At 65.6% G+C, this 57,671-nt stretch carries 52 protein-coding genes, 4 tRNA genes and 1 pseudogene (1 of these 57 running past the window's edge); 42 read left to right on the top strand and 15 right to left on the bottom strand.

What is annotated here, in order from left to right:
• Positions 1-557: 557 nt before the first annotated feature.
• Positions 558-689, bottom strand: coding sequence for a hypothetical protein (locus ABZW74_RS08060; RefSeq protein WP_276615075.1), 132 nt, complete (start codon positions 687-689; stop codon positions 558-560).
• Between the two features lie 14 nt (positions 690-703).
• On the opposite strand from ABZW74_RS08060, the gene ABZW74_RS08065 reads away from it, so the two are divergent.
• The 3 genes from ABZW74_RS08065 (at position 704) to htpX (ending at position 2,988) form a co-directional block, all read left to right on the top strand.
• Positions 704-835 carry a hypothetical protein gene (locus ABZW74_RS08065; protein WP_355275466.1) on the top strand — a complete coding sequence of 44 codons (132 nt, stop codon included), beginning with the start codon at positions 704-706 and terminating at the stop codon, positions 833-835.
• 185 nt (positions 836-1,020) lie between these two features.
• A complete protein-coding gene (locus tag ABZW74_RS08070; protein ID WP_240860074.1) occupies positions 1,021-2,037 on the top strand; it encodes a polyprenyl synthetase family protein in 1,017 nt (338 codons plus the stop codon).
• Between the two features lie 84 nt (positions 2,038-2,121).
• Positions 2,122-2,988: a zinc metalloprotease HtpX gene (htpX, locus tag ABZW74_RS08075; protein ID WP_240860076.1), complete on the top strand. Its 867-nt coding sequence runs from the start codon at positions 2,122-2,124 to the stop codon at positions 2,986-2,988.
• A gap of 5 nt (positions 2,989-2,993) precedes the next feature.
• Here htpX and ABZW74_RS08080 read toward each other — a convergent pair whose 3' ends face one another.
• The gene (locus tag ABZW74_RS08080; protein WP_240860078.1) at positions 2,994-3,485 is read right to left on the bottom strand and encodes a YajQ family cyclic di-GMP-binding protein; all 492 of its coding nucleotides are present in this window, start codon (positions 3,483-3,485) and stop codon (positions 2,994-2,996) included.
• 145 nt (positions 3,486-3,630) lie between these two features.
• Between ABZW74_RS08080 and ABZW74_RS08085 the strand changes: the two genes are divergently transcribed.
• The 5 genes from ABZW74_RS08085 (at position 3,631) to ABZW74_RS08105 (ending at position 5,515) form a co-directional block, all read left to right on the top strand.
• A tRNA-Tyr gene (locus ABZW74_RS08085) sits at positions 3,631-3,711 on the top strand.
• A 128-nt stretch (positions 3,712-3,839) separates the two neighbouring features.
• Positions 3,840-3,912 (top strand) — tRNA-Thr (locus ABZW74_RS08090).
• Between the two features lie 21 nt (positions 3,913-3,933).
• Positions 3,934-4,007, top strand: a tRNA-Met gene (locus ABZW74_RS08095).
• Positions 4,008-4,102: 95 nt separating this feature from the next.
• Positions 4,103-4,270, top strand: a complete 168-nt coding sequence (gene rpmG, locus ABZW74_RS08100; RefSeq protein WP_003929651.1) for a 50S ribosomal protein L33 — start codon at positions 4,103-4,105, stop codon at positions 4,268-4,270.
• Between the two features lie 150 nt (positions 4,271-4,420).
• A complete protein-coding gene (locus ABZW74_RS08105; protein WP_240860080.1) occupies positions 4,421-5,515 on the top strand; it encodes a fused (3R)-hydroxyacyl-ACP dehydratase subunits HadA/HadB in 1,095 nt (364 codons plus the stop codon).
• Positions 5,516-5,592: 77 nt separating this feature from the next.
• Here the strand turns inward: ABZW74_RS08105 and ABZW74_RS08110 are convergent, their stop codons facing one another.
• The gene (locus tag ABZW74_RS08110; protein WP_240860083.1) at positions 5,593-5,970 is read right to left on the bottom strand and encodes a DUF4189 domain-containing protein; all 378 of its coding nucleotides are present in this window, start codon (positions 5,968-5,970) and stop codon (positions 5,593-5,595) included.
• A 219-nt stretch (positions 5,971-6,189) separates the two neighbouring features.
• Here ABZW74_RS08110 and ABZW74_RS08115 point away from each other — a divergent pair.
• The 5 genes from ABZW74_RS08115 to rplA all read left to right on the top strand — a co-directional run bounded on the left by ABZW74_RS08115 (position 6,190) and on the right by rplA (position 9,100).
• Positions 6,190-6,262: transfer RNA gene (locus tag ABZW74_RS08115), tRNA-Trp, on the top strand.
• 39 nt (positions 6,263-6,301) lie between these two features.
• Entirely contained in the window at positions 6,302-6,793 is a 492-nt protein-coding gene (gene secE / locus ABZW74_RS08120; RefSeq protein ID WP_240860085.1) for a preprotein translocase subunit SecE, read from the top strand.
• 70 nt (positions 6,794-6,863) lie between these two features.
• Complete coding sequence (gene nusG, locus ABZW74_RS08125; protein ID WP_355275472.1) at positions 6,864-7,742, top strand: transcription termination/antitermination protein NusG; 879 nt, start codon at positions 6,864-6,866, stop codon at positions 7,740-7,742.
• 124 nt (positions 7,743-7,866) lie between these two features.
• On the top strand, positions 7,867-8,301 hold the full coding sequence (rplK, locus tag ABZW74_RS08130; RefSeq protein WP_240860087.1) for a 50S ribosomal protein L11: 435 nt from the start codon (positions 7,867-7,869) through the stop codon (positions 8,299-8,301).
• Positions 8,302-8,383: 82 nt separating this feature from the next.
• Entirely contained in the window at positions 8,384-9,100 is a 717-nt protein-coding gene (gene rplA, locus ABZW74_RS08135; RefSeq protein WP_240860088.1) for a 50S ribosomal protein L1, read from the top strand.
• A 12-nt stretch (positions 9,101-9,112) separates the two neighbouring features.
• On the opposite strand, the gene ABZW74_RS08140 is transcribed toward rplA, so the two are convergent.
• Positions 9,113-9,700 carry a hypothetical protein gene (locus ABZW74_RS08140; protein ID WP_355275475.1) on the bottom strand — a complete coding sequence of 196 codons (588 nt, stop codon included), beginning with the start codon at positions 9,698-9,700 and terminating at the stop codon, positions 9,113-9,115.
• A 405-nt stretch (positions 9,701-10,105) separates the two neighbouring features.
• Positions 10,106-11,053 carry an alpha/beta fold hydrolase gene (locus ABZW74_RS08145; RefSeq protein ID WP_240860090.1) on the bottom strand — a complete coding sequence of 316 codons (948 nt, stop codon included), beginning with the start codon at positions 11,051-11,053 and terminating at the stop codon, positions 10,106-10,108.
• 232 nt (positions 11,054-11,285) lie between these two features.
• Between ABZW74_RS08145 and ABZW74_RS08150 the strand changes: the two genes are divergently transcribed.
• The 6 genes and pseudogenes from ABZW74_RS08150 to ABZW74_RS08175 all read left to right on the top strand — a co-directional run bounded on the left by ABZW74_RS08150 (position 11,286) and on the right by ABZW74_RS08175 (position 17,430).
• Positions 11,286-11,777 (top strand): hypothetical protein, encoded by a 492-nt coding sequence (locus ABZW74_RS08150; protein ID WP_355275477.1) that lies wholly within the window; start codon positions 11,286-11,288, stop codon positions 11,775-11,777.
• A gap of 101 nt (positions 11,778-11,878) precedes the next feature.
• The gene (locus tag ABZW74_RS08155) at positions 11,879-12,895 is read left to right on the top strand and encodes an NAD-dependent epimerase/dehydratase family protein (RefSeq protein WP_240860094.1); all 1,017 of its coding nucleotides are present in this window, start codon (positions 11,879-11,881) and stop codon (positions 12,893-12,895) included.
• Positions 12,896-13,008: 113 nt separating this feature from the next.
• Positions 13,009-13,962, top strand: coding sequence for an L-lactate dehydrogenase (locus ABZW74_RS08160; RefSeq protein WP_240860096.1), 954 nt, complete (start codon positions 13,009-13,011; stop codon positions 13,960-13,962).
• A gap of 41 nt (positions 13,963-14,003) precedes the next feature.
• A pseudogene (locus ABZW74_RS08165) lies at positions 14,004-14,102 on the top strand (excalibur calcium-binding domain-containing protein); the annotation flags it as partial.
• 99 nt (positions 14,103-14,201) lie between these two features.
• Positions 14,202-16,394, top strand: a complete 2,193-nt coding sequence (locus tag ABZW74_RS08170; RefSeq protein ID WP_240860099.1) for an MMPL family transporter — start codon at positions 14,202-14,204, stop codon at positions 16,392-16,394.
• A 205-nt stretch (positions 16,395-16,599) separates the two neighbouring features.
• Positions 16,600-17,430, top strand: a complete 831-nt coding sequence (locus ABZW74_RS08175) for a DUF2786 domain-containing protein (RefSeq protein WP_355275480.1) — start codon at positions 16,600-16,602, stop codon at positions 17,428-17,430.
• 19 nt (positions 17,431-17,449) lie between these two features.
• Here ABZW74_RS08175 and ABZW74_RS08180 read toward each other — a convergent pair whose 3' ends face one another.
• Entirely contained in the window at positions 17,450-18,490 is a 1,041-nt protein-coding gene (locus ABZW74_RS08180) for a hypothetical protein (protein ID WP_355275482.1), read from the bottom strand.
• A 74-nt stretch (positions 18,491-18,564) separates the two neighbouring features.
• On the opposite strand from ABZW74_RS08180, the gene ABZW74_RS08185 reads away from it, so the two are divergent.
• A complete protein-coding gene (locus tag ABZW74_RS08185) occupies positions 18,565-19,053 on the top strand; it encodes a TIGR04338 family metallohydrolase (protein WP_240860105.1) in 489 nt (162 codons plus the stop codon).
• Positions 19,054-19,329: 276 nt separating this feature from the next.
• On the opposite strand, the gene ABZW74_RS08190 is transcribed toward ABZW74_RS08185, so the two are convergent.
• On the bottom strand, positions 19,330-21,363 hold the full coding sequence (locus ABZW74_RS08190) for a CocE/NonD family hydrolase (RefSeq protein ID WP_355275484.1): 2,034 nt from the start codon (positions 21,361-21,363) through the stop codon (positions 19,330-19,332).
• A gap of 548 nt (positions 21,364-21,911) precedes the next feature.
• Between ABZW74_RS08190 and rplJ the strand changes: the two genes are divergently transcribed.
• The 16 genes from rplJ (at position 21,912) to ABZW74_RS08270 (ending at position 45,039) form a co-directional block, all read left to right on the top strand.
• Positions 21,912-22,436, top strand: coding sequence for a 50S ribosomal protein L10 (gene rplJ, locus ABZW74_RS08195; protein ID WP_355275486.1), 525 nt, complete (start codon positions 21,912-21,914; stop codon positions 22,434-22,436).
• 81 nt (positions 22,437-22,517) lie between these two features.
• The gene (rplL, locus tag ABZW74_RS08200; RefSeq protein WP_355275488.1) at positions 22,518-22,910 is read left to right on the top strand and encodes a 50S ribosomal protein L7/L12; all 393 of its coding nucleotides are present in this window, start codon (positions 22,518-22,520) and stop codon (positions 22,908-22,910) included.
• A 432-nt stretch (positions 22,911-23,342) separates the two neighbouring features.
• The gene (locus ABZW74_RS08205; protein ID WP_355275490.1) at positions 23,343-24,611 is read left to right on the top strand and encodes a glycosyltransferase 87 family protein; all 1,269 of its coding nucleotides are present in this window, start codon (positions 23,343-23,345) and stop codon (positions 24,609-24,611) included.
• Positions 24,612-24,868: 257 nt separating this feature from the next.
• Positions 24,869-26,104 carry an ABC transporter ATP-binding protein gene (locus ABZW74_RS08210; RefSeq protein ID WP_355275492.1) on the top strand — a complete coding sequence of 412 codons (1,236 nt, stop codon included), beginning with the start codon at positions 24,869-24,871 and terminating at the stop codon, positions 26,102-26,104.
• A gap of 2 nt (positions 26,105-26,106) precedes the next feature.
• Positions 26,107-26,913, top strand: a complete 807-nt coding sequence (locus ABZW74_RS08215) for an ABC transporter permease (RefSeq protein WP_355275494.1) — start codon at positions 26,107-26,109, stop codon at positions 26,911-26,913.
• A 2-nt stretch (positions 26,914-26,915) separates the two neighbouring features.
• The gene (locus ABZW74_RS08220; protein WP_355275496.1) at positions 26,916-27,797 is read left to right on the top strand and encodes an ABC transporter permease; all 882 of its coding nucleotides are present in this window, start codon (positions 26,916-26,918) and stop codon (positions 27,795-27,797) included.
• 4 nt (positions 27,798-27,801) lie between these two features.
• Entirely contained in the window at positions 27,802-29,133 is a 1,332-nt protein-coding gene (locus tag ABZW74_RS08225; RefSeq protein WP_240860119.1) for an MCE family protein, read from the top strand.
• Positions 29,130-30,233: an MlaD family protein gene (locus ABZW74_RS08230; protein WP_240860121.1), complete on the top strand. Its 1,104-nt coding sequence runs from the start codon at positions 29,130-29,132 to the stop codon at positions 30,231-30,233. Before ABZW74_RS08225 ends, ABZW74_RS08230 begins: the two co-directional genes overlap by 4 nt.
• Before the next feature lie 5 nt (positions 30,234-30,238).
• A complete protein-coding gene (locus tag ABZW74_RS08235) occupies positions 30,239-31,342 on the top strand; it encodes an MCE family protein (protein WP_240860123.1) in 1,104 nt (367 codons plus the stop codon).
• Positions 31,342-32,676, top strand: a complete 1,335-nt coding sequence (locus ABZW74_RS08240) for an MCE family protein (RefSeq protein WP_355275499.1) — start codon at positions 31,342-31,344, stop codon at positions 32,674-32,676. The genes ABZW74_RS08235 and ABZW74_RS08240 overlap by 1 nt, the downstream gene beginning before the upstream one ends.
• Before the next feature lie 77 nt (positions 32,677-32,753).
• Positions 32,754-33,971, top strand: a complete 1,218-nt coding sequence (locus ABZW74_RS08245) for an MCE family protein (RefSeq protein WP_240860176.1) — start codon at positions 32,754-32,756, stop codon at positions 33,969-33,971.
• Positions 33,968-35,215: an MlaD family protein gene (locus ABZW74_RS08250; protein ID WP_240860126.1), complete on the top strand. Its 1,248-nt coding sequence runs from the start codon at positions 33,968-33,970 to the stop codon at positions 35,213-35,215. Before ABZW74_RS08245 ends, ABZW74_RS08250 begins: the two co-directional genes overlap by 4 nt.
• A gap of 72 nt (positions 35,216-35,287) precedes the next feature.
• On the top strand, positions 35,288-35,938 hold the full coding sequence (locus ABZW74_RS08255; RefSeq protein WP_240860128.1) for a hypothetical protein: 651 nt from the start codon (positions 35,288-35,290) through the stop codon (positions 35,936-35,938).
• Positions 35,938-36,999 carry a hypothetical protein gene (locus ABZW74_RS08260; RefSeq protein ID WP_355275501.1) on the top strand — a complete coding sequence of 354 codons (1,062 nt, stop codon included), beginning with the start codon at positions 35,938-35,940 and terminating at the stop codon, positions 36,997-36,999. The genes ABZW74_RS08255 and ABZW74_RS08260 overlap by 1 nt, the downstream gene beginning before the upstream one ends.
• 555 nt (positions 37,000-37,554) lie before the next feature.
• Positions 37,555-41,043: a DNA-directed RNA polymerase subunit beta gene (rpoB, locus tag ABZW74_RS08265; RefSeq protein ID WP_240860131.1), complete on the top strand. Its 3,489-nt coding sequence runs from the start codon at positions 37,555-37,557 to the stop codon at positions 41,041-41,043.
• 39 nt (positions 41,044-41,082) lie between these two features.
• Positions 41,083-45,039, top strand: coding sequence for a DNA-directed RNA polymerase subunit beta' (locus ABZW74_RS08270; RefSeq protein ID WP_240860132.1), 3,957 nt, complete (start codon positions 41,083-41,085; stop codon positions 45,037-45,039).
• Between the two features lie 154 nt (positions 45,040-45,193).
• Here ABZW74_RS08270 and ABZW74_RS08275 read toward each other — a convergent pair whose 3' ends face one another.
• Positions 45,194-45,898 carry a TetR/AcrR family transcriptional regulator gene (locus tag ABZW74_RS08275; RefSeq protein ID WP_355275504.1) on the bottom strand — a complete coding sequence of 235 codons (705 nt, stop codon included), beginning with the start codon at positions 45,896-45,898 and terminating at the stop codon, positions 45,194-45,196.
• A gap of 108 nt (positions 45,899-46,006) precedes the next feature.
• On the opposite strand from ABZW74_RS08275, the gene ABZW74_RS08280 reads away from it, so the two are divergent.
• On the top strand, positions 46,007-47,461 hold the full coding sequence (locus ABZW74_RS08280) for an MFS transporter (RefSeq protein WP_355275506.1): 1,455 nt from the start codon (positions 46,007-46,009) through the stop codon (positions 47,459-47,461).
• A gap of 210 nt (positions 47,462-47,671) precedes the next feature.
• Here ABZW74_RS08280 and ABZW74_RS08285 read toward each other — a convergent pair whose 3' ends face one another.
• Positions 47,672-48,673 carry an alpha/beta hydrolase gene (locus tag ABZW74_RS08285; RefSeq protein WP_355275508.1) on the bottom strand — a complete coding sequence of 334 codons (1,002 nt, stop codon included), beginning with the start codon at positions 48,671-48,673 and terminating at the stop codon, positions 47,672-47,674.
• Between the two features lie 91 nt (positions 48,674-48,764).
• Here ABZW74_RS08285 and ABZW74_RS08290 point away from each other — a divergent pair, with 91 nt between their 5' ends.
• Both ABZW74_RS08290 and ABZW74_RS08295 read left to right on the top strand, forming a co-directional pair.
• Entirely contained in the window at positions 48,765-50,426 is a 1,662-nt protein-coding gene (locus tag ABZW74_RS08290; protein ID WP_355275510.1) for an NAD(P)/FAD-dependent oxidoreductase, read from the top strand.
• 4 nt (positions 50,427-50,430) lie between these two features.
• On the top strand, positions 50,431-51,225 hold the full coding sequence (locus tag ABZW74_RS08295; RefSeq protein ID WP_355275512.1) for a carbon-nitrogen hydrolase family protein: 795 nt from the start codon (positions 50,431-50,433) through the stop codon (positions 51,223-51,225).
• Between the two features lie 69 nt (positions 51,226-51,294).
• Here the strand turns inward: ABZW74_RS08295 and ABZW74_RS08300 are convergent, their stop codons facing one another.
• The 3 genes from ABZW74_RS08300 to ABZW74_RS08310 all read right to left on the bottom strand — a co-directional run bounded on the left by ABZW74_RS08300 (position 51,295) and on the right by ABZW74_RS08310 (position 53,156).
• Complete coding sequence (locus ABZW74_RS08300; protein WP_355275514.1) at positions 51,295-51,582, bottom strand: hypothetical protein; 288 nt, start codon at positions 51,580-51,582, stop codon at positions 51,295-51,297.
• A gap of 117 nt (positions 51,583-51,699) precedes the next feature.
• Positions 51,700-52,578: an ATP-binding protein gene (locus tag ABZW74_RS08305; protein WP_355275538.1), complete on the bottom strand. Its 879-nt coding sequence runs from the start codon at positions 52,576-52,578 to the stop codon at positions 51,700-51,702.
• 203 nt (positions 52,579-52,781) lie between these two features.
• On the bottom strand, positions 52,782-53,156 hold the full coding sequence (locus tag ABZW74_RS08310) for a VOC family protein (protein ID WP_355275516.1): 375 nt from the start codon (positions 53,154-53,156) through the stop codon (positions 52,782-52,784).
• A gap of 29 nt (positions 53,157-53,185) precedes the next feature.
• On the opposite strand from ABZW74_RS08310, the gene ABZW74_RS08315 reads away from it, so the two are divergent.
• Positions 53,186-53,401 (top strand): hypothetical protein, encoded by a 216-nt coding sequence (locus tag ABZW74_RS08315; RefSeq protein WP_355275518.1) that lies wholly within the window; start codon positions 53,186-53,188, stop codon positions 53,399-53,401.
• A gap of 128 nt (positions 53,402-53,529) precedes the next feature.
• Here the strand turns inward: ABZW74_RS08315 and ABZW74_RS08320 are convergent, their stop codons facing one another.
• From ABZW74_RS08320 to ABZW74_RS08330, 3 genes are all read right to left on the bottom strand, one after another.
• The gene (locus tag ABZW74_RS08320) at positions 53,530-53,841 is read right to left on the bottom strand and encodes a hypothetical protein (protein WP_355275520.1); all 312 of its coding nucleotides are present in this window, start codon (positions 53,839-53,841) and stop codon (positions 53,530-53,532) included.
• A 112-nt stretch (positions 53,842-53,953) separates the two neighbouring features.
• Positions 53,954-54,520, bottom strand: a complete 567-nt coding sequence (locus tag ABZW74_RS08325; RefSeq protein ID WP_355275522.1) for a sigma-70 family RNA polymerase sigma factor — start codon at positions 54,518-54,520, stop codon at positions 53,954-53,956.
• Between the two features lie 125 nt (positions 54,521-54,645).
• Complete coding sequence (locus ABZW74_RS08330) at positions 54,646-54,954, bottom strand: hypothetical protein (RefSeq protein ID WP_355275524.1); 309 nt, start codon at positions 54,952-54,954, stop codon at positions 54,646-54,648.
• An 80-nt stretch (positions 54,955-55,034) separates the two neighbouring features.
• Between ABZW74_RS08330 and ABZW74_RS08335 the strand changes: the two genes are divergently transcribed.
• The gene (locus ABZW74_RS08335; RefSeq protein ID WP_355275526.1) at positions 55,035-56,444 is read left to right on the top strand and encodes a GTPase; all 1,410 of its coding nucleotides are present in this window, start codon (positions 55,035-55,037) and stop codon (positions 56,442-56,444) included.
• 38 nt (positions 56,445-56,482) lie between these two features.
• On the top strand, positions 56,483-57,671 hold the 5' portion of the coding sequence (locus ABZW74_RS08340; protein WP_355275528.1) for a dynamin family protein. It continues 659 nt past the right edge of the window; only the first 1,189 of its 1,848 coding nucleotides appear in the window; it begins with the start codon at positions 56,483-56,485; its stop codon lies off the right edge, out of view.

The raw sequence follows: 57,671 nt of genomic DNA on the forward strand, positions 1-57,671 counted from the left end.
GCGCCGACCACGAGGACATCGGCGCGGTCGGGTGTTTTGGTCGCGTCGCTCACCGCACCAGTATGTCGGGCGAACGGAGCGGTCGCGCTGAGTGGTCTCCGAGGGCATATTGCCCTCGGAGGCCACTGAGGAAGACCGCTCCGGACGAGACCTCCGATGGATCCGGAACAGGCTCCGCTGCGTCTGACTGGTATGGACGAAAAAGAGGCGCACGACCAGGACTTCGGCGTCCACTCGCGCGCGGAGTTGGTCGAACGGGACTTCACCGACCTGCAGATTCGGCGGATGGCCGCCAACGGGCAGCTGTCGCATCCGGCTCGCGGCTGGTATGCCACTCCGAACGCCAATCAAGCGGCAGTGACCGCTGTATCGAAGCATGGCTGCCTGACATGCGTGTCGGCGTTGATCGCGAGGGGCTTCTGGGTGCCGCCTGGATATCGCGGGAAGACGCACATCCGCGGATCGAAGCGGCACCGAACCGATAAGGACTTCTGCCTGGGGTTCGGCCCGGCGCTCCCGGTGACCAGCGCGGTCGACGACGCCGCGACCGCGCTGGTCTACGCCGCCAAGTGCATGAGCGCCGAGGACTGGATCGCCACCTGCGACTCGGTGATGAACACCTTGAAGCTCGACAGACCTGCTCTACAGGAACTGATGCCGGTGTTGCCCAAGGCGGTCAAGCGTCTCATGGAGCGTTGTGATCATGATCGACAAGGGTCTCCCGTTTCGAGTGACCTACGACGACGTGCTCTTCGGGTGGGACGAAGTGCTCGAAGACATTCGTGCGTTCACCAAGAAGGATCGGCATCGTGTCCGAGAGGGTCGCGGTGAGTGATCTCGACCAGTGATCTCGACACGATGCCTCGCCCAGGGGCTCGGAATCGGCTCGGTCAGCGGGAGGCGGGCTTGATCGCGGAGGGAGGCGGGCTTGATTGGGGAAGGTCGCGTGCCCAACCCATCCGTTGCCGAACCGGTGGTTGCCGATAGGCTCAGCTGCATGAGCGCCGAGGGGCAGATCACGTGAAGTCCACATTCGCCGGGGTCGACCTGGTATCGGACGAGTTCGCAGAGACGGTGCGCGTGTCGTTGGCGCAGGTGGAAGACCTGCTGCTCACCGAGCTCTCCTCCGGTGACGACGTGATGACCGAGGCGGCCACCCATCTGGCCAAGGCCGGTGGGAAGCGTTTCCGGCCGATGTTCGCGATTCTGGCCGCGCAGTTCGGGCCCAACCCGGATGCCTCCGAGGTGATCACGTCGGCGACGGTGGTCGAGATGATCCACCTGGCCACGCTCTACCACGACGATGTGATGGACGAGGCGCCGATGCGTCGTGGTGCGCCGAGCGCCAATGCGCGCTGGACCAACAGCGTCGCCATCCTCTCCGGCGACTTCCTGTTCGCGCGGGCGTCGCGCCTGGTGTCGACCCTCGGACCCGAAGCTGTCCGGATCATCGCGGAGACGTTCGCCGAGTTGGTGACCGGTCAGATGCGGGAAACCGTCGGCGTCACGGCGGGTGGCGACCCCATCGAGCACTACTTGAAGGTGGTGTGGGAGAAGACGGGGTCGCTCATTGCGGCGGCGGGCCGGTTCGGTGCGATGGCGTCAGGCGCCGGGCCCGACGACATCGAACGTCTGTCGCGGATTGGCGATGTGGTGGGAACCGCCTTCCAGGTGTCCGACGACATCATCGACATCAGCTCGGCGAGCGGCGATTCCGGCAAGACGCCCGGCACGGACCTGCGTGAGGGCGTGCACACGCTGCCGGTCCTGTACGCCCTGCAGTCCGACGACGCGACTTCGAACCGGTTGCGGGAGTTGCTCGTCGGCGACGACGGCAAGACTCGGGCGCTGACCGAGGACGCCGAGGTCGACGAGGCGATCGAACTGCTGGGCAAGTCGTCGGGGATGGAGCAGGCCCGGGCCAAACTGCAGTCCTACGCCGATGCGGCCGACGCCGAACTCGCGCAACTACCCGACCGTCCTGCCCATCAGGCGCTCGCGTCGCTGGTCCGCTACACGATCGACCGAACGGGCTAACCGGTCGCGGAAACTGAATCGGACCCCGGTTCGTTTGATTGAATGATGCACCACAACGCGTGGTGTGCGAACGAACGAGGACTGATGCATTTCAACGGCCTGAAAACCGCGTTTCTGCTCGGCTTGATGTCGGCGATCATCGTCGGTATCGGAGCCCTGTTCAAGAGCCCCTTGATCCTGTGGGGTTCGGTGATCCTTGCGATCGGCATGAACGCCTACGTCTACTTCAACAGCGCGAAGCTGTCGCTCAAGGCGATGCACGCGCAGCCCGTCACCGAGGTCGAGGCTCCGGTGCTGTACCGGATCGTGCGTGAGTTGGCGACGAGCGCTCATCAGCCGATGCCGTCGCTCTACATCAGCCCGACGGAATCGCCGAACGCCTTCGCCACCGGACGCAACCCGAAGAACGCCGCCGTCTGCTGCACCACCGGCATCCTGCGGCTCCTCGACGAACGGGAACTGCGTGCGGTGCTCGGTCACGAACTGTCGCACGTGTACAACCGCGACATCCTGATCAGCTCCGTCGCGGGCGCGATGGCCGCCATCATCAGCGGCCTCGCCAATTTCGCGATGTTCTTCGGCGCGTTCGGTGGCAACCGCGAGAACGGCCCTAACCCGCTGGTGATGATCCTGGTGGCCTTCCTCGGCCCGATTGCGGCGACCCTGGTGAAGCTGGCGGTGTCGCGGTCGCGTGAGTACCAGGCCGACGAGTCGGGGGCCGAGCTCACCGGTGACCCGCTGGCGCTGGCGTCGGCGCTGGCCAAGATCTCCGGTGGTGTGCAGGCCGCGCCGCTGCCGCCGAACCCCGACATCGCGGCGCAGTCGCACATGATGATCGAGAGCCCGTTCCGGGCGACCGACCGCATGGCGAAGATGTTCTCCACGCACCCACCGACCGAGGAACGCATCGCGCGGCTGCAGGAGATGGCGCGGCGCGGGATCGGCCAGTAGTCGGCCTACCTGTAGTTGACGAACTGAAGGGCGATCCCGAAGTCCTCGCCCTTCAATAGGGCGATCACGGCCTGCAGGTCGTCGCGCTTCTTGCTGGAGACGCGCAACTCCTCACCCTGGATCTGCGCCTTGACGCCCTTGGGGCCGTCGTCGCGGATCTTCTTGGAGATCTTCTTGGCGTGCTCGGAGTCGATGCCCTGCACCAGGGTGCCGCTGATCTTGTAGGTCTTGCCCGAAGACGTCACCTCGCCGGCGTCGAACGCCTTGAGGGAGATGTCGCGGCGGATCAGCTTCTCCTTGAACACCTCCAGGCCGGCCTGGGCGCGCTCCTCGGCGTCGGAGGTGATGACGATGCCCTCCTCGCCCGACCACTCGATGCCGGTGTTGGTGCCGCGGAAGTCGTAGCGCTGCGACAGCTCCTTAGCCGCTTGGTTGAGGGCGTTGTCGACCTCTTGACGGTCGACCTTGCTCACCACGTCGAACGATGAATCAGCCATGCGGGCCAGCCTAGTCCGCCACTGGGACGCATTCGGTCGGGACCCGCGAGATCTGCCTGACCTGCCGGTTTGCGTCGAACCGGCTAATTGGTTGTATTCTTCTCGGCGGTGTTCTTACGCTGGATATCCGGCGCGAGAGCGTCACGGCAGATTGCCCGAGCGGCCAATGGGAGCGGACTGTAAATCCGTCGCGAAAGCTACGCAGGTTCGAATCCTGCATCTGCCACAAGCGTGGTCGACATCGGCGAGAGCGCTCATCAGCAGGCCTTCTGACCTGCGATTTGGTGAGCGCACGAGTCGGTGTGTAACCTCGTTAAGGCTCTCGAGCCGCCCGGAGACGGGCGGATCGGGCACGCCCCCTTAGCTCAGTCGGCAGAGCGTTTCCATGGTAAGGAAAAGGTCGACGGTTCGATTCCGTCAGGGGGCTCGCTGGACGCAAGTCCAACGGGGCGGTGTAGCTCAGCTGGTTAGAGCGCACGACTCATAATCGTGAGGTCGAGGGATCGAGCCCCTCCACCGCTACACATCGGGTCCGGTAACGGAGCCGAGCGAAAGGGTCGCCGTCCCGCTGGGAAACGTCGATCGCGACCACGTACCACCCGAAAGAAGGCAATCAAGTGGCCTCCTCCACAGATGTTCGCCCCAAGATCACCTTGGCGTGCGAGGTGTGCAAGCACCGCAACTACATCACCAAGAAGAACCGTCGCAACGATCCCGATCGTCTCGAGATCAAGAAGTTCTGCCCGAACTGCGGCAAGCATCAGGCACATAAGGAATCGCGCTGACGACTCCGTGACGCGGAGTTGCGCTGACGGCTCCTCGCAGGGAGAGCCGGAGCGATTCGGACGTCGGTGACCCCGACGCACAAGAGATGAACGGGCCGCCTCGACGAGGTGGTCCGTTTTCTTTGTCAGAGATTTGTTGAGGTGGTAGCGATGACCCAGGTGGCACAGAGAGATCTCGAGGAGCGGATGGACTCGTTGAAGACCGATGCGAAGCTGACTCCCGAGGAGATCGCCGAGCACACCAAGACGCTCGTCGGATTCAACTACACCGTCGACGACTACTACGAGATCGGTCGCGAGGAGATCCGCAAACACGCTCTTGCCGTGCAGGACGCTCACCCGACGCACTGGGACGAGGCGGCTGCCCGCGCGATGGGCCACGATTGCCTGATCGCCGCGCCGACCTATGTGTCGGTGCTCGGCATCATCGCGCAGCGCCGGCTGTTCGAGGACGTCATCACCGGATACGACCTCTGGCAGATCATGCAGACCGACCAGCGACTGATCTACCACCAGCCGATGAAGGTCGGCGACCAGTTGGTGTGCGACGTCTCGCTGGACTCGTTCCGGCATGTGACGAGCCCCGAGATGATCGACCTGATGGTCACCAAGAACGTCATCTGGAACCAGCACGACGAACCGGTGATGACCACCTACACGTCGCTGGCCGCGCGGCCCGGCATGGAGATCGCGCCGGAGCTGACCGAGTCGCTCGACCACGTGATGATGAAGGTCGACAAGACCGGTCACGCGGGCCGGACGGTGGAGCCGGAACCGGGTCGCTACGAACTGCCCGACCCGACGCAGTCGCCCGGTGCGTTCGCGTCGATCGACTTCGACACGCTGACCGTCGGCCAGGAACTCCCGGCCAAGCGGTTCCTGCTCACGCGGGGCAACCTGACCAACTATGCGGGTGTCGCGGGCGACCCCAACCCCATCCACTTCTCCGATCACCTGGTGAAGGCCGCAGGCATGGAGGGTGTGGTGGCGCACGGCATGCAGACGATGGGTCTCGGTGCCACCTTCATCTCCGAGTTCATCGGCGATCCCGCGGCGTTCTGCGAGTACAACGTCCGCTTCACCAGCCCGGTGTACGTGCCGGCCGACGACAGCGCCGCGGTCGACTTCACCGGCAAGGTCAAGTCGCTGGACCCCGAGACCCGTCAGGGTGTCATCGCCATCGTCGCCAAGCAGGGTGACCGCAAGATCTTCGGCCGCGCGCAGGCCAAGATCCAGTTCAACTGACCCACACACGAAACTGGGCCTGATCTGCTTGGGGTGACAAGCGGATCAGGCCCAGATCTGTCGTGACTGGGGGTCTGTCATCGAGCGGTGCAGGTCCACCGTGCGACGTAGCCGGCAGAGCCCAGTCGGTTCAGCGCGGCGCGCTCGGCGGTGTAGCGGGACGGGTAGCCCCGCGCCCATGCCCAGCGGCTCTTGCTGTTGGTGTAGGCGATGGCGCCGCAGGAGTTCACGAACGAGAACTGCCCACAGTGCGAGCCGCACAGTGCCTTCGCCCGGTTGATGGCGGACTGCGCGGTCGGGTAGTTGTAGGCCGTGGCGGTCCGACCGTTGTTGTCGAAGGCGATGGCGCCCCAGTAGTCGCGAGCTGCGTCTGCGGGACCCGCGGCCGAGAGGGCTGTGCCTCCGGCCGCCAATGAAGCGGCAATTCCGATGGATGCGATGAATTTCTTGTTCATGCGACTAAAGGTAAGCCGCCTGGTAGGCCTGCCGGAAGATGTGGTATGTCGATCGAATTACGTGGGCGACAACTCGGTCCGACGGACCGGTTTTGGGTTCGGCTCCCTTCGTGCTCTACACTGAAGTGTCAGGTTGACTCTTGACTTGCGCGCTGCCCATAGGGTGGCGCGTTGGTTGTGTTAGGAGCCGATCGACGGTGATCACCCCGGTGGTCACAAAGGGGCGTAGCTCAACTGGCAGAGCAGCGGTCTCCAAAACCGCAGGTTGCAGGTTCAAGTCCTGTCGCCCCTGCCCTGGTGAAGGGCACACGTTGACGAGAGGACCTCGAAGTTGAGCAAGCGAGACCGGGCTTCGGCCGCCAAAGACGCCGCGAAGGAATCCGCCGCGGCCGAATCGGCTGCGGAGGAGCTCGACGGTCGCGACGAAGCCGCGGACGACGTCGAAGCATCGGATGACACCACGTCGTCCGAGGAAACGACGACGAAGGATCTGCGGCCGTCCGGCAAGCGCTCGGCTCGGGGTCGTCGGTCGGCGGGTGCATCCGACACCGACGGAGACGCGGACGCCGATGGTGGTTCCGCGGTCGCCGTCAAGGAACGCAAGAAGAAGAAGGTGTCTGCCGAGGAGAGCCGGAATCCGTTCACACGGATCTGGGTGTTCCTCACGCAGGTCGTCACAGAGCTGAAGAAGGTCATCTGGCCGACTCGTCGGGAGATGATCACCTACACGATCGTCGTGTTGGTCTTCGTGATCATCATGACGGCGTTCATCGCCGGCATCGACATCCTCTTCGCCAAGGGCGTCCTCTGGTTGTTCGGCTGATCCACGCAAGTGGGTGTGCCGGTCGACCACGACGACCGCAAACGTAGGAATACAAAGGAGCGTGGGCGCAGTGAGCACCCCGGAGAACGAGAACGTTTCGGCAGCGCAGGACAGCGCGGTCGATGTCGTCGATGCCGACGTCGTTGAAGACGCCGTGGCGACCGTGGACGAGACCGACGATCCGGGTGTCGAGGCCCAGGCAGAGGCCGCTGAGGACGAGGCGGACGCCGTCGAGGGTGGCGAGGCCGCTGTCGAGAAGGCCGACGAAGCCGCCGAGGCTGTTGCCGAAGAAGCTGCTGCCGAGCCCGCTGTCGAAGAGGAGCTCGACCCGGTCGAAGAACTCCGCAAGCAGCTGCGTCGCGCGCCGGGCGACTGGTATGTGATCCACAGTTACGCCGGGTACGAGAACAAGGTGAAGGCCAACCTCGAGACCCGCGTGCAGAACCTCGACGTCGGCGACTACATCTTCCAGGTCGAGGTCCCGACCGAAGAGGTCACCGAGATCAAGAACGGCCAGCCCAAGAAGGTCAACCGCAAGGTGCTGCCCGGCTACATCCTGGTGCGCATGGATCTCAACGACGAGTCGTGGGGCGCCGTGCGCAACACCCCGGGTGTCACCGGGTTCGTCGGCATGAACTCGAAGCCGTCGCCGCTGAGCCTCAACGAGGTGCTGCAGTTCCTGATGCCGCGCACCGAGGCGAAGAAGCCGGCTGCGTCGAAGGGTGCCGCAGCCGAGGGTGTGGAGGCCGCGGCCGCCGCAGCCACTGCGACCATCGAGGTCGACTTCGAGGTCGGCGAGTCGGTCACCGTCATGGACGGCCCGTTCGCGACCCTGCCCGCGTCGATCTCCGAGGTCAACGCCGAGCAGCGCAAGGTCAAGGTGCTCGTGTCGATCTTCGGTCGCGAGACCCCGGTCGAGCTGGCGTTCAACCAGGTCGAGAAGATTTAAACGGCGCCCTTCGAGGCCCGTCGCCAGCGCTCCTCGCACCTCAGGGAGCGGAAGCGGGCGCTGACATAAGAACTTCCACGCCTCCAGCGGACGTGGATTTGCAAGAAACAAACAAGGAACAAGGATGCCTCCCAAGAAGAAGAAGCTCGCCGGGATCATCAAGCTCCAGATCCAGGCAGGCGCGGCCAACCCGGCCCCGCCCGTGGGTCCGGCGCTCGGTCAGCACGGCGTGAACATCATGGAATTCTGCAAGGCGTACAACGCCGCGACCGAGTCGCAGCGTGGCAACGTCGTGCCGGTGGAGATCTTCGTGTACGAAGATCGCTCGTTCGACTTCAAGTTGAAGACCCCGCCGGCCGCGAAGCTGCTGCTGAAGGCTGCCGGTCTGCAGAAGGGCTCGGGCGAGCCCCACGTCAAGAAGGTCGGCAAGGTGTCGATGGACCAGGTCCGCGAGATCGCCAAGACCAAGGCCGAAGACCTCAATGCCAACGACATCGATCAGGCCGCGAAGATCATCGCCGGTACTGCTCGGTCGATGGGTATCACCGTCGAAGGCTGATCTACCAGCGCAACCAAGTGGGAGGGCCGGCTCGGCCCACTAACCACGAACTCGTCAAGCAACACGGAGAAAGAACAGAGCAATGAGCAAGAACAGCAAGGCCTACAAGGCCGCGGCCGAGAAGGTCGACAAGTCCAAGCTCTACAGCCCGCTGGAGGCTGCTGAGCTGGCCAAGGACACCTCGTCGACGAAGACCGATTCGACCGTTGAGGTCGCGATCCGGCTGGGCGTCGACCCCCGCAAGGCAGACCAGATGGTTCGAGGCACCGTCAACCTGCCGCACGGAACCGGTAAGACCGCCCGCGTCATCGTCTTCGCGGCCGGCGACAAGGCCGCCGAGGCCACCGCCGCCGGTGCCGACGAGGTCGGTGCCGAGGACCTGATCGAGAAGATCCAGGGCGGCTGGCTGGACTTCGACGCCGCGATCGCCACCCCGGACCAGATGGCCAAGGTCGGTCGTATCGCGCGTGTCCTGGGCCCGCGTGGTCTGATGCCGAACCCGAAGACGGGCACCGTCACCACCGACGTGACCAAGGCCGTCAACGACATCAAGGGCGGCAAGATCAACTTCCGCGTCGACAAGGCAGCCAACCTGCATTTCGTCATCGGTAAGGCGTCGTTCGACGCCACCAAGCTGGCCGAGAACTACGGCGCGGCCTTCGACGAGATCATGCGCGCCAAGCCATCGGCCGCCAAGGGTCGCTACATCAAGAAGGTGACCGTCTCCACGACGACGGGCCCGGGCATCCCGGTCGACCCGGCAGTCACCCGCAACTTCGCCGAGCCCGCACAGGCCTGAGCGAAACCCGCATCACGAACCCCCGACCGCCGATGGTGGTCGGGGGTTCGTTGTCTCTCTGCGTGAGGTCGGGATCGGCAGCAACCTCCACGCCGCGAGCGCGAACGCGGCCTGGCCGGCGGAGTTGATGCTCTGCTCGATCCACTGCGCGGTCATCGTCTGCTCACCCGACGACATCGGACCGAGAGCGTAGGTGGCGAGCAGGCTGCATGCGAGAAGTGCGACGGTCGGGGTGTCACGTGCACGGCGTGCGTCGCGCCCGAGTGCGACGAACAACGCCGTGACACCGACGATGGCGGCCACCAGGAATCCGTCGGCGATGGACGGTATTGCCACGCCGAGAGCGGCTGCGGCACAGCAAATTACAGCTACGGCTGGGTTGCGCAGACCCCACGCGGTGGCAGCCAACAAGACGAAACCGCAACCCATCAACGGGAACAGCGCGTCGGCGAGGCGGGGGAGGTCGGCGATGTCGGCCGCAGCGAGTAGTTTCCAGGTCGCCTTGCCGGCCGCGATCATGACGGCGGCGACGTACCCGGCGGGTTGGCGGAGGCGGTATGCGGTGAGTGCGGCTGCGACTGCGCCGAGGATCACCGGCACGAAGTCACCGCGGCGGTCGCCCAACTCCCCGGATCAGCGACCCACCCGCCGCCTGCGGCGGCGATCGTGGAGGCGGGAAGAGGGCCGTGGAGCGCGGCGCGGCGACGATGATCCACGAAAAATAGGGGAAGAAACTCGTCCCCTACCCCTGGAGTCCTCCCCGCGAATTTTCTCGCGGACGACTCAACAAGCAGGGGCAGAAAGTAGGGGAAGAACCTTCCCCTACGCGGTGACCTGCGGAAATCTGTACCTGGGAGGCTGGCCAGGTGCATTGTGCACGTGGTCGGGTTGAGGGGTACAGGCATCCGACGGGGTCGCTGTGGGTTCGGGTGGGTCGCGGAATGCCTCGCGCCCGGCGACCACGCTCGCCCGGCCTCCGCGACGCCGACGACGTCAGGGGGCCGCTCAGCCCGCGGTCGGTGCGGTGACGCAGCGCGTTGCGAACGTGATGATCTCGTCGGCGACGTCGTCGCGGATCTCCGGCTCGTTGTGGACTTCGTGACGAAAACCGCTGTAGACGCGGGCGCGGACGTCGGGGTGGCCGGTCGCGATCAGGCGGTTGGCGACGTGATAGGCGCCTTCGCCGTAGTTGGTGACGGGGTCGTCGTCGCCGGCGAGGATGAGGACCGGCAGATCTGGACGCACGCCGGTGTAGAAGCCGTCGCCGTTTGCGGTGTCGTAGAGGTCGATGAAGCCACGGATGAAGCGGACCGACATGGGGGCGCCGAAGTTGTTGAACGGGTCGGTCGCGTGGTCGCGCACGACCTCGGCGTCGCGGGCCACCCAGTCGGTGGGGCCGGCACCCTCGCCGTAACGGGACACGAAACCGTCGAACAGCGCGGCGAGATACTGCTCGCCGACAATGCCTTCGGGGTCCGATTCGGACGCCAACCCGTCGCGGTCGACGAGCGTTTCGATGCCGTGCATCTGCGCGGCGATCCCGCCGAGGATGAGACCGGCGACATGGTCACTGTCGCCGGCGACCAGGCCGCGCGCGATCATCGATCCCCACGAGTGCCCGAAGACGATGTAGGGCAGGTCGGGAAAGCGTTCGCGGACGGCTGCGGCGAGGGTTCGCTCGTCGGCGAGCACCACCTGATCGGCGTCGTCGCCGGCGTCGCCCCAGATGCCCGACGTCATGGCGGTCTTGCCGTGGCCGGCGTGGTCGTCGGCGGCGACCACGAACCCGGCGTCGAGCAGCTTGGTGATGAGCGGCAAATACCGTCGCGAGTGTTCACCCAGACCGTGGATGAGATGGATGATCCCGACGGCCGGCCGGACCGGAACGTAGATCCAGCCGAAGATGGTGTCGCGTCCGTTGTGCGACGTGAATTCGACCTCGTGAAGCGACATCGTTGTCCTCCTCTGACTGGCACTGTCGAGTCACACGCTAACAAGGTCGACGGGTCGGCGGCGGCTGATCGACGTCCCGTCCAGCCGATGAGACAGTAGCCCGATCGGACGAATTCGCCCGCGCCCGGCCGGTTTTGATTGCCCGACGGCTCTGCGGTGGGTACGAAGTACGGGGGGTCCAGAAGCATTCGGCAACCGCACGGTGCGGTGCCGTTCGAAAGGAATCACATACATGAAGCGAATCGTCTCCGGCGCACTCGCAGGCACGGCAGCGGTGGCCCTCTTCGCCGCCCCGGTCGTCGCGCAGGCCGACCCACTCACCGACCTGATCAACGCGCTGAGCGCCGGCTCGTCGAGCGCCCCCGGCCCGCAGGGCGGCCAGCCCGGCAACCCGAGCGCGAACGGCGTCGCATCGATCGTGACCAAGGTGGGCGCGTGGCACGGTCGCAGTGTCGGCCCGGACCAGTTCGACATCAAGCAGTTCCGCCCGGGTGTCACCTGGTCGGCGCGCGACCGGTCGAACGCCGAGGTCAAGGGCGAGAAGTGCCAGATCGAGATCTCCTTCCCCGGGACCGACAGGGCGACGTACAAGACGGCGGTCTGCTCGGGCTGGGTCGGATTCAGTGTCAAGTACCCGGGTCCCGGCACGTACTCGATCAAGGTGAAGGACGTCGTCTCGGGCGCGTCGTCGACCACGACGTTCAAGCTCGTCAACGGGAGCTGACCGCAGCCGAAGTCTGAGGAAGGCGAGGGTGCTGCAGAAGCACCCTCGCCTTTTTCGTCATCGGGACGGCATAGTGATGGTGCACCGACACAGGAGGCGTTGTGGCCGCATCTGCACCGAGAGTCCTCGTCACCGGCGCTACCGGTTTCATCGCGGGCTACACCGTCGCCGACCTCCTCGCACACGGCTACAAGGTTCGGGGCACGGTCCGCAACACCCTGACGTCCGACGTCGCACATCTGCACGCGATCGCCGAGAAGGCGGGTGGCGACCTCGAATTCGTGTCGGCGGATCTCGGGTTCGACGCCGGCTGGGGCGAGGCCGTCGATGGATGTGACGCGGTGCTGCACATGGCTTCTCCGGTACCCGCGTCGGTGCCGAAGGACGCGGACGAGATCGTCGGTCCCGCCGTCGACGGGACGATGCGTGTTCTGCGTGCCGCGTCGGGTTCGGTGCGTCGCGTGGTGATGACATCGTCGGCCGATGCCGTCGTGCATGGTGCCGATCACGGCGACCGCCTGCACACCGAGGCGGACTGGTCCGACCCTGCCCTCTGCGCGCCGTACCCGAAGAGCAAGACCCTGGCCGAACGCGCTGCGTGGGATTTCGCGTCGACCAACGGCGTCGAACTCGTGGTGGTGAACCCCGGAACCGTCGTCGGCCCGTTGCAACATCCCGGCCGGCCGACGTCCATGGAGCCCATCAGAATGATGCTGTCCCATGAGATCCCGGCGGTACCGCGGCTCGGGTTTGCCCTGGTCGACGTCCGCGACGTCGCCACTGCGCATCGGCTTGCGCTGGAAACTCCTGCGGCAGCGGGCAATCGGTACCTCGTCGCCGACGACTGGATGTGGATGGGTGAGATGGCACAGGTGTTGCGCGGCGAGTTCGGTCCGCTCGGATACCGTGTGCCGACGCGACCGCTTCCGTACGCGTTGATGTGGTTGGTCGCGCGATTCGACAAGACCGTGCGCCTCGGCCTCACCTACTACGGCATGTCGATGCGTCTCGACGCCGCGAAAGCGCAGCGGGAACTCGGATGGACGGCCCGTCCGGTCGGCGCGAGTCTCGTCGAGGCCGGTCACAGCCTGATCGATCTGGGGGTCGTGACGCGCTGATTCGGTGAAGGTTGAGTGTCCACCTGGGAGTTCGGCCGACAGCGACCGCACAAATCGGCTATGACAGAAGGGGAGCACTACCCAACCGACAATCCGACTCAGGCGGTGAATGGATGGAAGCCCGACCAACCAAGCTGGCAATCATCGGTGCGGGAGCAGTGGGAACCGCAGTCGCGTACGCGTCGCTCATCAGGGGCGTGGCGCGGACCATCGCGCTGATGGACATCAACACCCCGAAGGTGACGGCCGAGGTGCTCGACATGTCGCACGGCCTCGAGTTCGTGCCGCGTGCCGACATCATCGGCGACGACGACGTGTCCGTCTGCGCCGACGCCGACGTGGTGGTGTTCACTGCAGGCGCCAAGCAGAAGCCCGGCCAGTCGCGACTTGAATTGGCCGAGGCCACAATCGGTTTGACGAAGGCGATCATGCCGGGCGTTCTCGATGTGGCGCCCAATGCGGTCTACATCATGGTCACCAATCCCGTCGACATCGTGACCTATGCGGCGCTCAAGATCAGTGGACTGCCGAACAATCAGGTGTTCGGGTCGGGCACAGTGCTCGACTCGTCGCGCCTGCGGTTCCTGATCGCGCAACACTGCGACGTCGCGGTGCAGAATGTGCACGCCTACATCGTCGGTGAACATGGTGACAGCGAGATCCCGCTCTGGAGTTCGGCGAGTATCGGTGGTGTGCCGCTGCTCGACTGGAAGCCGCTGCCTGGCGGGCAGGCGATCGACGTCGCGGCGCGCGAACGCATCCACCACGAGGTGGTGCACTCGGCCTACAAGATCATCGAGGGCAAGGGCGCCACCAACTACGCGATCGGCTTGGCCGCCACCCGCATCGTCGAAGCCGTGCTCAACAACGAGCATCGTGTGCTCCCGGTGTCGACCGTCGCCAAGGGCTATGAGGGACTCGACGACGTGTGTCTGTCGCTGCCGACCATCGTCGACCGTGCCGGTGCGGAAACCCGCCTCGAGATGCCGATGTCGGACGAGGAACGTGGTGGCCTCATGAAGTCGGCGGCAACATTGCGCGAGATGCAGGACAAGTTCGGGTTGTAGCGTCATCTGAACGAATGGTCGCCCCGGGGTTCGTGTGTCTCGGGACACCGGTCACGGACTTCACCGTCGACAACGACCTGTACAACGCGAACTCGGACAGCGACCGAGACGGCGACGGGATCGCCTGCGAAAAGCACTGATCCGGTGGCGCCTTGACGACACGCGTCGGGTGGGAGTCGGGGGATCTTGGGGGGATACCCCTATTCCATGTCGGCTCGTGACGCGGCACGATCGTAGGCATGTTCACTTCCCTGGCGCGTTGGGCAGTACGGAATCGTTGGTCGGTGGTGGGTGCGTGGGTGATTGCGCTCTTCGCCTGTATCGCCCTGGCGGGTGCGTTCGGAGGAGAGTCGATCACCGACTTCGCCGACGACAATCGCACCGAGTCGGGACGCGCGCTGGAGACGCTCAACGCTGCGGGTGGTGGGTCGGCCGCGGACGAGTCGAAGGTGGTGTTCGCGACCGACGCGTCGGTGCAGGGTGGTGTCAACAACCCGGCGGTCCGCGCCGAGGTGAACGCCCTGCGTGATCGGATCACCGCAATCGACCCGAATTCCCGTATGGCCGACCTGTATTCGCCGGTGCCGTCGCGCGATGTGGCCTTCTCGCCCGACGGGACGGTCGCATATACGACGCTGACCCTGCCCGCCGACAACGACAGCGTGCGGCAGAAGGTTGTCGACGAGATCAAGGCGTCCGCCGAGGAGTTCGACGCTCCCGGTACCCGGGTGTCGTTCGCGAGTGACTGGTTCGCCGACCAGGCGCCCGCCGGTCTCGGTGAGGCGATAGGTATCGGACTGGCGATGATCATCCTGCTCATCGCATTCGGCACACTCGTCGCGGCCGGTCTGCCGTTGCTGACCGCGTTGTTCGGCGTGGGCGTCGGGGCGTCGGTGCTGCTGTTGCTCCAGAACGTCGTCGACACCCCGAATTTCGCGGTGTCGTTGACCGCGATGCTCGGGATCGGCGTCGGCATCGACTACGCGCTGCTGATCCTGACGCGGTTCCGTGCCTCGCTGGCCGACGGCGTCGACGTGCCCGATGCCGTCGAGGCCGCGATGATCACCGCCGGGCGCTCGGTGGCGTTCGCCGGCGCGACGGTGACGATCGCGATCGCCGGTCTGTTGACGCAGGGCGGAGTGATCGGGCCGACGATGACGCTGGCCGGATGCGCGGGTGTGCTCTCGGTGATGCTGGCCGCGCTCACGCTGTTGCCGGCATTGCTCGCGATCATCGGCCGACGCGTGGATCGGCTCAAGGTGCCAGGCGTGCGGAGTCGGCCGGGCACCGATGGCGCGATCGCCACGCGGTGGAGCCGGATCGTGCAGTTGCACCCGTGGGCCGGGGTCCTGGTGGCCTTGGCGATCCTGATCGTGTTGTCGATCCCGGTGCTGGATCTGCGTCTCGGCTTCGGCGACGCGGGCAACCGTCCGACGTCGGACACCACGCGCGTGGCCTACGACGACCTGGCCCGCGGGTTCGGCGACGGCACCAACGGTCCGATCTTCGTGGTGACCGAGCTGCCCGACGGGCAGGCCGATGCGGCGCGGTTGGGTGCGCTCGGAACGTCGCTGCGCGGCACCGACGGTGTGGCGTCGGTGAGCCCGCCGATCGAGTTGGGACGGGTGGATGGTCAGCCCGTCGCGATGCTGATCGTGACGCCGACGACCGGGCCGCAAGAGCAAGAGACGCTCGACCTGGTGCATCACATACGCGACACCGTGGCGCCCGCGTCGGGGCTACCGGTGGAGCTGACCGGGGTGTCGGTGGGTGGCAGTGACTTCTCCGAGCTGACGCTGAGTCGTCTGCCGCTGATGATCGCGGTGGTCTTGGCGTGCTCGTTCATCTTGCTGGCGTTGGCATTCCGGTCGATCGTCATCCCGGTGAAGGCGATCATCATGAATCTGTTGTCGCTGGGAGCGGCGTTCGGCGTGATCGTGGCGGTGTTCCAGTGGGGCTGGGGGATGGAGCTCATCGGTGTCGGCAAGGTCGGGCCGACGGAGGCCTGGGTGCCGATCGTCCTGTTCGCCGTGGCCTTTGGGCTTGCGATGGACTACGAGGTGTTCCTGGTATCCCGTATCCGAGAGCGCTATCTGGCATCCGGCGACGCGACGACGTCGGTGACGGAGGGTCTCGCGTCCACGGCCCGCGTGATCACCGCGGCCGCAGCGATCATGGTGTGTGTCTTCGCGAGCTTCGTCTTCTTCGACGACCGCGGACTCAAAGCCATGGGCCTGGGCCTGGCCACCGCGGTGTTCATCGACGCGACCGTGGTGCGCATGCTGCTCGTGCCCGCGACGATGGAGATCCTCGGACGCAACAACTGGTACTGGCCGAGCTGGTTGCGCTGGGTGCCGTCGTTGGACGGGGTGCATGGGACCGAGGGTGCGGCTGCGGAGGCGCGTCAGCCGGTAAATGTGGCGCGTCGCTGATCTCCGCCCCGGACTTCGGCCCCTCCTGAAATCCGCCCCAGATTCCCACCCTCGGCAGAGCATTCATCGACATATCGTCGACGGGCCATTAGCCGAGGGTGGAAATCGGGGACAGGTGTGTGGGGCGGATTTCCGGAGAACTGGGCGGACGCGGGGTCTCGTCGTCGGGAGGGAACCGAATCGGGCTGCGCATAGTCTGACTTATATGCGCGACGACAAGCTGCTGACCCGAATCTCCGCCCTGTTGCGTCAGGCCGAGAACACCGACAACGAGCATGAGGCGGAGACGTTCATGCAGGCGGCCCAGCGTCTGGCCACCGCGTCGTCGATCGATCTGGCGGTTGCCCGTGCGCACGACCCGGCGGCGCGGACCAAGACGATCCCGATCTCCCGGCAGGTGGTGCTCGGTGAACCCGGCAAGCGTGGGCTGCGCACGTACGTGCAGCTGTTCGTGGCGATCGCGCGGGCCAACGACGTGACGGTCGACGTCGCACACAACTCGACCTACGTGCTGGCCTATGGATACGAACTCGACATCGATGCGTGCGAGACGCTGTACACGTCGCTGATCGTGCAGATGGTCGCGGCCAGCGACGCCTACCTGCGGTCGGGTGCCTACAAGGGCGAGACCTTCGCCCGCGTCGTGACCAAGGGCAATGGCTGGCGGGCGCGACGGGTCGTCGAGGAGAAGCCGTTGTCGCCGATCACCGCTCGGCTGAACTTCCAGTCGGCGTTCGCCGAGCGGATCGGCCGTCGGCTGTCGGAGGCGCGGGACGCGGCACGCGCGGAGGCGATCGAGGCCGAACGCGACTCGGCTCAGCCGACGCTGTCGACGGCGGTCGCGTTGCGCAACAAGGAGATCGAGGTCAGCGACTTCTACCGGACCGAATCGAAGGCGCGCGGGACGTGGCGACCGTCGAGTGCGTCGGCCGGATACTCGGAGGCTGCACGTCGTGCCGGAGACAAGGCGGGTCGTCGGGCCAAACTCGGACCCGACCGCGAATTCGGGGCGCCGCGAGGGGCATTGGAGGCGTGACGACCGCCATCGCCGACGATCAGATCTTCGGCTGGTACCAGCGCGCCGACTCGGTACGGGCCATCGGCTTCGGTGCGCCGACGTACTTACGGGTCCAGCGCCCGATGGTGCCCTCGTCCGTAACGAAGGCGTGCACCACCAGCGCGGTGACCACCAGGATGCAGCCGAAGAAGAACAGCCAGCTGATCGCGATGAACACGACGCCGAGGGTGCCGTAGTGCTGGGTGGTGTTCTCCACGATGCGGGGGAGCGCAATCCGACTGCCGACCAGATAGGCGGTCACCAGTGCGCCGGTGACGGCTCCGTTCACGATGAGCAACCGCATCGGAACCTGCGTCGAGACCAACAATCGCGGGATGAGTGTCCACGTGATCGTCCAGATGATGAACGTCACCGCGATGACCAGGATGATCCCGAGGACACCACTGTCGTCGATGTGGATGTTGAAGATGGTGTTGGTCTTCAGGTCGGTGGCAAAGCCCTGGAAGATGACTGCCACCGGAATGCTGAAGATGACCACCACCCAGCGCCACCAGCCGCTCAACGGCAGCTTGGTGACCTGCCAGATCGAGACGTACATGCGTCCGAGCGCGCGCGCCAGCGAGGTGGCGCCCGCGATGCACATCAGTGCGCCGATGAACCCGAAGGTGCCGACGGTGGCGTCGTTGCTCGACGACACGAAATCGACGTGCTCGGAATGCATGCCCAACGACTTGAGAGCCTCGTCGAGGTACGAACTGCCCGGCAGCGTGGTCATGAGGATGACGATGGGCAGGATGCCGGTGAAGGCCTGCGCGGCCAGGGTCATGGCCCGGTCGGTGATGTTGCCGCGGATGATGTCGGTGATGATGCGCATCAGCAACGTCCCGCCGGGCATCACCTGAACAAACTCGTACACCTTGATCGCGAAGGCCTGACCACGGGCGATCCACGTTTGCAACAGTGCGCGGAGTGCGGCGAAGCGGCGCTCGTCCAAAGGCGATCGGGTGTCGTCGGAGGACGTCTCCTCGGTCTTCGACGCATCCCGGTCGTCGGTCGACGGGTTGGCCTCAGCGGGCATCGTGACTCCAATCGCGCGATGGCAGGAAACTATCATCGCCGACGAACCCGACGGTCTGAGGCAGGGTAGGTCTGGTGGCGCCCAGAGATTCGTTGCGTAGCCGGTTCTATACCGCGGAGCGGCTGGTGCTCAACATGTTCGATCGCGCCGGACCGACGCGGACCGTGCAGATCGCCGGCACCGAGCTCACGCTCCCCGTCGAGGCGCGTTTCGCGTCGATCGATTCGGTGCGGGATCACGTCCGGGAGGTATTGGCGATGCCTGCCGTGCAGGACCGGTTCCCGCGCGCGGCGGTGCAGGTGTCGGTTCGCGCCCGACGCGGCTTTCGCCTAGCGCACTACGAGCCCGAGAGTGCCACGATCGCCATCCCGGAATCACGTGAAGGACGTTGGGCGATGCGCGAACTCGTTGCGCTGCACGAGATCGCGCATCATCTCGACGACTCCGGTGGGCCCGCGCATGGTCCGGGGTTCGCGAACACGCTCATCGACCTCGCGGGTATCGTGCTGGGCCCGGAGGTGGCATTCGTGTATCGGGTGGTGCTCGCGGATTCGGGTTTGTGAGCATTCGATCTGCCGGCTAGGTGGGGCCTCCGAGCCAACCCGCTGCCTGAGGTGCGAGCCTCCGAGCCAACCCGCTGCCTGAGGTGCGAGCTTGCGAGCCTCGAAGGCCTGGCGACCGTTTCTATCTGGTCACCCAATTGTCTTGTGTCACCAGGCCCTTCGAGGCTCGTCGCTAGCGCTCCTCGCACCTCAGGGAGCGGCAAGGACCGGGGAGCGGTGGAGGGCTCAGTCGATGCCGTCGCCGCCAAGCAGCGGAAGGCGAGTGGCGGCTCGCTGTCAGTCGATGCCGTCGCCGCCCAAGAACGTCAGGTAGCTCGGGTGTTCGGGGTCGAGCACGAGGCGCTGACGCCGACCGCGCGCTTTGATGAGGTCGGGGACGACGGTGAGGTAGCGGGGGAAGCTGGCCGCGTAGACGTCGACGCGGAGTCGGTGTCCGGGTTCGAGGACGGCGTCGGTCGGGACGAGGTCGACGTCGATGCGCACCGGTTCGTCGGCCGGGACGGGCAGCTTGCGCTTGCGGGACAGGAAGTGGTGGGCGCGCAGCAGGTGTCCGTCGTCGGAGTAGGTGGACATGCTCTTGTCGAGCGCCCGGTTGGACGACGACAGCGCGCCGTTGGTGAGGACCGTGGAGGTGCCGTCGGGGGCGACGTCGTTGACGGTGACGGCCCAGATCGCCTCGTGCGCGGTGGTGGCGACGTTGAGGCGCAGGTTCATCGCGCCGCTGATCGGGGTGGATTCGGTGACCGGTGCGCTGGTGAACGAGAGCGCGCCGCCCTCCTGGTATCGGGCGTCGCGGCTGTAGGAGTTGCCGAGCGCGATGGTCGCACCGGCCGTCACCTGCGACATGTCGCGCGACCGCAGGCCGCGGACGTCGGGGTGGATGTGCAGCGACGAGACGTCGGCGTTGGGGGTCAGGCTCAGTGAACCGTCGTGCACGGCGTGGTCGGCGGTGGCCGACGATTCGTCGACCAGGTAGAGGCGGTGGGTGCGCACGCCGGCGCGCGGGAAACTCGGTCCCGACGTCCACGCGCCGCCTTGCTGCAGCATGGTCACCGGGCCGTAGTACTCGACACCGTTGCGCTGGTTCTTGAGCCAGCGGTCGAACCAGGCGCGCTCGAGGACGTCGAGCCGCGGTGGTGCGAACTGGCCGCCGTACCCCGATCCGACGTCGAAGTGGTAGCCGTCGCCGACCACCATCTGCTTGCGGCCGGGTTCCATGTCGAGCCGCTCGTAGACGCCGGTGGCGCTGCGGCCGAAGAGGTCGTGCCATGCGCCGACGGTGAAGGTCGGGACCTCGATGCGATCAACCTTGGGGTCGCGTTCGTCGAAGTAGGGGTCGTCGAAGATGCGGTCGTCGCGGGCGGTGAGGAAGCCCCACAGCAGCGAACCGATCTCTGTCGCAGGCGATTTCACGCGATCGCGGGCCCAGCGCAGGGTGTCGCCGCGCACCAGGTCGCGGACAACGCAGGCCGGGTTGGGTACCCACTTGAGCAGGTTCACCACCGAAAGCCAGGCCGGGATGAAGGCCGACGGCATACCGCCGGTGATGTAGATGTCGCGGACGATGTCGTCGCAGCCTTCCACCGCGAACACCGCCTTGAGGCCCTTCGGCTGCTTGTCGGCGGCCTGCAGCGAGTTGATCGCCGAGTACGACCATCCGGCGAGGCCGACCGCCCCGTCGCACCAGTCCTGCGCGGTCACCCAGTCGATGATCTCGACCGAGTCCTGCTGCTCGCGCGCGCCGAGGATCTGCCACTTGCCGTGACTGGCGCCGGTGCCACGGACGTCGACGATGATCTGCACGTACCCGCTGCGGACCAGGTTGCGGTTGATGCCGAATACGTCGAAGACTCCGCCCGCGAGGGTCTGGGTGAGGGTCGTCAGCCCTTCGAGGGCGGTGCCCTTGGCGTCGATCGAGCGCGACGCCGAGTGCAGTGCCTTGCCGAGGACCGGGGCGTGCAGCGTCTGGTCGAGGAAGTCGATCGCGGCCCGGTTGTACGGGTTGATGTTGACGATGGCGGGGTAGGGGGTGAGCACGGTCTGACCGAAGCGGTTCGCCGGCCGGATCACCGTGGCACGCAGAGTGATGCCGTCGCTCATCTCGATCGAGACGTCGCGGTCGATGACGACGCGGGGATACAGCTGCGCGCCGTCGACCTGCTCGCGCCAGCGGATGGCATCCGCGCCGCCGGTCGGGTCGCCGAGTGGCAGCGCTCCGAAGTGGGGGGTCGCAGTTGTGCGGCCGGGCTGCGGTTGTTCGGTACCTCGCAGAGCGCGCTTGAGTCCGGTGGTGTCCAGCTGGTACGTCATGGTGCATCACCTGCCTGGGGAGCCGATGCGGCACCGAATCGCGGTGCCCACCGACACCCCGCCGTGTCGGTGACGGGTTGGCCACGAGACGCGAATTACACTGTGTCTTAGGTCACTCCGTCGTTCGCTGAAGAATAACTCAACTTACATATCGGATAGCTAACCGGGTGGCTACTTTTTTGGTCATGCGCACGTAACATGAGGTCAGGCGGCTGTTGGGCTGCGAAAACCATCCGAATGGATAGGTGCGCATCGCCGATTTGGAGCGTCGAGCCCTGGTGGCGTAACCTCTCTGCCGATGTGATGCACAACCGTGCGTCGTATCGGTTCAACCAGAGACCGTTGGTCACCGGACTTGTCCGGCCGAAGGTGCGCGATGTCGCCGGCCCACGCAGGATGAACGAGACGTAGTGCGTGCTGCAAAGTGCGCGAGAACTCTGCGCCCCGTGCCTCCTGTGCCCGGGGCCGTTTGTCGTTTCGCCCCTCGGAAGTCATGACCTGGTTGGTTGAGCCCGACCAACTCTAATGACGAGGAGAGGAGGCGAAGTATGGCCAAGTCCGAAAAGGTCACCGCAGTTGCGGAGATCACCGAGCAGTTCAAGGGATCCACGGCGACGGTCGTCACGGAGTACCGTGGCCTGTCCGTCACCCAGATCACCGAGCTGCGTCGTTCCCTCGGTGAGGGTGCAACCTACTCCGTCGCCAAGAACACCCTGGTGAAGCGTGCCGCAGCCGATGCGGGCGTGGAGGGACTCGACGAGCTGTTCAGCGGTCCGACCGCGATCGCCTTCATCGAAGGTGAGCCGGTTGTCGCTGCAAAGGCGATCAAGACGTTCGCCAAGAACAACAAGTCGCTGGTCATCAAGGGCGGATACATGGACGGCAAGCCGCTGTCCGTGGCGGAGATCGAGAAGATCGCCGACCTTGAGACCCGTGAGGTGCTGTTGGCCAAGCTCGCCGGTGCCATGAAGGGCAACTTGGCAAAGGCTGCCGGTCTGTTCAATCAGCCGGCTTCGCAGGTGGCGCGCCTGGCCGCGGCCCTGCAGGAGAAGAAAACCGAAGCCGGCGAATAACCCGCCGCATCACAACCGATCCCCGCGCTCCGTACGGGGATGAACCACCCCCGTACGGGGATTACAGGAAGGACGCCAACCATGGCGAAGCTCACCGCTGACGAGCTCATCGATCAGTTCAAGGAACTGACCCTGCTGGAGCTCAGCGATTTCGTGAAGAAGTTCGAAGAGGTCTTCGAGGTCACCGCGGCCGCTCCGGTCGCCGTTGCCGCTGCCGGTGCTCCGGCCGCTGGTGGTGCCGCCGAGGCTGCTGCCGAGCAGGACGAGTTCGACGTCGTCCTCGAGGCTGCCGGCGACAAGAAGATCCAGGTCATCAAGGTCGTCCGCGAGGTCGTCTCCGGACTGGGCCTGAAGGAAGCCAAGGACCTCGTCGAGGGTGCTCCGAAGGCTCTCCTGGAGAAGGTCGACAAGGACGCCGCCGAGGCTGCCAAGGCCAAGCTCGAAGAGGCCGGCGCCAAGGTCTCCGTCAAGTGATCTGAGCGCTTCGGCGCTTGCACTCACGAACCCGGGACAGCATGACTGTCCCGGGTTCGTTGCTGTTTGGGCTCCGAAGATCTCGGTAAACAATCCCGCTGACCTGCGGAAATGAGCCGGCGTCGTGCCCGCAAAATCTAGGGGAAGAACTTCTTCCCCGGGGTTCGTAGTCGTCCGCGAGAAAATTCTGGGGGAGGACTCCAAGGGTGGGGGAAGAAGTTTCTTCCCCTAGTTTTGTGGCGCCGGTTCGCGCCGCCGACGAGAATGCCGCCGCTGCGCACTCATGGCAACCACGTGGTCGGCCGGCCATTGATCCGTTTGAAGTTGAGCCCGGCTTCCGGGCTCAACTTCAAACGGATCGCACTTCCACCTCGTCGCCGCGCCTACCGGGTGCGCGGAAGCGCCGACCGACAGTCCGACTACTATCTGCGCGTGCCTGCTGTGTTCACCGGTGCCCACAAGCGCCTCAACATCATTGGTGCCGTGGTGCTGGTGCTGGGCGTGGCACGGGTGTTCGCCCAGCCGTGGCTGTTCCACGTCGGGCCGATCAAGTACTGGGGTCCGCCGGTGGATTTCCAGGTCTACCGGTACGGCGGTGGGTTCCTGGTGGACGGCACGCACCTCTACGACGGCAACGTGCCGACGATCAACGACGGCCAGATCCTTCCGTTCACCTATCCGCCGTTCTCGGCGCTCGTCTTCGCGCCGCTGAGCTGGTTGCCGGTCCGGGTGGGTGCGGTCATCATGGCGATCGCCGGATGCCTGGTGGTGTGGTGGCTGATCCGGCTGCTGCTGCGACGTGTCGGATGTGGCGACCTCCCCATCGGGTGGTCGATGATCCTGACCGCCGTCGCCCTGCAGATGGAACCGGTCCGCATCACGCTCGACCTCGGTCAGGTCAATCTGCTGCTGGTCGCGCTCATGGTCGCCGACACGATCTGGGACCGGCGGCCGGCCTGGCTGGAGCCTTATCGGGGGCTGATGGTCGGCTTCGCCGCGGCGATCAAGCTGACACCGGCGGTGATCGTCATCTACTACCTCGCGCGCAGGCAGTGGCGGGCCGCGTTCAACGTCGGACTGGGTTTCCTTCTCTTCTCCGGGATCGCGTGGGCGATCACGCCGTCGGACTCGCACAAGTACTGGACGTCGACCCTGTTCGACGCCGACCGGATCGGTGGGCTCGCCTTCGCCTACAACCAGGGCATCGCCGGCGTACTGGCTCGGATGGGACTGTCCGAGTCCGACCGATCGCACTGGTGGCTGTTGTTCACGATTGTCGCCGCGATCTACTGCCTTGTCCTGGCCCGTGTGCTCGCAAACCGCGGTGAGGTCGAGCTCTGTCTGCTGGTCGCCTCGGCGGTGGCACTGCTGGGTGCTCCGGCGGCGTGGATTCACCACTGGGTGCTGACGTCGGTGTTCATCCTCGTCTTCCTCGTCGTCGGCATCCGGGCGCGCGATCGGGTGTTCATCGGTCTCGGCGTGCTCGGGCTGGTGGCGCAACTGCCCGGGCCGTCGCTGTTCCTTCCTAAGACCGGATTGAAGGAACTGGACTGGAACTGGTGGCAGGTCATCTACGGAGATCTGTCGCTGATCTGGCTTCTCGTCGTGCTCGCCGGGGCGTGGTGGCTTTCGCTCACACGGGTTCAGGAGAAGTGGCGTAGGACACCTTTTCCGGCGCCCGACGGTGAGTTGTACAGATGACCAGGTCTTTTTGCGCTGCCGGTCACAAAATTGGTGCGATTCCGACTTCCCTCACGGCGAGAGCATGAGATACCCTCATGCGGCAGGCAGGGTTACCGGCTGGTAGCTTTCTCTGCGACCAACGCTGAGAAAACGATCCGGTGAGGGGATCGGTGGCTGGGCGTCCGCTACAGTGACCCCAACCACAAATTGCACCGGTTCGTGTGTGGCCGCACCGTGGGGCCGCCGCAGGGGGCAGCGATCGTCTGGAGGAAGCAGTGGGTGTAGAGGTCAGTGTCGAAGGACTCACCAAGTCATTCGGGTCTCAGAACATTTGGCGTGATGTCACGCTGACGTTGCCGTCGGGTGAGGTGTCGGCTCTGCTGGGCCCGTCGGGTACCGGTAAGTCGGTGTTCTTGAAGACCCTGATCGGTCTGCTGCATCCCGAGCAGGGGTCGGTGATCATCGATGGCACCGACATCACCAAGTGCTCGGCCAAAGAGCTCTATGAGATCCGCAAGCTGTTCGGTGTGCTGTTCCAGGACGGTGCACTGTTCGGTTCCATGTCGCTGTACGACAACATCGCGTTCCCGCTTCGTGAGCACACGAAGAAGAAGGAGAACGAGATCCGCGACATCGTGATGGAGAAGATCGACCTGGTCGGTCTGACCGGTGCCGAGGACAAGCTTCCCGGTGAGATCTCCGGCGGTATGCGCAAGCGCGCCGGCCTCGCGCGTGCACTCGTGCTGGACCCGCAGATCATCCTGTGTGACGAGCCGGACTCGGGTCTGGATCCGGTGCGTACCGCGTACATCTCGCAGCTGTTGATCGACATCAACGCGCAGATCGACGCGACGATCCTGATCGTGACGCACAACATCAACATCGCCCGCACCATCCCGGACAACATCGGCATGTTGTTCCGTAAGGAGTTGGTGATGTTCGGGCCGCGTGAGCAGCTCCTCACCAGTGAGCAGCCGGTGGTCAAGCAGTTCCTCTCCGGCGACCGGTTCGGTCCGATCGGCATGTCCGAGGAGAAGGACGAGGCGGTCCAGAAGCAGGAAGAGGCCATGCAGGCCGCCGGTATCGGTGGTGGCGGTACCAAGGACGACTTCTCCGAGATCATTCCGCAGGTGCAGCCCAATCCGGGTATGCCCGAGCGCAAGGCGGTCGCCCGTCACCGTGAGCGGGTGATGGAGATCCTGCCGTCGCTGCCGCAGAACGCCCAGCAGGCCATCCGCGAATCGATGGAGCACGAAGACCAGCTCCGCGCCGAGGCACAGGCACACGGCGAGGCCCAGCAGTCGGGCGGCCAGTATTCCGGCGGCGCAGGCGAATGGACTCAGGTCAAAGGGGGCGGCGGAGTCGCGGTCGCCGATTCCAAAACCGACGTGATCGAGTATCCGGGCAACGATGCGCCCACCCAACAGTGGGGCGTGCCGGACAACTCGCAGACGCAACCCATCGACACCAATCGGGGTGAGGTGTCGGGTCACGAAGGGCGGGGCACCTAGGAATGAGCAATGCCACCACGCGTGGCGTCGATCGAATCGCGAAAGCCGGTACGGGTGCGCTCGAACAGACCGGCAATATCGTTCAGCTCTTCGTCGATGTTGCACGCCAGACTTTTGTGCGCCCGTTTCAGTGGCGGGAGTTCATCCAGCAGGCATGGTTCATCGCCAGTGTGACGATCTTGCCGACGGCACTCATCGCGATCCCGTTCGGCGCCATTGTCTCGCTGCAGACCGGTTCGCTGATCAAGCAGCTCGGTGCAGAGTCCTATACGGGCGCGGCGAGCGTGTTGGTGGTGATTCAGCAGGGTTCTCCTTTGGTGACGTCGCTGCTGATCGCGGGCGCTGCCGGGTCGGCGGTCGCCGCCGACCTGGGTTCGAGGACCATTCGTGAAGAGATCGACGCGATGGAGGTCTTGGGAATCAACCCGATCCAGCGTCTGGTGGTTCCGCGCGTGCTGGCCATGGTGCTGGTCGCGATGCTGCTCAACGGGCTGGTCGCGGTGATCGGCATCGGCGGCGGCTACTTCTTCAACGTCGTCGTGCAGGGCGGTACGCCGGGCGCCTACCTCGCGTCGTTCGGTGCGCTGGCGCAGTTGCCCGACCTGTACGTCTCTACCCTCAAGGCGGCGATCTTCGGTGTGCTCGCCGGCGTCGTCGCCGCCTACAAGGGTCTGCATCCCAAGGGCGGTCCGAAGGGTGTGGGTGACGCGGTGAACCAGAGTGTGGTCATCACGTTCCTGCTGCTGTTCCTGGCCAACCTGATCATCACTGCGGTCTACCTGCAGATCGTCCCGCCGAAGGGAAGTTGACGATGTCCAACGGTGACGGTGGGGTGACGATCGCCAAGAGCCGGCCCGAGTACTACGCGTACGAGGTCCGCAAGTTCGCGGGCAAGCCGCTGAAACTGCTCGACGGCGCGGGCGAACAGATGTCCTTCTACGGACGCACGCTCGCGTGGATTCCGCGGACCCTGGTGCACTACACCCGCGAGGTGCTGCGGCTGCTCGCCGAGGTCGCGTTCGGTTCGGGTGGTCTTGCCGTGATCGGCGGAACCATCGGCGTGATGGTGCTGATGTCGGGGTTCACCGGCGTGGTCGTCGGACTGCAGGGTTACGCCGCGCTCGACCAGATCGGTTCGCAGGCGCTGACCGGCTTCCTCTCCGCCTACGTCAACACCCGCGAGGTGGCGCCCCTGGTCGCGGGTCTCGCGTTGTCGGCGACGGTCGGTTGTGGTTTCACCGCGCAGCTCGGTGCGATGCGTATCTCCGAGGAGATCGACGCACTCGAGACCATGGCGGTGCCGTCGATCCCGTTCCTCGTCAGCACCCGCGTGATCGCCGGCTTCGTGGCCGTCATCCCGCTCTACGTCCTCGGTCTGCTCTCCGCGTACCTCGCCTCCCGCGTGATCACCACGGTGTTCAACGGTCAGTCGGGTGGCTCCTATGACCACTACTTCAATCTCTTCTTGCCACCCGGCGACGTGTTGTGGTCGTTCGGCAAGGTCTTGGTCTTCGCGTTCGTGATCATCCTGGTGCACTGCTACTACGGCTACTACGCGAGTGGCGGCCCGGCCGGCGTCGGCGTGGCCGTGGGACACGCTGTCCGTGCCGCGTTGGTGCTGATCGCGATCCTCGACTTCTTCCTGGGTCTGGCCATCTGGGGCACGACGACGACCGTGCGAGTGGGGGGTTAGCCGCGTGACCGTTCTGCGCCGACGTCTGCTCGGTCTGGTGTTCTTCATCATCGTCGCCCTGTTCTTCGCGGTGACCGTCATGAAGTTCAACAACACGTTCACCGACTACACCGAGGTGACTCTCAAGACTGATTCGACCGGTAATGCACTGCCGACGAACGCCGACGTGAAGGCGCGCGGCATGGTCGTCGGTGTGGTGCGCAACGTCGAGCCTGCTCCCGACGGAACCGTCGACGTGATCCTGGGTCTGTACCCGGACAAGGCCGACGCGCTGCCCGCGTCCACCACCGCCCGCATCCTGCCCAAGACCCTGTTCGGTGAGCGCTACATCGCCCTGCAGGTGCCCGACACCACCGGTGGCCCGACGCTGAGCAACGGTGCGGTGATCCAGACCGACAGCAGCGGCAACGCCAAAGAGGTCCAAGAGCTCTTCGACAAGTTGCTCCCGGTGCTCGAGGCGATCCCGCCGCAGGACCTGAACGTCACGCTGACCTCGTTGTCGACGGCGCTGGCGGGGCGCGGCGAACAGATCGGGACGACGCTGGAAGAGCTGAACACGATCTTCACCCGGATCAATCGCAGCCTGCCCGACCTGCAGGGCACGTTGCGCGGGCTGGCGTCGTTCTCCCAGACGTACTCCGACGCCCTCCCGGACGTGGTCGACGCGCTGGACAATTTCCGGACGACGAGCAACACGATCGTGGAGCGGCAGGGTGATCTGCGGACCTTGATCGCGACGCTCGGTGTCGCCGCGACCGACACCACCGTGTGGCTGCAGCAGAACCGGGCAAACCTGATCGACCTGTTCGTAGGGTCGGAGCCGTTCCTGGTGGGTCTCGCCAAGCAGTCACCGACCTTTGTGTGCACGTTCCGCAACTTCGCCGGCCTGATCCCCGAGTCACGACGCATCGTCGGGCAGGGCACCAAGAACCCGGGCGTGCACGTGAACCTGCAGTTCGTGAATCCTCGCGGCCGCTACCTGCCCAACCAGGACGAACCGCGCTTATTCGATCTGGACCCACCCGCGGTGTGCTACGAGAAGGCCACCAACGGCCGTCCCTTCCCGCAGTACCCGGGCGGCGGTCTCGCCGACGGCAGCTACCAGCCACCGTCCCGTAACCCCGGCCCGCGCACGATGCCGCAGCTGCCGCAACCGCAGTTCGCTGCGATGCCGGCCGGCACGATCCGGGCCAACCCGTACGACGACCCCGACTACGTCAACCAGCTCAAGGTGATCTACGGGGCCACCAGCGGGGTGGATCCCAAGGACGTGCCCACCTGGGTGACGCTGATCGGTGGCGCCGCATTGCAGGGAGCGAAGGTCGACATCAAATGAAATCGATTGTCGGACCTCTCACCAAGCTCATCATCTTCGCGGTGGTGACTGTCGTCGCGACGAGTCTGCTCGCGCTGACGATCGCCAACGCCGGCGGCGACGGTGACGCCGAGTACTCGGCGCAGTTCACCGATGCGACGCTGCTCAACCCCGGTGACGACGTACGTATCGCCGGTGTGCGCGTCGGGCAGGTCACCGGCGTCGAGGTCGTCCGGGTGACCGAACGCAACGAGGAGGTGTCGCGGGCGCTGGTCAAGTTCAACCTCGACCGCGACTCCCTGCCCGCGGGCACCCAGCTCTACATCCGCTACCGGAACCTGACTGGACTGCGCTACCTCGCCCTCGAACGCGGCGCGGGTGATCCCACCCAGACGGTCTCGCAAGGACACACGTTCGGCACCAATCCCGCGGTGCGTGACACCCACCCGCCGGTGAACCTGACCGAACTGTTCAACGGTTTCCGGCCGCTGTTCCAGCAGTTGTCCGCCGACGACGTGAACAAGCTGTCCGAGGAAATCATCGCGGTCTTCGACGGGCAGAGCTCATCGATCGCGTCGCTGGTGAGCAGTACAGCCGACCTGACCAATGCGATCGCCGACAAGGATGCCGTGATCGGTGAACTGATCACCAACCTGACGAAGGTGCTCGAGACGGTCAACCGCAACGACGCGCAGTTCACCAGCCTCCTCGACAACACCGAGCGACTGGTGACCGGTCTTGCGGCGCAACGCGGTTCGGTGGGGTCGGCGATCACGTCGGTGTCGAATCTGACCACCGTGACCGCCAACATCCTCGGACAGACGCGGCCGTCGATCCAGGGCGACATTGCCGGATTGAAGGCCCTGGCCGACCAGATCAACGCCCGCGATGACGACGTCAACGAGACGTTGAACAATCTGCCGGTGAAGCTGATGAAGATCGGCCGCGCGGCCAGCTTCGGTTCTTGGTTCCAGTTCTATCTGTGTGGCATCGACGTCGTCGCCGGCAACGGCAAGTCGGTGTTGCTGACCAAGCCGCTGATCCCGCTGCCCAACATCAATCACGTGCTCTACACCAACGCGGCAACCCGCTGTTGGGCCAACGAACAGCCAGGGGGGTGAGAATGATGACCGACCAGTCCAACGCATCCGATTCCGAAGATCAGGAACCGCAGCAGACCCATCCGCATCGCCGCTTCGGCGGACGGCGCAGCCCGGTCAGCATCGGCGCGATCGGCATCCTCATCCTGTTGATGCTCGCCATTTCGTCGTTCTATCTGACGTCGCTTCCGCTCGTCGGTGCCGGTGCGCGCTACACCGCGAAGTTCACCGAGGCCGCCGGACTCAAGCCGGGCAACGAGGTCCGTGTCGCCGGTGTGAAGGTGGGCGAGGTCGACGGCGTGGAGCTCGACGGCGACCGCGTCAACGTCACATTCCGGGTGAACAACACCTGGATCGGGAACCAGACCCAGGCGTCGATCCAGATCAAGACCATCCTCGGGCAGAAGTTCCTGGCACTGGTCCCGCGCGGCAGCGAGCCGGCCGATCCCGACGAGCCCCTCACCGACACCGTCGCTCCCTACGACGTGGTCGAGGCCTTCTCCGACGCCGCCAAGCAGCTGACCGGCGACCCCAACGGCGGTGATCCCGGGATCAACACCACGCAGGTCGCGACGTCGCTGCGGACGTTGTCGGATGCGTTCTCGGGTACCGCCGGCGACATGGGCCCGGCGCTCGACGGCATCGCCCGTCTGTCGTCGACCATCGCGAGCCGCGACCAGGAAGTGCAGCGGCTGCTGGTGGCCACCAAGGACACATCGAAGATCCTGGCCGATCGCAACGAGGAGTTCGTGCGCCTCATCGCGGGTGCCGGACAGCTGCTCGACGAACTGAACAATCGCCAGCGTTCCATCTCGGCGCTGCTCGCGAGCACCACCAGTCTGAGCACCTCGCTGACCGGCATCGTGCGCGACAACGAGAAGCAGATCGGTCCGGCGCTCGACGCGATCAACGGCGTCAACCAGCTGCTCATCGCGCAGAACCAGAACCTGCGCAAGACCATCACCTACATGGCGCCGTTCTATCGGCTCTACGCCAACGTGCTCGGCAACGGTCGCTGGTTCGACCAGGTGGTCGTCAACCTGCTGCCGCCGGGTCTGCCGCAGCAGAACACCACGCGTCCGCCCAACAAGAAGGCGGATCAGAACAACGGTGGAACGGAGGCCGGCTGATGACCGCGCCCGACCTCACCCGGACGTCCGGTCCGGGCCGCTGGTTCACGCCGCGGCACATCGTCTACATCGTCATCGGGCTGATTCTCGCGTTGATCCTCGCGGGTGCCCTGTCGTGGGTGTTCTCGTCGCTGGGCACCACCAAGATCACCGCGACCTTCAAGCGGACGGTCGGCATCTACGAGGGTTCCGACGTGCGGGTGCTCGGTGTCGCGGTCGGCAAGGTCGACTCGGTGGAGCCGCAGGGGGAGACCGTCAAGGTGACCATGACGGTCGATCGTGGTGTGGACCTGCCCGCCGATGTCCGTGCGGTACAGATCATTCCGTCGGTGGTCGCCGACCGCTACGTCCAGCTGGCCCCGGCATACACGGGTGGTCCCAAGGCTTCCGACGACATCACCTTGGGCCTGGACAAGACGCTGGTTCCGGTCGAGGTCGACCAGATCTATCGGAGTGTCAAGGAGCTGTCCGACGCACTCGGCCCGCAGGGCGCCAACAAGAACGGCGCGGTGAGCGACGTGATCGCCACCGGTGCCGACAACCTCTCGGGCAACGGCGAAGCGCTGGGCAAGGCGATCGAGAACCTGTCGAAGGCCTCGACCACCCTCAGCGATTCGCGCGGCAACCTCGTCGACACCATCAAGAACCTGAACGTGTTCGTCGGCGCGCTGCGGCAGAACGACGCGCAGGTGCGTCAGTTCAACACGCAGATGGCGTCGTTCAACACGTTCCTCGCGGGTGAGCGCAACCAGCTCGCGACGTCGTTGAACCGGCTGTCGTTCGCGCTCGGCGATGTCGCGACGTTCATCGCGGACAATCGGGAACAGATCGGTGAGACCGTCAAGGATCTGCAGCCGACGACGCAGGCATTGCTGGACACCCGGAACTCCTTGAAGGAGATCCTGACGGTGCTGCCGGTGACGCTGAACAACCTGATCAACGCCTACGACGCCGAGTCCGGCACGCTGGCGCTGCGTCTGACCATCCCGGATCTGCAGGATCTGATCGGCGCCCAGTGCCGTCTGCTCGACCTCGGCAAGCTGATGCCCGGCAACCCGGCCTTCGTGCAGTTCAGCACGAGGCTCGCGCCGCTGATCAGCCAGTGCGAGAACATCGGTAGGCAGATCAAGAACCGGGTGCTCGAACCGCTTCTGCCGGTGCTGCCGTTCGGCATCATGAGCAACGACAAGCTGCAGCGCTACCCGGTGCCGGGAACCGTGCCGGGCAACCCGGATCCGAACCTCACGACCCCGACGTCGACCCGGGCACCTGCGACGCCGTCGACACGACCGTCGCGCACCCCGGCGTCGAGCACACCGCGGGGAGGCAACTGATGACCCGTCCCGTCCCGATCGTGCGAGCGGTTCCGCGTCGCGTCACGCGAGCTGCCGCCGTGGCCGTGCTGTTGTCGATGGTGTTCGCGATCGCCGGCTGCGGGAGCAACGGCATCCAGTCGATCCCGCTGCCCGGCGGTGTCGACACCGGCGACAACCCGCGCACCTACAAGATCCAGTTCGACAACATCCTCGACCTGGTGCCGCAGTCGATGGTGAAGCAAAACGGCATCCCGGTCGGCCGTGTCACCAAGATCGAGGTGCCGGGTCAGGAGTGGTTCGCTCAGGTCACCGTCGAGGTGAAGAACGAGGTCGATCTGTCGGACAAGGCGCTGGCCAGCGTTCAGCAGACGTCGCTGCTCGGCGAGAAGTTCGTGGCGCTGGCCGAACCGCCGAACACGGCCGACGCGCCGCGGCAGAACCCGGATCAGCCGATCCCGCTCACCCGGACGCGCACCGCGACCGATATCGAGCAGGTTCTCGGTGCGCTGGCGATGCTGCTCAACGGAGGTGGGCTCAATCAGCTGCAGCCGATCGTCACCGAACTGAACAAGGTGCTCGGTGGCCGTACCACTGAGGTGCGGAGCCTGCTGAGGCAGACGAACGTCCTCATCACCGGCCTCAACCGTCAGCGCGACGACATCATCCGGGCCATCGACGGCCTGGCTGCGTTGTCGACTCGCACGGCTGCTCAGACTGCTCAGATCGACCGCATCCTCAAGCAGTTGCCCGCGGGTATCGAGGTGCTCGAGCAGCAGCGGCCGCAGTTCGTCGACCTGCTGACCAAGCTCGACAAGCTCGGCCAGGTGGGTACCGATGTCCTCGGCAAGTCACGTGAAGCGCTGATCACCGATCTGAAGGCGCTGCGTCCGATTCTCACGCAGCTGGCCAAGTCGGCGCCCGATCTGATCACCGCCGCGCCGCTGATGCTGACCATTCCGTTCCCGGACTGGATTCTGCCGGGTGTGCACGGCGACTCGGCCAACCTGTTCATGACGCTCGACTTCCGGCTGCTCAACCAGCTCGAAGCGCTCGGCGTCGGGCAGGGAAGGCCGAAGTACTCGCCCAACGCGCGAGTGAACGTTCCGGTCAACCCGGCCAACCCGTACTACGGCGGCAACGGCCCGCGGTACGGCTGGCCGACCATCACCCTGCTGCCGCCTGCGCCCAACTCGCGGCCGGGGCCCAACACACCACCGTCGGGCGGCACGTATCCGGCGTCGTTGCCGAAACCGGTGCAGCCGGGTCAGCGATTCTTCGACGGTCCGCTCGCGATGCTGGGGGTGCAGCCGTGATCAGCAGATTCGTCAAGATCCAGTTGATCGTGTTCGTGATCGTCGGGCTGGTGGCGATGGTGTACGTCGGTGCCAGGTACGCGCGGCTGGACAAGCTCGCAGGATTCGGGACCTACAAGGTGACGGCGCAGATGGCCGATTCCGGCGGCATCTTCACCAACGCCGAGGTGACCTACTTGGGTGTGCCCGTCGGACGCGTCGGTGAGCTGAAACTGACGCAGACGGGAGTCGACGTCACCCTCGACCTCGATTCGGGCGGCCCGGAGATCCCGGCATCGGCGGTGGCCGTGGTGGCCTCCCGGTCGGCGATCGGTGAGCAGTTCGTCGACCTGCAGCCGCGCTCGAGCGGTGCGCCCTACCTCGAAGACGGTTCGACGATCACACGCGAACACACGCAACTCCCGCCGCCGCTCGAGGACGTGGTGGCCTCCGCGATCGACTTCACGTCGTCGATCCCGGTGGACGACCTGCACACGGTGATCACTGAGCTCGGCAAGGCGTTCAACGGGCAGAGCGAGAACCTCACCCGACTCGTCGATTCGCTTTCTCGGCTGAGCCGGGCCGGGGTGGAGAACCTCGGCGCGACCGTCGCACTGATCGAGGACTCCAACGTCGTGCTGGCCACCCAGGCCGAGCAGTCCGACGAGATCCTCGCGTGGTCGCGCAACATCAACCTGATCACCGCGACGCTGCAGTCCGCCGATCCGGATCTGCGCCGACTGCTGACCACCGGAACGCTGGCCGCGACGCAGGTCTCCAACCTGATCCAGAAGAACGGCGGCGACATCGCCAAGGTCGTGAGCGACCTGTCGCAGGTGGTGCGCACCATCGAACCGACGTCGTTCGCGGTGTCGCCGACCTTTGCGATGCTCTCGGCGTTGTCGGCGGGCAGCTACAGTCCCGCGCCCGGCGACGGTCAGATCCACTTCGGTGTGGTGCTCGAGACCAACAACCCGGCGTCGTGTACCCGCGGTTACGAGGGCACCCAGGCGATGATCGACCGGATGAAGGCCCAGAACCCGGCCTTCAACGTCCACTACGACGAGTTCCCGTTCAACACGAACGCGAAATGTACTGTGCCATTCGGCAATCCGACAGGGGTGCGCGGCGCGGAGCGTGCCAAGTACTCCAATCCGGCCTACCCGCAGCCGTGGGACAAGACGCCGAAGAAAGATCCCGACAAGCTCAACCTGAATCCGCTCGCGACCCAGCTGGCGATCCTGTTGGGTGTCCACCAGAAGTAGGTCGGCCTGCAGGCCTGTCGATTCCATCGCGGATTGGCAAGTTCTCAGGTGCGATCGTTACAGTGACGGCCGATGAAGACTGACAAGAACCCGCGCAACGACGCGCAGCAGCCGACGGCGAACGACGCCGATCGCCGGCCCCGCAACATCGTGGGGGTGCTGGCGATCGTTGCGGTCGCTGTGGCCGTGGCGTGTGCGGGATTCTTCGGATACCAGGCCTACGAGGCCTACTTTGTCCAGAAGCCGATCCAGCAGGCCCGCGACGAGGCGACCGCCGCCGCCGAACAGGCCATGGTCAACGTCACCACCATCGATCCTGCGCGCCTCGACGAGTGGCAGAGGAATCTGAACGCATCGTTCACCGGTGGGGCGCTCACCCAGGTCAACAACCAGATCCAGGCGTCGTTGATCGACCCCCTGCGCAAGGCCGCCAACCAGAAGCGGATCACAACCGGTGCGGTGAAGAGCTCGGCTCCGACCGAGGTCAACGCCGACGACGGAACCGCGAAGGTCCAGGTGTACGTGAACGTGGTCGGCAGCGCCGACGGGAAGCAGTCGGACCCGGTGACGATGGGATTTCTTCTGCACATGAACAAGGGGTCCGACGGCACGTGGAAGGCCGACACGGTCTTCCCGCTTGACGGTATGGCCGTGCAGGAACAACCCGGTCAGCGCACCACGCCGAGCACGCCGGTGACCCCGCCCCAAGGTGGTGGGAACTGATGGCACCACGTAGTCCACGACCACGAAGTATCGGACCGCGCACACCACGCACTCCCGGATACCGGCCACGCGTCGCCGGGTCGCGGTCGAACGTCGACGACTCCAACTGGTCGTCGGGTCCCGCGCAGCCGGACCGGGCCGATCAGCCCGACGCTGACGTCGCTGCTCCCGCCGCCGGCACCGATCCGGAACCGGACACGACGCATATCGAACGTGCCGACGACCCTGCGATCTCAGACGACGCCGACACCGCGGAGACTGTACCCGCGGACGAGGCCGAGACCGTAGAGACCGAGACGGACGCGGCACCCAGTGCCGAGCCGGACACCGACGCCGGCGCTGCGAAGGCCGACGCCACCGAGGCTGTGCCCCTGGACAAGCCGACGGGCAAGACGCGCACGGTGTCGCGGGTCTCGACCCTGCGTTCCGGCGCGGACGCCCCGCCGACGAAGAGTGGTCCTGCGTCGGACGCCAAGCGCCCGGCGAGCGCACGTGCAAAGTCGGGGTCGGCGGCCGTGACCGGGTTCGGACGCCAACTGGCAACCGGGCGGGGCTGGTTCAGCCGGCGCACGGTCGCCATTCTCGCGGCCGTGGCCGCCGTGCTCGCGGTGCTTGCCGCCATCGCAGCGGCCCATCCGGGTGCCGACATCGGACCGAACCGCGCGTACATCGACACATCGGCGACGGCCGAACTGTCCGGGCAGGTCGGCGCCAAGATCTGCACGGCCATCGCCTACCAGGGCCCGAACGTCGACGAATGGGTGCGCCAAGCCCACGCCGTCCTGTCCGGAGAGGCCCGCAAGAACTTCGACTCCGTGGTGCCGACCCAGCGCGACCTGATCACCAAGACCAACATGGTCGCCGAATGTCGCGTGGATTCGATCGGCGTCAAGAATCTGACCGAGGACGGCCAGGGCACCGTGCTGGCCAGCCTCATCGTCAGCCAGTCGATCAACGGGATGGCCGTCAACAGCGGTGTCCCGGCCCTGGAGATCAGTGCCGAACGCTCGGGCGACAACTGGATCATCAACAAGATCCTGACGCTCAGCACCGGCGGCTGAGGCGTCGAGTTTGGTGGCCATCCTCTGAACTGGGGAAATGCCCTTGGGTCGTACCCACAAAATCTAGGGGAGGAGTTTCTTCCCCGAGGTTCACAGTCGTCCGCCAGAAATTTCCGGGGGAGGACTCAAAGAGTAGGGGAAGAGTTTCTTCCCCTACTTTTTTGTGGCGGCGGGCTTCGAGGCCCGCACCTCGGTCGGCGGGAGAGGCCCCGCCGAGCTGCGGGCAACAAAGTTTCCACAAAAATGCGCGTAGCGCTTGACGTGGGGACGAAGTCGGTCCACGCTGTGACCAGCGATTGACGTGCAAGGCAGCCACCGGCGCGCAGTTGCTTCGAGACGCGCTTGACAAAGTACGTCTACTTTCTGCTACAGTTGGACGTTGCGCTGGCTGCCTCCTGTCCATCTTTGATCCTCCTCACGGCCACTACAGGTTCTCCAACGAACCGCGTTGTGTGTGCTGCGGTGATCGCCGATCCAGGTTGTCACCAGCGAACGGCCCATCAAGCCACTCACCGCACAACCAGGTAGTGAAACGTCGTGTTGGAAGGACGCATCTTGGCAGTCAACCGCCAGTCCACCTCAACCATCCCCGGCGCGCCGCATCGCGCGTCTTTTGCCAAAATCAGCGAGCCGCTGGAGGTACCCGGCCTCCTCGACCTCCAACTCGATTCCTTCGAATGGCTCGTCGGTTCCCCGGAGTGGCGCGCGAAAGCAATCGCGCGCGGCGAGGAGAACCCGACCGGAGGCCTCGAAGACATCCTGCACGAGCTGTCCCCGATCGAGGACTTCTCCGGATCGATGTCGCTGTCCTTCTCCGACCCGCACTTCGACGAGGTCAAGGCCTCCGTCGAGGAGTGCAAGGACAAGGACATGACCTACGCGGCGCCGCTGTTCGTCACCGCGGAGTTCATCAACAACAACACCGGTGAGATCAAGTCGCAGACCGTGTTCATGGGCGACTTCCCGATCATGACCGACAAGGGCAGCTTCATCATCAACGGCACCGAGCGTGTCGTGGTGAGCCAGCTGGTCCGTAGTCCCGGCGTCTACTTCGACTCCGCGATCGACAAGGCCACCGAGAAGACCCTGCACACCGTCAAGGTCATCCCGGGCCGCGGCGCATGGCTCGAGTTCGACGTCGACAAGCGCGACACCGTCGGCGTGCGCATCGACCGCAAGCGCCGTCAGCCGGTCACCGTGCTGCTCAAGGCGCTCGGCTGGACCACCGAGGAGATCACCGAGCGTTTCGGTTTCTCCGAGATCATGATGTCGACCCTGGAGAAGGACAACACCGCCAACCAGGACGAGGCGCTGCTCGAGGTCTACCGCAAGCTGCGTCCGGGTGAGCCGCCGACCAAGGAGTCCGCGGAGAACCTCCTGGAGAACCTGTTCTTCAAGGACAAGCGCTACGACCTCGCCCGCGTCGGCCGCTACAAGGTCAACAAGAAGCTCGGTCTGACCGACACCCCGATGTTCGGCGAGTCGACCCTCACCCGTGAGGACATCGTCGCCACCGTCGAGTACCTGGTGCGTCTGCACGAGGCCGATCCGCACATCACCACGTACATGACCGTTCCCGGTGGTGTCGAGGTGCCCGTCGAGGTCGACGACATCGACCACTTCGGCAACCGTCGTCTGCGTACCGTCGGCGAGCTGATCCAGAATCAGATCCGCGTCGGCCTCTCGCGTATGGAGCGTGTCGTGCGCGAACGCATGACCACCCAGGACGTCGAGGCGATCACGCCGCAGACCCTGATCAACATCCGTCCCGTCGTGGCGGCGATCAAGGAGTTCTTCGGCACCAGCCAGCTGTCGCAGTTCATGGACCAGAACAACCCGCTGTCGGGTCTGACCCACAAGCGTCGCCTGTCGGCGCTGGGCCCGGGTGGTCTGTCCCGTGAGCGCGCCGGCCTCGAGGTTCGCGACGTGCACCCCAGCCACTACGGCCGGATGTGCCCGATCGAGACTCCCGAGGGTCCGAACATCGGTCTGATCGGTTCGCTGTCGGTGTACGCGCGGGTCAACCCGTTCGGCTTCATCGAGACCCCGTACCGCAAGGTCGTCGAGGGTGTCGTCACCGACGAGATCCACTACCTGACCGCCGACGAAGAGGATCGTTACGTCAAGGCCCAGGCAAATGCCGCGGTCGACGCGAACGGCCGCTTCACCGAGGACCGCGTGTCGGTTCGTAAGAAGGGTGGCGAGGTCGAGCTCGTCGGCTCCGATCAGGTCGACTACATGGACGTGTCGCCGCGCCAGATGGTGTCGGTCGCGACCGCGATGATCCCGTTCCTCGAGCACGACGACGCGAACCGTGCCCTCATGGGTGCCAACATGCAGCGTCAGGCCGTGCCGCTGGTGCGCAACGAGTCGCCGCTGGTCGGTACCGGCATGGAGTTGCGTGCCGCCGTCGACGCCGGTGATGTGGTGGTCTCCACCAAGACCGGTGTGGTCGAGGAGGTCTCCGCCGACTACATCACCGTGATGTCGGACGACGGCACCCGCGACACCTACCGGATGCGCAAGTTCGCCCGGTCCAACCACGGCACCTGCGCCAACCAGCGTCCCATCGTGGACGAGGGCCAGCGCGTGGAGTCGGGTCAGGTCCTGGCCGACGGTCCGTGCACCGAGAACGGTGAGATGGCGCTCGGCAAGAACCTGCTCGTGGCGATCATGCCGTGGGAGGGTCACAACTACGAGGACGCGATCATCCTGAGCCAGCGGCTCGTGGAGGAGGACGTGCTCACCTCGATCCACATCGAGGAGCACGAGATCGACGCCCGCGACACCAAGCTCGGTGCCGAGGAGATCACCCGGGACATCCCGAACGTCTCCGACGAGGTCCTCGCCGATCTCGACGAGCGCGGCATCGTGCGCATCGGTGCGGAGGTTCGCGACGGCGACGTCCTGGTCGGCAAGGTCACCCCGAAGGGCGAGACCGAGCTGACCCCGGAGGAGCGTCTGCTGCGTGCCATCTTCGGTGAGAAGGCCCGCGAGGTGCGCGACACCTCGCTCAAGGTTCCGCACGGTGAGACCGGCAAGGTCATCGGCGTCCGCGTCTTCAGCCGCGACGACGACGACGATCTCGCACCCGGCGTCAACGAGCTGGTCCGCGTCTACGTGGCCCAGAAGCGCAAGATCCAGGACGGCGACAAGCTCGCCGGCCGCCACGGCAACAAGGGCGTCATCGGCAAGATCCTGCCCGCCGAGGACATGCCGTTCCTGCCGGACGGCACCCCGGTCGACATCATCCTGAACACCCACGGTGTACCGCGTCGTATGAACATCGGCCAGATCCTGGAAACCCACCTCGGGTGGGTCGCCAAGGCCGGCTGGAACATCAACGTGGCCAGCGGGGTTCCGGATTGGGCGTCGCGTCTGCCCGAGGACATGTACTCGGCCGAGCCCGACACCAACACCGCCACTCCGGTGTTCGACGGTGCCCGCGAGGAGGAGCTGACCGGACTGCTGTCCTCGACGCTGCCGAACCGCGACGGTGACGTCATGGTCAACGGCGACGGCAAGGCGACACTGTTCGACGGTCGTTCCGGCGAGCCGTTCCCGTACCCGGTGTCGGTCGGCTACATGTACATCATCAAGCTGCACCACCTGGTGGACGACAAGATCCACGCGCGTTCCACCGGGCCGTACTCGATGATCACGCAGCAGCCGCTCGGCGGTAAGGCGCAGTTCGGTGGTCAGCGCTTCGGTGAGATGGAGTGCTGGGCCATGCAGGCCTATGGCGCCGCCTACACCCTGCAGGAGCTGCTCACCATCAAGTCGGACGACGTGGTCGGCCGCGTGAAGGTGTACGAGGCGATCGTCAAGGGCGAGAACATCCCGGAGCCCGGTATCCCCGAGTCGTTCAAGGTGCTGCTGAAGGAACTTCAGTCGCTGTGCCTGAACGTCGAGGTGCTCAGCTCCGACGGTGCGGCCATCGAGATGCACGACACCGACGACGAGGATCTGGAACGCGCTGCGGCCAACCTCGGAATCAACCTGTCGCGCAACGAGTCCGCCACCGTGGACGATCTCGCCAACTGACCATCACCGAATCTGACTAGAAGAGCCGAAAGGTAACAAGTGCTCGACGTCAACTTTTTCGACGAACTGAAGATCGGCCTCGCCACGGCCGACGACATCCACAACTGGTCGTACGGTGAGGTCAAGAAGCCCGAGACCATCAACTACCGCACGCTCAAGCCGGAGAAGGACGGCCTCTTCTGCGAGAAGATCTTCGGACCGACTCGCGACTGGGAGTGCTACTGCGGCAAGTACAAGCGCGTGCGCTTCAAGGGCATCATCTGTGAGCGCTGCGGCGTCGAGGTGACCAAGGCCAAGGTGCGCCGTGAGCGCATGGGCCACATCGAGCTGGCCGCGTCGGTCACGCACATCTGGTACTTCAAGGGTGTGCCGAGCCGGCTGGGCTACCTGCTCGACCTGGCGCCGAAGGATCTCGAGAAGATCATCTACTTCGCCGCCTACGTCATCACCTCGGTCGACGACGAGCTCCGTCACAACGAGCTCTCGACCCTCGAGGCCGAGATGGAGGTCGAGAAGAAGGCCGTCGCCGACCAGCGCGACATCGATCTCAACGAGCGTCAGCAGAAGCTCGAGCAGGATCTCGCCGAGCTGGAGGCCGAAGGCGCCAAGGCCGACGTCCGCCGCAAGGTCAAGGACGGTGCCGAGCGCGAGATGCGTCGCATGCGTGACGCCGCTCAGCGTGAGCTCGACGCACTCGAGGAGCTGTGGGACAAGTTCGTCAAGCTCGCCCCGCGTGACCTCATCATCGACGAGAAGCTCTACCACCAGCTCGTCGAGCGGTACGGGGAGTATTTCACCGGGTCGATGGGTGCCGAGGCCATCAAGAAGCTGCTCGAGACCTTCGACATCGACGCCGAGGCGGAGTCGCTGCGCGACACCATCCGCAACGGCAAGGGTCAGAAGAAGCTGCGGGCGCTCAAGCGACTGAAGGTCGTGGCCGCGTTCCAGCAGTCGGGCAACTCGCCGCTGGGCATGATCCTCGACGCGGTGCCGGTGATCCCGCCGGAGCTGCGTCCGATGGTTCAGCTCGACGGTGGCCGCTTCGCGACCTCCGACCTCAACGATCTGTACCGCCGCGTCATCAACCGCAACAACCGCCTCAAGCGACTGATCGACCTCGGTGCTCCCGAGATCATCGTCAACAACGAGAAGCGGATGCTGCAGGAGTCGGTGGACGCGCTCTTCGACAACGGCCGCCGCGGTCGTCCGGTCACCGGACCGGGCAACCGTCCGCTGAAGTCGCTGAGCGATCTGCTGAAGGGCAAGCAGGGCCGGTTCCGTCAGAACCTGCTCGGCAAGCGTGTCGACTACTCGGGCCGTTCGGTCATCGTGGTCGGCCCGCAGCTCAAGCTGCACCAGTGCGGTCTGCCCAAGCTGATGGCGCTCGAGCTGTTCAAGCCGTTCGTGATGAAGCGACTCGTCGACCTGAACCAGGCGCAGAACATCAAGTCCGCCAAGCGCATGGTCGAGCGTCAGCGCCCGGCCGTGTGGGACGTCCTCGAAGAGGTCATCGCCGAGCATCCGGTGCTGCTCAACCGTGCTCCGACGCTGCACCGCCTGGGTATTCAGGCGTTCGAGCCGCAGCTCGTCGAGGGCAAGGCCATCCAGCTGCACCCGCTGGTGTGTGAGGCGTTCAACGCCGACTTCGACGGTGACCAGATGGCCGTGCACCTCCCGCTGTCGGCGGAGGCGCAGGCCGAGGCACGGATCCTGATGCTGTCGTCGAACAATATCCTGTCGCCGGCGTCGGGCCGACCGCTGGCCATGCCGCGTCTGGACATGGTGACCGGCCTGTACTACCTGACCACCCTCAAGGAGGGCGCGGTCGGCGAGTACACGCCTGCCACTTCCGACGACGTCGAGCGCGGTGTGTACTCGAGCCCGGCCGAGGCCATCATGGCCGTCGACCGTGGTGCGCTGACCGTGCAGTCGCAGATCAAGGTGCGTCTGACCGACCAGCGTCCGCCTGCCGACCTCGAGGCGCAGCTCTTCCCCGAGGGGTGGAGCTACGGTCAGGCCTGGGATGCGGAGACCACGCTGGGTCGTGTGCTGTTCAACGAGCTGCTCCCGGTGGAGTACCCGTTCGTCAACGAGCAGATGCCGAAGAAGCGTCAGGCCGTGATCATCAACGATCTGGCCGAGCGCTACCCGATGATCGTGGTCGCCCAGACCGTCGACAAGCTCAAGGATGTCGGCTTCTACTGGGCCACCCGTTCGGGCGTCACCGTCTCGATGGCCGACGTGCTGGTCCCGCCGGCCAAGGCGGAGATCCTCGACAAGTACGAGGAGCGGGCCGACGGCCTGGAGCGCAAGTTCCAGCGCGGTGCGCTCACCCCGGACGAGCGTCGCGACGCCCTGGTCGAGATCTGGAAGCAGGCCACCGAAGAGGTCGGTGCGGCCATGGAGGCGCACTACCCGGATGACAACCCGATCCCGATGATCGTGAAGTCGGGTGCGGCGGGCAACATGACCCAGATCCGCTCGCTCGCTGGCATGAAGGGTCTGGTGACCAACCCGAAGGGTGAGTTCATCCCGCGTCCGATCAAGTCCTCGTTCCGCGAGGGCCTGACCGTGGCCGAGTACTTCATCAACACGCACGGCGCCCGTAAGGGTCTGGCCGACACCGCGCTGCGTACCGCCGACTCGGGTTACCTGACCCGTCGTCTGGTGGACGTGTCGCAGGATGTCATCGTGCGCGAGGTGGATTGCGGCACCGAGCGTGGCATCACCACGACGATCGCCGAGAAGCAGGCCGACGGCACGCTGATCCGCGACGCGCACGTGGAGACCTCCACCTACGCGCGGACCCTGGCCGCCGATGCGCTCGACGAGAACGGCAACGTCATCGTCGAGCGTGGACACGACCTCGGCGATCCGGCCATCGAGGCTCTTCTCGGCGCCGGCATCACCCAGGTCAAGGTGCGCTCGGTGCTCACCTGCGGCACCGGAACCGGTGTGTGTGCGTCGTGCTACGGGCGTTCGATGGCGACCGGCAAGCTCGTCGACATCGGCGAGGCCGTCGGTATCATCGCGGCCCAGTCGATCGGTGAGCCCGGTACCCAGCTGACGATGCGTACGTTCCACCAGGGTGGCGTCGGTGACGACATCACCGGTGGTCTGCCGCGTGTCCAGGAGCTCTTCGAGGCGCGCGTGCCCAAGGGCGTCGCGCCGATCGCGGAGGTCTCCGGCCGGGTGCGCCTGGAGGACGACGACCGCTTCTACAAGATCACCATCGTCCCCGACGACGGTTCCGAGGAAGTGGTCATCGACAAGATCTCCAAGCGTCAGCGCCTGCGTGTGTTCAAGCACGACGACGGTTCCGAGCGGCTCCTTGCCGACGGTGACCACGTCGAGGTCGGCCAGCAGCTCATGGAGGGCTCGGCCAACCCGCACGAGGTGCTCCGCGTCATGGGTCCCCGTCAGGTCCAGGTCCACCTGGTCAACGAGGTCCAGGAGGTCTACCGCAGCCAGGGTGTGTCGATCCACGACAAGCACATCGAGACCATCGTGCGTCAGATGCTGCGTCGCGTGACGATCATCGATCACGGCACCACCGAGTTCCTGCCCGGTTCGCTCGTCGAGCGTGCCGAGTTCGAGGCGGCCAACCGCACGGTCGTCTCCGAGGGTGGCGAGCCGGCGGCCGGACGTCCGGTGCTGATGGGTATCACCAAGGCATCGCTCGCGACCGAGTCGTGGCTGTCGGCGGCGTCGTTCCAGGAGACCACTCGTGTCCTGACCGATGCGGCCATCAACAGCCGCAGCGACAAGCTGATCGGTCTCAAGGAGAACGTGATCATCGGTAAGCTGATCCCGGCCGGTACCGGCATCAACCGGTACCGCAACATCCAGGTTCAGCCGACCGAGGAAGCGCGTGCCGCGGCCTACGCGGTGCCGTCCTACGACGACACCTACTACAGCCCGGACGGCACCTTCGGTGCCCCGGCCGGGGCTGCGGTGCCGCTGGACGACTACGGCTTCTCCAACGACTACCGGTAGTCAATAGCCCAAACACCAAGCGGCCCCCGCACTCTCGCGAGTGCGGGGGCCGCTTGCTTTGTGCGGAATCTGCGTAGGAAACCTGTACGCGGGAGCCGAGCCGTGTGCACTGTGCACCTCGCTCGGCTCGGGCGTACAGATTTCGGAGCGGGTGTCAGGTGCGTTCGGCCGAATCCGCCTGCAGGCGAATGCCTTCCAGTAGCAGTTCGAGTCCCGAACGGAACTGGTCGATGTCCTCGTGCCCGTCGAACTCGTCGACGATGAAGTGCATGAAGGGGTAGTCGGTGGCGTCCAGCGATCGCCATTGGTCGGCGATGGCGTGAAGGTAATCGGCGGCCGCGACCTCGCCGTCGACCACCTCCGGTGGCGGGACCTGACCGAGATCGGCCGCCACCCCGATCACGTAGCCCAGTACTGCGGACACGGCGTGAAATGTCTTGCGGGGGGAGAGGTTCAGGCGCATCATCTGTTCGCCGACTCGCTCGTAGAACACCAATCCGTTTGCTTGGATGGTCGTGTTGCGCATGAAATATGCTGCGAGCCAGGGGCGCTGCGCGACGGTGGTGAACAGGCCCACCGCCAGCGCCCGGACGTTGTCGAGGGGGTCGGCGTCGGCGTCGAGGCTCGAGGTCTCGACGAGTACGTCGGCGATCACGTGGTCGGTCGCGAGATTGAGCAACTCCTCCTTGTTGGACACGTACCAGTAGATGCTGCCGACACCGCCGCCGAGTCGTGCGGCGAGCGCGCGGAAGGTCAGGGCCGGCTCGCCGGACTCGTCGAGGATCGCGACGGCCGCCTCGACCACGGCGTCGAGCGAGTGCGACGCGCGGCGTCGAGTGCGGCTTGCTCCGGGTGCCATGCCGTCTATCCCATCACACCTCCGATTGCGCCTTGCCAGAAGACCGAACAACGTTCTATTCTCGAACTATGTTCGATAACCGAACAACGTTCGATAGGAGGTGTTCCGATGACTTCGGTAACTGAAACAGTCCCGACCCGGACTTATGGGTCGCTGCGAGCCGCGTGGATCCCGCTGGCCGCCCTGTGCTTGGCGTTCTTCGTGGAGATGGTCGACAACACGCTGCTCACCATCGCGTTGCCGACCATCGGCCGCGACCTCGGCAGCGGTACCACCGCGCTGCAGTGGGTGACCGGTGCGTACTCGCTGACCTTCGGCGGCCTGCTGCTCACCGCGGGGTCGGCCGCCGACCGGCTCGGCCGACGCCGCGTGCTGCTCTACGGCCTCGCGGCCTTCGGCCTGATCAGCCTGCTGGTGGTGTTCGTCCATTCAGCAGGTGAACTGATTGCGCTTCGCGCCGCACTCGGCGTCGCTGCTGCTGCGATGGCTCCGATCACCAACTCGCTGGTGTTCCGGCTCTTCGACGACGAGCAGCTGCGAATGCGGGCGATGACGATCATGATCGTCGTCGGCATGAGCGGATTCATCCTCGGGCCGCTGCTCGGCGGTACTGCGCTGGCACACGTCAGCTGGGAATGGCTGCTCGTCGTCAACGCGCCGATCGCGCTCATCGCCTGGATCGGCGTTCGGATGGGCGTCGCGGCCGACCGCCCCGAAGACCTCACGGGCGACCGGCTCGACCTGCCCGGCGCGGTGCTGAGTATCGCGACCATCGGACTGGCGTGCTACATGCTGACCAGCGGCGTCGAATTCGGCTGGGCGTCGATCGTCACTCTTGGTTGCGCGGTCGGTGCCGTGCTCGCGCTCGTCGGCTTCATCTGGCACGAGCGTCGGGCGTCGCAGCCGATGCTGGACCTCACGATCTTCCGGTCCGGCACGGTCCGCGGGGCGTCGATCGCGCAGATCGGCACGTCGATCGCGATGGCCGGGGTGATGTTCGGACTGATCCTGCACTTCCAGTACGCCTACGGCTGGAGCCCGGTCAAGGCCGGCCTTGCGAATCTCCCGATGATCATCACGATGATCGCGGCGACCCCGATTTCCGAGGGCCTCGCTCGAAAGTACGGACATCGCATCGCGTGCCTCGTCGGGGCGGTGCTGCTCGGTGGTTCACTCGCCGGCCTTGCGTGGGCGGTCGACCACGGCTACCTGCCGATCGCGATCTTCATGGTCACGCTCACCATCGGCCTGCGGACGGTCATGACCATCTGCGCGGTCGCGCTGGTCGCCGCGATGCCCGAGAATCGCACGTCGATTGGGACCGCACTCAACGACACCGCGCAGGAAGTCGGCACAAGTGTCGGTACTGCTGTGGTCGGCACCTTGATCGCGGCGCTTGTGACGGTGAGTTTGCCTGCGGGAGTGTGGAGCAACGAGTTGGTGACCTCGTTCTTCCACGGCGAGCGGGTCACCTACGCGATCCTGGCGGTGATCGTCGGCCTGGTCGCCGGGTTCGGTGCGATGACGCTGACCGACTCGCACGAGACCGAGGAGCAGCACTGAACCTCGCTGATCCTGTTCGGCCGGCTCGACTCGTGCAAGGACGAGGATCTGACCGGTAACACGAACGGTCGCACGCTGTGCGGTGTATACGCAGTCACCGATCCGTCGGCCACGGTGAGCGCTGCCTCGGTGACGGCGTTCGATTCGCGCGGCTCGACGTCGGACGCGGCGTTGTACACCTGGAAGAGCTGACCCGGTCGGAGTGCTGCTTCAGCCCACCGGCAATGTGGTGATGGTGTTGGTGCGCAAAAGGAATCGGTAGTAGCTGCCGCCGGGATAGAAGGCCGGGGTCACGGTGTGCGACACCATGTCCGACGACCAGTGCGTGGCGAGGGTGCGGATCACCCGGCCGTTGCGTGGCCGGGGCGCACCGAGCCCCGACAACACCCCGATCAGGTCCGTCGACTCCATCTCGACGTCGATGTGGATGCCGGTCACCAGGCGCACACCCAGGAACTTCTGGTGCGTGGTGCGCTGCAGGATCGACACACCGATGCCGAAGGTGTTGGAGAACGACGGCTGCGACGCGATGACCCGGATCGGCAGGCGTGCGGCGGCGAGGTCGGCGGCCGCGGTGACGAAGTGGCTGCCGAAGAACGAGTTGACCGGGTCGAACAGCATCAGTCCCCGCAGGCGCCGGTAGGCGGTGGGGTCCGCGATGCGCAGGGCGTCGGCGGCCATCAGCACGAACTCGCCGCCCGCGGAGTGACCGGAGAAGATCATCGGCCCCGGCATGGCGACGTCGCGGTGCCGCGAGGCTGCCGCACTTCGAAGGCTGCGGGCGAGTGGGCTGTCGGGTTCCGAGGCGTGCCCGAACACGTCGGCGATCGTGCGTGCGAAGGCGGCGTTGTCGGCGATGTTGTACGCGACCCCGCACCCGGCGAGGTTGACGGAGTCGAGATCGGGGGCCACCACCAGAAACCCGCCGGCTGCGTAGGCACGCGCCATGGTGTCCAGGTTGCGTGCCGAGCGTGAGAACCCGTGCTGCAACCACACCAGCGCGGTGGGCTGTCGGGCTGGGATGTACCAGTGGGCCCTGAGGGTCACCGGTTGGCGGGCGCAGGTCGCGGTGATCGTGGACTGAGCCGTTGTGACCGAGGGCGACGACCCTGCGCGATCGGGCGCGAGCAACCCGAGGCAGAGCGCGACGATGACGGTCGTGATCGCTACGAGAGCGATGCGCGTCGTGGTTGTGTGTGAACCCCGGTGCATGTGTGTGAGCGTATGCCGGTCTGCGCCTTCCCGGCGCGACATTCTCCCGCCACGACCGGTGAGACGGCCCGTGCTGTCCTACTCTCACGGTGTGCAGCCCAATCGGCCGGTGACGATCTTCGGTCCCGACTTCCCGTTCGCCTACGACGACTGGATCACCCATCCGTCGGGGATCGGGTCGGTGCCGCCGGATGCCCTCGGCTCGGAGGTCGCCATCATCGGCGCGGGGATGGCCGGCATGGTCGCGGCCTACGAGCTGATGAAAATCGGGCTGCGGCCGGTGGTCTACGAGCCAGAACGAATCGGTGGGCGCCTGCGGTCGGAGCACTTCGTACCCGGGGAACCGGAGGTCGCCGAGCTCGGGGGTATGCGGTTCCCGGCGTCGTCGTCGACCTTCTTCCACTACGTCGACAAGTTCGGACTGCGGACGCGTCCATTCCCGAATCCGTTGACCGAGGCGGCCGGCAGCACCGTCATCGACCTCGGTGGGGAAACGCTCTACGCCCGCAGTCTCGACGATCTGCCGCCGATCTACACCGAGATCGAAAAGGCCTGGGACAGTGCGCTGGAACGCGTTGCCGGATTCTCTGCGCTGCAGGACGCGATTCGCGAGCGTGACCGCCCGAGACTGAAAGAGCTGTGGAACCGGTTGGTGGTCGATTGGGACGACCGGAGCTTCTACGATTTCCTCGCCACCTCCGACGAGTTCGGTTCGCTGAGCTTCCGTCACCGGGAGTTGTTCGGCCAGGTCGGCTTCGGCACCGGCGGTTGGGATTCCGACTTCGCCAACTCGATGCTGGAGATCTTTCGGGTGGTGGTCACCAACTGCGACACCGATCAGCATCTCATCGTCGGCGGCGTCGAACAGCTACCGCGCCGGCTGTGGTCGGAGAGTCCGCCCAAGATCGCACATTGGCCCGTCGGCACGAGTTTGTCGTCGCTGCACAGCGGCGTGCCCCGCGCGGGAGTGGCCGCGGTGCGCCGCCTCGGCCCGGACCGCATCGAGATCGTCGACACCTGGGGCCACTCCCACGTGTACCCGGCCGTCATCGCCACCTGCCAGGCGTGGCTGCTCTCGACCGAGATCGAGTGCGACGAAAGCCTGTTCAGTCAGGATCTGTGGATGGCCCTCGACCGTACCCGGTACATGCAGTCGTCCAAGACGTTCGTGATGGTGGACCGACCGTTCTGGTTGGACCGGGACCCGGCGACGGGCCGTGATGTGCTCAGCATGACGTTGACCGACCGGTTGACCCGCGGCACCTACCTGTTCGACAACGGGCCCGACCGGCCCGGCGTCATCTGCCTGAGCTACACGTGGATGAGCGACGCGCTCAAGGTGCTGCCGCACCCGGTGGACAAGCGGGTCTCGTTGGCGCTGGACGCATTACGCAAGATCTATCCCGACGTCGACATCGCCGAGCACATCGTCGGGCGGCCGATCACAGTCAGCTGGGAGAACGAACCACACTTCCTTGGGGCGTTCAAGGGCGCGCTCCCCGGACACTATCGCTACAACACGCGGATGTACGGCCACTTCCACGGGCAGGATCGACTGCCCGACGCCGAGCGCGGCATCTTCATCGCGGGCGACGACGTGTCGTTCATGCCCGCCTGGGTCGAAGGGGCGGTGCAGACCGCGCTCAACGCCGTATGGGGTGTGATCCACCATTTCGGTGGCGCCTCGCACCCCGACAACCCCGGTCCGGGCGACTGTTATGCCGACCTCGGACCGATCGACATCGGGTTGTGACCGAATGACCGATATCCTCCGAATAGCGCTTTGGCAGTGCGAGTCTCAGCCAGGATGCGTCGGCGACAATCTCGATCGTCTCGAATCGGCCGCGATGGAGGCCGCCGCACGATCCGCGGATCTGCTGATCACTCCCGAGATGTTCGTCACCGGGTACAACATCGGTGCCGACGCGGTGCGCGCGCTCGCCGAGCCTCCGGATGGTCCGATCGCCCAATGGGTTTCCGACATCGCTGTCCGGTCGGGTGTCGCAGTGCTGTACGGGTGCGCCGAGATCGGCTCCGACGGTCGGGTATTCAATACGATCAGGCTGGTGGACCGTGGCGGGACGGTCGTAGCGACACACCACAAGACGCACCTGTTCGGCGACGTCGACCGGGCGATGGTCGATGCGGGCGACGTTGCGCCACCTGTCGTTTCGCTGAACGGATGGCGCCTCGGGTTGTTGACCTGCTACGAGGTCGAATTCGGTGAACTCGTGCGGTCGCTTGCGGTGCGCGGCGCCGAGGTGGTGTGTGTGCCGACCGCCAACATGATCGCCTACGACGTGGTGCAGGACGTGCTGCTCCCGGCGCGAGCTCTGGAGAGTCAAGTGTTCATCGCCTACGCGAATTACTGTGGTTCAGAAGGAGATCTGCAGTATGGCGGGCGTAGCGTCGGCGTCGCTCCGACGAGTGAGAGCATCGCCACTGCCGGTCGCGAGTCGGCCCTTGTGGTCCTCGACGTCGACCGAACGGTGTTGGAGACGTCGCGGGCGCGGTACCCGTACTTGCGGGACCGTCGTCCGGAGATCTATTGACACCGTTCGGCAAGACACTTTCGGCCCCCGCTCGTGGTGAGCGGGGGCCGAATTCGGGGGAGGGGGGTGTCAGAGGACGTCGAGGTCGCCGTCTCCGTCGGTGTCGGTGAGGGCGGTCTCGAATTCGCCGTCGCCGTCGGTGTCGAATGCGCCGGTGTCGGCGATGCCGTCGCCGTCGGTGTCGAAGGCTGCGCCGTCGTCGAACTGGCCGTCGCCGTCGAGGTCGTAGGTGACCTCGACCAGTCCGTCGCCGTTGACGTCGGTGACCAGGCCGTCGATGGTGCCGTTGTTGTCGTAGTCTTCGCCGACGGCGTCGGTGGTGCCGTTGCCGTCGAGGTCGATCTTCGTTCCTGCCATGATGTCTTCTCCTTGTGTGTGGGCGGTGATCGGCTCGAGTGCCGTTCTGTGGATAGGAGGGCCGCCGGCGCCGGAATGTTCCAGGGGTGTCCCCACACATTCAGATGAATGACACGATTACCGCTCCACGGAGAACCGAATCGCTGCGCGCGCCTGCGCTGCCAGCGCCGAACCGGCACCCAACGGCCAACGGTGCATGACGTAGTCGGCTGCGGCGTCGACGTTGAGCTGGCGGCTGGAATTGCCGGTGCGCACCCACAATTCGGGTAGTGCGTTCTTACCCGGCTTCAGGTAGACGGGCTGCGGTGAAGGTACGCAGGTGATTCGGCAGACCGGCTGCGAACCGTCTTGAACCGCAACATCTTCGATGGAGACCCCGACGGAGGCGGCAGAGTTCTGGCCGAGCGTCGTGGTGAGCAGGTCGCGCAACCACAGTTCGAAGCGGTCGGCGTCGGGGACCTTGAGCGTCGCGTAGTCGGGGTCGAGACCGAGAGGTGTGCCGTCGTCGTCGACGCCGATCAGGAGTGTGCCGCCGTCGGCGTTGACGAACGCCGCGATGGTCTTCGCGATGACGTGCTCCATCTTCGGATCTTTCTGTCCGGTGCGCAGATTGATGCGCGCGGTGGACTTGAACTCGACGCGGTCGGACTCGCCCTGCGCGATGAGGTCGGTGATCGGGGCGTGCTGTTGACGCTGGAAGCGGGCGGCGACGGCGCCGTAGATCGCGACCACGACGATCGACCCGGCGAGCGCCAACAGGATGGTGACCGGATTCAGCACCCGGATGTGACGGTCGATGAGGCCGGCGACCAGCAGTCCCACCGTCGACCCGAGCATCGACAGCACGATGCATGTCGTGAGTTCGAGGTGTGCGTGGCGGCGCAATACCAGTCTGGCGACCCCGGCGAAGACCATCGCGACCGCCAGCACGATGAGGATGCCGATGGCCGCGGTCCACACCGGGACCGCCGTCTCGATCTCGGTGGTGTCGGCCACGGGGCGGATGCCGCCGCCGGCGGCCAGGTTCAGAAACGAGTCGTCGCGCACCCGGCCAGTATCGCCAACCGCGCCGGCCGGCATCGCCGACCCCCACCCTCGGAAAGCTGTACCTGTCAGCCCGACGAGACGCACTGCGCACTCGGCTGGGCTGCCACGTACGGATTTCGGTAGGTCAGAGGGTCGGCGACGAACACGTCTGATCAGCCCTGGTCGCGGTACGGGAGGAACTGCACGTTCCAGTGGTTGCCGTCGGGGTCGTCGAAGTAGACGAAGTGCCCCCACGGCTGAATGTCGACGTCGCTGACCTCGATGCCCGCGTCGACGAGGTGTTGGTGGGCGGCGTTGATGTCGGAGACGCAGAGCATCAGGGTGCCGGCATTCGGTGGTGCGGCGTCGACCAGGCCCTTGCCGAAGGCGATCGAACATCCCGATCCAGGCGGTGTCATCTGGACGAATCGGATGTCGTCACTGGGGGACTGGTCGTGGTCGGCGTGGAATCCGACGCGCGTGTAGAAGTCCTTTGCCCGGTCGACGTCGGTGACGGGGAGAAAAGCGACTTCGAGTGTCCAGTCCATGATGTCGGTCCTTCGCTGTGGTGAGGTTGATGACAAGACCTATCATCGCGGGTATCGAGGACAGCTTCGGTCCTCGTTACCGCCTGAAGCGCGTGTTCCTCATCTTCTACTGCTCGTTGAGCAATTTCCGGTGCTACCAGATCAACGGTCAGTACGCCCGGGGCCTGCCGAGCCACTGCTACTGGATCCACCAGCGAGTCAACTCGCGGGTGACCACCGGAATCTGCAACAAGTTCTTGCACTGACCGGCAGGCGCAGCAAAGGCGGTCCCACCAGTCGTGGGACCGCCTTTCGTGCGCCTGCGCCCTTCGGCGCTCACACCGAGAATCCCGGTGTGCCTGGGCACACCGGGATTCTCCGGGGTCACGCTACATCACACGTCGACGTTGCCATCTTCGTCGACGGTGGCGTCGGCGACCTCGTTGCCTTCCGAGTCGACAACCGTGTCGAAGGTGCCGTCGAAGTCGGTGTCGACCGCAATGACGTCGGCCTCGGCGTCACCGTCCACGTCGTAACCGACGGCGTCGATTTCGCCGTCCTCATTGGTGTCGACGGAGATCTCGACGAGGCCGTCGTTGTTCACGTCGGTGATGACGGCGTCGTCGACGCCGTCATTGTCGGTGTCGACCACCAGTGCATCGGTCACGCCGTCGCCGTCGACGTCCACGGGGGTTGGTTCGGTCATTGTTCGGTCCTATCTGGTTGGTGTTGCCGATTGATGTTGTATCGATTGGAGTGCTGGGAGTTCGAAAATGTTCCCGGTCCCTGCAAAAGACTCGGCGGCGAGGCACGGGCACTCATCGCACGTCCGCCAACAGGTCCTGCAGGATGTCGCGCGCGCGGGAGATCCGGCTGCGAACGGTCTGGACGCCGATGCCTTGCGCCTCGGCGATCTCGGCATAGCTCAGGTCGCCGTATACGCGCAGGACGAACGTGGCCCGATATGCGTCCGGCACCCGGCTCAGCGCGTCCTGGATGCGGTCGGACAATACGATGCCGGACGTGAAGTCGACCGTCGACACCGGTTGGTGGTCGTCGATGTCGTCGGTGTCGGGGCGCTTGCGGATCTGGGCGAGTGCAGCATTCGACGCGATACGGAACAGCCAGGTCGACAGCTTGGCGTCGCCGCGATACCGGCCGATGGCGCGCCACGCCGCGACCAGCGCGTCCTGCAGCGCATCCTCGGCGTCGTGCGGATTGCCCGTGATGCGCAAGCAGATCGCCCACATCCGGTCGCGTTGCGCCTCGACGAGTTCACCGAAGGCGCGCTGATCACCCGTACGCGCACGATCGATGAGTTCGGTTTCTGCGGAACCATTCTCGGCAGCTTCCAGCCCTGGGGCGATGGGTTCCGATGACGGCATGTCAGGCCTCGAAACGTGGGTGGGAGCCGGTCCGGGCGGGCACCCGCTCATGGTAGAGCCGGTGCGGGTTTGCCGCAGTTCATCCGACATTTCCGGTACTTCGGGCAGCGGCCGTAACGTGAAGGTCAGATGTCGATGTCGTCGACATCGTCGGCAGCTGCCGCATCGTGGTCATCGTCGAACGACGCGGCCTCGTCCCAGACCCCCGCGTCGTCGACGACGAAGTCGGCGTCGTCGTCGACCGTCTCCACCTCGGGAGAGTCGACATCGACGTCGGTCTCTTCGCCGACCGGCTCGGTGAGATCATCGTCGACCTCATGCGCCGGATCGAAGGAGCCGGCCAACGTGGTCGCCCAGACGTCGTCGGGGACGGTCAGTGCGCCCGGGTCGTTGGCGATCAACCACGCGTCGAAGTCATCGGGTGTATCGGTCATCGCTGCTGCTCCTGATCGTCATATCCTCTTGGAGAGACGGGGCGGCGAAAAAGTTCCCGACTATCCGAAGGCGGTATCGCGTGGGCCGGCGCATCACCCTGCGGGGCAGGATCGAGCAGTTGCTCGACGAGGTGGCGCAGATCTCCGGCGATGCCGAACTCGTCAGCGCATTGCGCGCCCAGTTGGCCCATCCGCTGACCGTCGCGCTCGTGGGACGGGTCAGCTCGGGCAAGTCGACGCTGCTCAATGCCCTGGTCGGGGATCGGGTGGCGCCGACCGACCGTGCGGAGTGCACACAGGTCGCGACCCTCTACGCGGCCGGGTCGCCGCAGCGCATCGAGGTGATCGGCCTCGACGGTTCGGTCGAGGAGTTACCCGGCCCGATGCGCGGCGAGCTCGGCCGGGCACCCGAGGAGATCGACCACGCCGTCGCCTACATTCCGTCGCGATTGCTGCGCGACACCTTCCAGGTGATCGACACACCAGGGTTGTCGGGCTTCACCGGCACCGCGGAAATCGCGACGCGACGTGTGTTCGGCGGTGGGTCGACGACACCGCGCGGCGGCCTGCCCCGCCCCGACGTCATCCTGTTCCTGCTCGACGACGCGGCCGGTCCCAAGGACGACGAGGTGGAGTTCCTCCAGACCTGCGGAGCGTCGGCCCAGAACACCATTCTCGTTCTCTCCCAAGCGGATCTGATCGCCGCCGACGCGCCGATGGTGAAGGCGCAGGAGATCGCCCGCCGGATCTGGCGCCGATTCGGAGCCATAGCGGGTGCCGTGGTGGCGATCTCCGGGTTGATGGCCGAGGCGGGTGTCTGTGGGCTGACCGAGCGGGAGACCGCGCAGATCGCGCGTCGGGGCCAGATCGAGAGCTGGGAGCTGCTGTCGATCCTCGACGGCAGTGTCCCGCCGCCACCCGGTGTGTCCGTCGACGACCTCGCGCGTGTCGAAGAACTCGTCGGGGCCTACGCGATGGATGCGGGTGCCGAGATTGCCGCACAGGGTGCGCAGGCGTTCTGCGACTGGTGTCACCACGCGTCGGGTCTCGCTGAACTGCGTCTGGCGATCGGGCGACGATTCGTCGCGGTGGGCGACGTGCTCAAGGCGCGGACGACGATCGCCGAGCTGCGGGCGGCGGCCTACCGGAGCCCGAATCGGGACGCGATCCTGGGCGCGATCGAGGACACCGAGAGCACGCCGGAGGCACATCGTTTGCGCGAGGTGGCCGCGGTGGAGTCGCTGGCCCGCTGGCAGCCCGACAGCGACGTGATCGGCGAACTGACCTACGCCATCGCCGTGCGCAGCGTCCACCAGTTGCTGTCGTTGCCGCCGGGTGCCCCGCCCGCGCAGATCGAGGACGTCGCGCGCCAACGCGCCGCCGACGCCCGCGCACGCCGGTCGCTGGCCGCGTCGTCGGCCGAGCGGGAGGCGCTGCTGGTGCTCGAGCAGACCTATCAGCTGGTGCGCCGCGGCCTCTGGGCCAGTTGATGTGTGAGCCTGTGTGACATGAGAACGGAGTGCACCTCATGAGCGAGAAGGTCGCCGGCAAAGCCGAACCCGCTGCGGGCAAGGCCACCGTGAATGCCGATGCCGTGCTGCAGAGCGCGCTCGACCTGCTCCGCAAACACGGCGAGGGCGAGGTTGCCGAACGGGCCCTGCAGGTGCGGGCGCGTCCCGCCCCGGAGGGCAGTGTGGTGGTGGTCGGCGAGGTGAGCCGCGGGAAGAGTTCTCTGGTCAATGTCCTTGCCGGACAACCAGGTCTGGCTCCGGTCGACACCGAGATCACCACCGCGGTCTACGTCCGGTTCGTCCCGGCCACGCCGGACCTCGACCTGGGTGCCGCAGAGATCGAGTTCCCTGGACTGACCCGGACCATCGCTGCCGCCGAGTTGTCCGAGTGGGTGACCGTCGACGGTCGTCATGCCGACGGTGCCGCCATCGTCGCCGACGAGGCCGCGGACGGGGGCACGGTCGGGTTGCCGGTGGTCGGCGCGCGCGTCGCCATCGATTCGACCCTGCTGCCCGACACGATCATCGTCGACACACCGGGGGTCGGTTCCCTGGTCGCCGAACATGTCCAGGCGGCGGTGACGGCTTCCCGCGGTGCCGGCGTCCTGCTGATGGTGTGCGACGCGACCGCCCCCATGAGCGCCCCGGAACTGACTTTCCTCAACACGATCAGCGCGGAGATCGCCTCGGTGGTGCTGGTGGTCACCAAGATCGACCTGGTGATGCGGCAGTGGCGCACGATCGTCGCCGAGAACCGCGCCCTCATCACCAGCCACGCCCCGCGCTTCGCGCACATCCCGATCATCGGTGTGTCCAATCGGATCGCCGAGCAGGCGACCGCGATCACCGACCCCGAACGAGCACGACGCGCGCTGGACGCGTCGGGTATCGCCGAGCTGGCACACACGCTCACGTCGTTGGTGCGGGGCTCGGCAGACTCGTCCGTGCGCAACGCCCTGCAGGTGACCTTCGTCGGACTCGACGACGTACGCGGCCGGTTGGTGCTGGAGATCAAGGCGACCGCCGCCGCCCCGCAGATCAAAGCGGAGGTGGAGGCCGAACGTGATCGGCTGCAACAACTTCGGGCGCGAAAACAGGAGTGGGCGCACCGGTTGCAGCAGCAACTGACCGAGTTGGCGGTCCGAGCCGACGACCTGCTGCGCGACGAGTTCGAGACCCTGGTGACCCAGTGGTCCATGCGGATCG

Source organism: Gordonia sp. NPDC003585 (assembly GCF_040610755.1).
In the GTDB taxonomy this organism is placed as follows: domain Bacteria; phylum Actinomycetota; class Actinomycetes; order Mycobacteriales; family Mycobacteriaceae; genus Gordonia.

Bases quoted from the DNA above. Each gene is read 5' to 3' on its own strand.
- ABZW74_RS08060 (WP_276615075.1), bottom strand. From the start codon at position 689: ATGAGACGCTTGACCGCCTTGGGCAACACCGGCATCAGTTCCTGTAGA.
- ABZW74_RS08065 (WP_355275466.1), top strand. From the start codon at position 704: ATGATCGACAAGGGTCTCCCGTTTCGAGTGACCTACGACGACGTGCTC.
- htpX (WP_240860076.1), top strand. From the start codon at position 2,122: ATGCATTTCAACGGCCTGAAAACCGCGTTTCTGCTCGGCTTGATGTCG.
- ABZW74_RS08080 (WP_240860078.1), bottom strand. From the start codon at position 3,485: ATGGCTGATTCATCGTTCGACGTGGTGAGCAAGGTCGACCGTCAAGAG.
- ABZW74_RS08105 (WP_240860080.1), top strand. From the start codon at position 4,421: ATGACCCAGGTGGCACAGAGAGATCTCGAGGAGCGGATGGACTCGTTG.
- ABZW74_RS08110 (WP_240860083.1), bottom strand. From the start codon at position 5,970: ATGAACAAGAAATTCATCGCATCCATCGGAATTGCCGCTTCATTGGCG.
- rplK (WP_240860087.1), top strand. From the start codon at position 7,867: ATGCCTCCCAAGAAGAAGAAGCTCGCCGGGATCATCAAGCTCCAGATC.
- rplA (WP_240860088.1), top strand. From the start codon at position 8,384: ATGAGCAAGAACAGCAAGGCCTACAAGGCCGCGGCCGAGAAGGTCGAC.
- ABZW74_RS08145 (WP_240860090.1), bottom strand. From the start codon at position 11,053: ATGTCGCTTCACGAGGTCGAATTCACGTCGCACAACGGACGCGACACC.
- ABZW74_RS08150 (WP_355275477.1), top strand. From the start codon at position 11,286: ATGAAGCGAATCGTCTCCGGCGCACTCGCAGGCACGGCAGCGGTGGCC.
- ABZW74_RS08160 (WP_240860096.1), top strand. From the start codon at position 13,009: ATGGAAGCCCGACCAACCAAGCTGGCAATCATCGGTGCGGGAGCAGTG.
- ABZW74_RS08170 (WP_240860099.1), top strand. From the start codon at position 14,202: ATGTTCACTTCCCTGGCGCGTTGGGCAGTACGGAATCGTTGGTCGGTG.
- ABZW74_RS08175 (WP_355275480.1), top strand. From the start codon at position 16,600: ATGCGCGACGACAAGCTGCTGACCCGAATCTCCGCCCTGTTGCGTCAG.
- ABZW74_RS08180 (WP_355275482.1), bottom strand. From the start codon at position 18,490: ATGCCCGCTGAGGCCAACCCGTCGACCGACGACCGGGATGCGTCGAAG.
- ABZW74_RS08190 (WP_355275484.1), bottom strand. From the start codon at position 21,363: ATGACGTACCAGCTGGACACCACCGGACTCAAGCGCGCTCTGCGAGGT.
- rplJ (WP_355275486.1), top strand. From the start codon at position 21,912: ATGGCCAAGTCCGAAAAGGTCACCGCAGTTGCGGAGATCACCGAGCAG.
- rplL (WP_355275488.1), top strand. From the start codon at position 22,518: ATGGCGAAGCTCACCGCTGACGAGCTCATCGATCAGTTCAAGGAACTG.
- ABZW74_RS08215 (WP_355275494.1), top strand. From the start codon at position 26,107: ATGAGCAATGCCACCACGCGTGGCGTCGATCGAATCGCGAAAGCCGGT.
- ABZW74_RS08220 (WP_355275496.1), top strand. From the start codon at position 26,916: ATGTCCAACGGTGACGGTGGGGTGACGATCGCCAAGAGCCGGCCCGAG.
- ABZW74_RS08230 (WP_240860121.1), top strand. From the start codon at position 29,130: ATGAAATCGATTGTCGGACCTCTCACCAAGCTCATCATCTTCGCGGTG.
- ABZW74_RS08235 (WP_240860123.1), top strand. From the start codon at position 30,239: ATGACCGACCAGTCCAACGCATCCGATTCCGAAGATCAGGAACCGCAG.
- ABZW74_RS08240 (WP_355275499.1), top strand. From the start codon at position 31,342: ATGACCGCGCCCGACCTCACCCGGACGTCCGGTCCGGGCCGCTGGTTC.
- ABZW74_RS08245 (WP_240860176.1), top strand. From the start codon at position 32,754: ATGGTGTTCGCGATCGCCGGCTGCGGGAGCAACGGCATCCAGTCGATC.
- ABZW74_RS08255 (WP_240860128.1), top strand. From the start codon at position 35,288: ATGAAGACTGACAAGAACCCGCGCAACGACGCGCAGCAGCCGACGGCG.
- ABZW74_RS08260 (WP_355275501.1), top strand. From the start codon at position 35,938: ATGGCACCACGTAGTCCACGACCACGAAGTATCGGACCGCGCACACCA.
- ABZW74_RS08275 (WP_355275504.1), bottom strand. From the start codon at position 45,898: ATGGCACCCGGAGCAAGCCGCACTCGACGCCGCGCGTCGCACTCGCTC.
- ABZW74_RS08280 (WP_355275506.1), top strand. From the start codon at position 46,007: ATGACTTCGGTAACTGAAACAGTCCCGACCCGGACTTATGGGTCGCTG.
- ABZW74_RS08285 (WP_355275508.1), bottom strand. From the start codon at position 48,673: ATGCACCGGGGTTCACACACAACCACGACGCGCATCGCTCTCGTAGCG.
- ABZW74_RS08295 (WP_355275512.1), top strand. From the start codon at position 50,431: ATGACCGATATCCTCCGAATAGCGCTTTGGCAGTGCGAGTCTCAGCCA.
- ABZW74_RS08300 (WP_355275514.1), bottom strand. From the start codon at position 51,582: ATGGCAGGAACGAAGATCGACCTCGACGGCAACGGCACCACCGACGCC.
- ABZW74_RS08310 (WP_355275516.1), bottom strand. From the start codon at position 53,156: ATGGACTGGACACTCGAAGTCGCTTTTCTCCCCGTCACCGACGTCGAC.
- ABZW74_RS08315 (WP_355275518.1), top strand. From the start codon at position 53,186: ATGACAAGACCTATCATCGCGGGTATCGAGGACAGCTTCGGTCCTCGT.
- ABZW74_RS08320 (WP_355275520.1), bottom strand. From the start codon at position 53,841: ATGACCGAACCAACCCCCGTGGACGTCGACGGCGACGGCGTGACCGAT.
- ABZW74_RS08325 (WP_355275522.1), bottom strand. From the start codon at position 54,520: ATGCCGTCATCGGAACCCATCGCCCCAGGGCTGGAAGCTGCCGAGAAT.
- ABZW74_RS08330 (WP_355275524.1), bottom strand. From the start codon at position 54,954: ATGACCGATACACCCGATGACTTCGACGCGTGGTTGATCGCCAACGAC.